Annotated in this window: 45 protein-coding genes and 1 other RNA gene; 21 read left to right on the plus strand and 25 right to left on the minus strand. The window is 35.0% G+C overall.

Annotated elements, in window-relative coordinates; all coding sequences use genetic code 11:
* From C6H25_RS04670 to C6H25_RS04685, 4 genes are all read right to left on the minus strand, one after another.
* Positions 1-5,085 (minus strand): OmpH family outer membrane protein (locus tag C6H25_RS04670; protein WP_158653875.1); only part of this gene is annotated, 5,085 nt, incomplete at its 3' end.
* Entirely contained in the window at positions 5,066-6,613 is a 1,548-nt protein-coding gene (locus tag C6H25_RS04675) for an ATP-dependent nuclease (protein ID WP_104748300.1), read from the minus strand. The genes C6H25_RS04675 and C6H25_RS04670, both read right to left, overlap by 20 nt.
* A 564-nt stretch (positions 6,614-7,177) precedes the next feature.
* The gene (locus tag C6H25_RS04680; RefSeq protein ID WP_199768940.1) at positions 7,178-9,061 is read right to left on the minus strand and encodes a motility associated factor glycosyltransferase family protein; all 1,884 of its coding nucleotides are present in this window, start codon (positions 9,059-9,061) and stop codon (positions 7,178-7,180) included.
* Between the two features lie 63 nt (positions 9,062-9,124).
* Positions 9,125-10,669, minus strand: a complete 1,545-nt coding sequence (locus C6H25_RS04685) for a flagellin B (RefSeq protein WP_104748302.1) — start codon at positions 10,667-10,669, stop codon at positions 9,125-9,127.
* 175 nt (positions 10,670-10,844) lie between these two features.
* Here C6H25_RS04685 and topA point away from each other — a divergent pair, with 175 nt between their 5' ends.
* Both topA and C6H25_RS04695 read left to right on the plus strand, forming a co-directional pair.
* Positions 10,845-13,049, plus strand: a complete 2,205-nt coding sequence (topA, locus tag C6H25_RS04690; protein ID WP_104748303.1) for a type I DNA topoisomerase — start codon at positions 10,845-10,847, stop codon at positions 13,047-13,049.
* The gene (locus C6H25_RS04695; RefSeq protein ID WP_104748304.1) at positions 13,049-13,978 is read left to right on the plus strand and encodes a radical SAM protein; all 930 of its coding nucleotides are present in this window, start codon (positions 13,049-13,051) and stop codon (positions 13,976-13,978) included. Before topA ends, C6H25_RS04695 begins: the two co-directional genes overlap by 1 nt.
* A 225-nt stretch (positions 13,979-14,203) precedes the next feature.
* On the opposite strand, the gene C6H25_RS04700 is transcribed toward C6H25_RS04695, so the two are convergent.
* Positions 14,204-16,798 (minus strand): outer membrane protein, encoded by a 2,595-nt coding sequence (locus C6H25_RS04700; protein WP_104748305.1) that lies wholly within the window; start codon positions 16,796-16,798, stop codon positions 14,204-14,206.
* A 24-nt stretch (positions 16,799-16,822) separates the two neighbouring features.
* A complete protein-coding gene (locus C6H25_RS04705; RefSeq protein WP_104748306.1) occupies positions 16,823-17,077 on the minus strand; it encodes a hypothetical protein in 255 nt (84 codons plus the stop codon).
* A 475-nt stretch (positions 17,078-17,552) separates the two neighbouring features.
* On the opposite strand from C6H25_RS04705, the gene C6H25_RS08980 reads away from it, so the two are divergent.
* The 4 genes from C6H25_RS08980 to lpxE all read left to right on the plus strand — a co-directional run bounded on the left by C6H25_RS08980 (position 17,553) and on the right by lpxE (position 21,318).
* On the plus strand, positions 17,553-17,681 hold the full coding sequence (locus C6H25_RS08980; protein WP_267891813.1) for a hypothetical protein: 129 nt from the start codon (positions 17,553-17,555) through the stop codon (positions 17,679-17,681).
* Positions 17,682-17,693: 12 nt separating this feature from the next.
* Positions 17,694-18,974 (plus strand): citrate synthase, encoded by a 1,281-nt coding sequence (locus C6H25_RS04710; protein WP_104748307.1) that lies wholly within the window; start codon positions 17,694-17,696, stop codon positions 18,972-18,974.
* A gap of 156 nt (positions 18,975-19,130) precedes the next feature.
* The gene (eptA, locus tag C6H25_RS04715; protein WP_104748308.1) at positions 19,131-20,744 is read left to right on the plus strand and encodes a phosphoethanolamine--lipid A transferase EptA; all 1,614 of its coding nucleotides are present in this window, start codon (positions 19,131-19,133) and stop codon (positions 20,742-20,744) included.
* On the plus strand, positions 20,728-21,318 hold the full coding sequence (gene lpxE / locus C6H25_RS04720) for a lipid A 1-phosphatase LpxE (RefSeq protein WP_104748309.1): 591 nt from the start codon (positions 20,728-20,730) through the stop codon (positions 21,316-21,318). The genes eptA and lpxE overlap by 17 nt, the downstream gene beginning before the upstream one ends.
* On the opposite strand, the gene nspC is transcribed toward lpxE, so the two are convergent.
* A complete protein-coding gene (gene nspC, locus C6H25_RS04725) occupies positions 21,315-22,526 on the minus strand; it encodes a carboxynorspermidine decarboxylase (RefSeq protein ID WP_104748310.1) in 1,212 nt (403 codons plus the stop codon). The genes lpxE and nspC overlap by 4 nt on opposite strands.
* Before the next feature lie 12 nt (positions 22,527-22,538).
* Positions 22,539-23,501 (minus strand): chemotaxis protein, encoded by a 963-nt coding sequence (locus tag C6H25_RS04730; RefSeq protein ID WP_104748311.1) that lies wholly within the window; start codon positions 23,499-23,501, stop codon positions 22,539-22,541.
* 85 nt (positions 23,502-23,586) lie between these two features.
* Between C6H25_RS04730 and thiE the strand changes: the two genes are divergently transcribed.
* Positions 23,587-24,234, plus strand: a complete 648-nt coding sequence (thiE, locus tag C6H25_RS04735) for a thiamine phosphate synthase (protein ID WP_104748312.1) — start codon at positions 23,587-23,589, stop codon at positions 24,232-24,234.
* A gap of 2 nt (positions 24,235-24,236) precedes the next feature.
* On the opposite strand, the gene C6H25_RS04740 is transcribed toward thiE, so the two are convergent.
* Entirely contained in the window at positions 24,237-25,646 is a 1,410-nt protein-coding gene (locus C6H25_RS04740) for a COG3014 family protein (protein WP_104748313.1), read from the minus strand.
* A 109-nt stretch (positions 25,647-25,755) separates the two neighbouring features.
* Between C6H25_RS04740 and ffs the strand changes: the two genes are divergently transcribed.
* An RNA gene (ffs, locus tag C6H25_RS04745) (signal recognition particle sRNA small type) lies at positions 25,756-25,853 on the plus strand.
* A gap of 15 nt (positions 25,854-25,868) precedes the next feature.
* On the opposite strand, the gene C6H25_RS04750 is transcribed toward ffs, so the two are convergent.
* The 6 genes from C6H25_RS04750 to dnaG all read right to left on the minus strand — a co-directional run bounded on the left by C6H25_RS04750 (position 25,869) and on the right by dnaG (position 32,659).
* Positions 25,869-28,238, minus strand: a complete 2,370-nt coding sequence (locus C6H25_RS04750) for a VirB4 family type IV secretion/conjugal transfer ATPase (protein WP_104748314.1) — start codon at positions 28,236-28,238, stop codon at positions 25,869-25,871.
* A gap of 2 nt (positions 28,239-28,240) precedes the next feature.
* Complete coding sequence (locus C6H25_RS04755; RefSeq protein ID WP_104748315.1) at positions 28,241-28,504, minus strand: competence protein ComB; 264 nt, start codon at positions 28,502-28,504, stop codon at positions 28,241-28,243.
* Positions 28,504-28,785, minus strand: coding sequence for a TrbC/VirB2 family protein (locus tag C6H25_RS04760; protein WP_104748316.1), 282 nt, complete (start codon positions 28,783-28,785; stop codon positions 28,504-28,506). The genes C6H25_RS04755 and C6H25_RS04760 overlap by 1 nt, the downstream gene beginning before the upstream one ends.
* Before the next feature lie 161 nt (positions 28,786-28,946).
* Positions 28,947-29,777 carry a DUF5718 family protein gene (locus tag C6H25_RS04765; RefSeq protein ID WP_104748317.1) on the minus strand — a complete coding sequence of 277 codons (831 nt, stop codon included), beginning with the start codon at positions 29,775-29,777 and terminating at the stop codon, positions 28,947-28,949.
* A 138-nt stretch (positions 29,778-29,915) separates the two neighbouring features.
* Entirely contained in the window at positions 29,916-30,968 is a 1,053-nt protein-coding gene (locus tag C6H25_RS04770) for an MnmA/TRMU family protein (protein WP_104748318.1), read from the minus strand.
* The gene (dnaG, locus tag C6H25_RS04775) at positions 30,965-32,659 is read right to left on the minus strand and encodes a DNA primase (protein WP_104748319.1); all 1,695 of its coding nucleotides are present in this window, start codon (positions 32,657-32,659) and stop codon (positions 30,965-30,967) included. The genes C6H25_RS04770 and dnaG overlap by 4 nt, the downstream gene beginning before the upstream one ends.
* A gap of 272 nt (positions 32,660-32,931) precedes the next feature.
* On the opposite strand from dnaG, the gene groES reads away from it, so the two are divergent.
* The 4 genes from groES (at position 32,932) to C6H25_RS04795 (ending at position 37,206) form a co-directional block, all read left to right on the plus strand.
* Positions 32,932-33,279 (plus strand): co-chaperone GroES, encoded by a 348-nt coding sequence (gene groES, locus C6H25_RS04780; protein WP_104713695.1) that lies wholly within the window; start codon positions 32,932-32,934, stop codon positions 33,277-33,279.
* Positions 33,280-33,314: 35 nt separating this feature from the next.
* Positions 33,315-34,955: a chaperonin GroEL gene (groL, locus tag C6H25_RS04785; protein ID WP_104748320.1), complete on the plus strand. Its 1,641-nt coding sequence runs from the start codon at positions 33,315-33,317 to the stop codon at positions 34,953-34,955.
* 387 nt (positions 34,956-35,342) lie between these two features.
* The gene (locus tag C6H25_RS04790) at positions 35,343-36,494 is read left to right on the plus strand and encodes a methyl-accepting chemotaxis protein (RefSeq protein WP_104748321.1); all 1,152 of its coding nucleotides are present in this window, start codon (positions 35,343-35,345) and stop codon (positions 36,492-36,494) included.
* A gap of 10 nt (positions 36,495-36,504) precedes the next feature.
* The gene (locus C6H25_RS04795; protein ID WP_104748322.1) at positions 36,505-37,206 is read left to right on the plus strand and encodes an endonuclease; all 702 of its coding nucleotides are present in this window, start codon (positions 36,505-36,507) and stop codon (positions 37,204-37,206) included.
* An 865-nt stretch (positions 37,207-38,071) separates the two neighbouring features.
* On the opposite strand, the gene C6H25_RS04800 is transcribed toward C6H25_RS04795, so the two are convergent.
* From C6H25_RS04800 to ribE, 8 genes are all read right to left on the minus strand, one after another.
* Positions 38,072-41,470: an outer membrane protein gene (locus C6H25_RS04800; protein WP_104748323.1), complete on the minus strand. Its 3,399-nt coding sequence runs from the start codon at positions 41,468-41,470 to the stop codon at positions 38,072-38,074.
* A gap of 28 nt (positions 41,471-41,498) precedes the next feature.
* Positions 41,499-41,792: a hypothetical protein gene (locus tag C6H25_RS04805; protein WP_104748324.1), complete on the minus strand. Its 294-nt coding sequence runs from the start codon at positions 41,790-41,792 to the stop codon at positions 41,499-41,501.
* Positions 41,793-42,795: 1,003 nt separating this feature from the next.
* Positions 42,796-44,322 (minus strand): hypothetical protein, encoded by a 1,527-nt coding sequence (locus C6H25_RS04810; protein WP_104748325.1) that lies wholly within the window; start codon positions 44,320-44,322, stop codon positions 42,796-42,798.
* Between the two features lie 251 nt (positions 44,323-44,573).
* Positions 44,574-45,338: an outer membrane protein gene (locus C6H25_RS04815; RefSeq protein WP_104748326.1), complete on the minus strand. Its 765-nt coding sequence runs from the start codon at positions 45,336-45,338 to the stop codon at positions 44,574-44,576.
* A gap of 100 nt (positions 45,339-45,438) precedes the next feature.
* A complete protein-coding gene (locus tag C6H25_RS04820; protein WP_104748327.1) occupies positions 45,439-46,083 on the minus strand; it encodes a methionine ABC transporter permease in 645 nt (214 codons plus the stop codon).
* A gap of 4 nt (positions 46,084-46,087) precedes the next feature.
* Positions 46,088-47,071 (minus strand): methionine ABC transporter ATP-binding protein, encoded by a 984-nt coding sequence (locus C6H25_RS04825; RefSeq protein WP_104748328.1) that lies wholly within the window; start codon positions 47,069-47,071, stop codon positions 46,088-46,090.
* Between the two features lie 24 nt (positions 47,072-47,095).
* Positions 47,096-47,368 carry a FlhB-like flagellar biosynthesis protein gene (locus tag C6H25_RS04830; protein ID WP_104748329.1) on the minus strand — a complete coding sequence of 91 codons (273 nt, stop codon included), beginning with the start codon at positions 47,366-47,368 and terminating at the stop codon, positions 47,096-47,098.
* A 1-nt stretch (position 47,369) separates the two neighbouring features.
* The gene (ribE, locus tag C6H25_RS04835) at positions 47,370-47,990 is read right to left on the minus strand and encodes a riboflavin synthase (RefSeq protein ID WP_104748330.1); all 621 of its coding nucleotides are present in this window, start codon (positions 47,988-47,990) and stop codon (positions 47,370-47,372) included.
* A gap of 88 nt (positions 47,991-48,078) precedes the next feature.
* On the opposite strand from ribE, the gene C6H25_RS04840 reads away from it, so the two are divergent.
* The 9 genes from C6H25_RS04840 to mrdA all read left to right on the plus strand — a co-directional run bounded on the left by C6H25_RS04840 (position 48,079) and on the right by mrdA (position 55,674).
* Positions 48,079-48,843, plus strand: coding sequence for a TatD family hydrolase (locus C6H25_RS04840; protein ID WP_104748331.1), 765 nt, complete (start codon positions 48,079-48,081; stop codon positions 48,841-48,843).
* Between the two features lie 135 nt (positions 48,844-48,978).
* Entirely contained in the window at positions 48,979-50,127 is a 1,149-nt protein-coding gene (locus C6H25_RS04845) for a lytic transglycosylase domain-containing protein (RefSeq protein ID WP_104748332.1), read from the plus strand.
* Positions 50,124-51,080 carry a septal ring lytic transglycosylase RlpA family protein gene (locus tag C6H25_RS04850; RefSeq protein ID WP_104748333.1) on the plus strand — a complete coding sequence of 319 codons (957 nt, stop codon included), beginning with the start codon at positions 50,124-50,126 and terminating at the stop codon, positions 51,078-51,080. The genes C6H25_RS04845 and C6H25_RS04850 overlap by 4 nt, the downstream gene beginning before the upstream one ends.
* The gene (locus C6H25_RS04855; RefSeq protein ID WP_104748334.1) at positions 51,077-51,571 is read left to right on the plus strand and encodes a KdsC family phosphatase; all 495 of its coding nucleotides are present in this window, start codon (positions 51,077-51,079) and stop codon (positions 51,569-51,571) included. Before C6H25_RS04850 ends, C6H25_RS04855 begins: the two co-directional genes overlap by 4 nt.
* Positions 51,546-52,199 (plus strand): hypothetical protein, encoded by a 654-nt coding sequence (locus C6H25_RS04860; protein ID WP_104748335.1) that lies wholly within the window; start codon positions 51,546-51,548, stop codon positions 52,197-52,199. The genes C6H25_RS04855 and C6H25_RS04860 overlap by 26 nt, the downstream gene beginning before the upstream one ends.
* A 1-nt stretch (position 52,200) precedes the next feature.
* Positions 52,201-52,803 (plus strand): lipopolysaccharide transport periplasmic protein LptA, encoded by a 603-nt coding sequence (gene lptA / locus C6H25_RS04865; RefSeq protein WP_104748336.1) that lies wholly within the window; start codon positions 52,201-52,203, stop codon positions 52,801-52,803.
* Positions 52,800-53,432: a ribosome biogenesis GTP-binding protein YihA/YsxC gene (gene yihA, locus C6H25_RS04870; RefSeq protein WP_104748337.1), complete on the plus strand. Its 633-nt coding sequence runs from the start codon at positions 52,800-52,802 to the stop codon at positions 53,430-53,432. Before lptA ends, yihA begins: the two co-directional genes overlap by 4 nt.
* 114 nt (positions 53,433-53,546) lie before the next feature.
* The gene (locus C6H25_RS04875) at positions 53,547-53,888 is read left to right on the plus strand and encodes a hypothetical protein (protein ID WP_233707334.1); all 342 of its coding nucleotides are present in this window, start codon (positions 53,547-53,549) and stop codon (positions 53,886-53,888) included.
* Positions 53,869-55,674 (plus strand): penicillin-binding protein 2, encoded by a 1,806-nt coding sequence (gene mrdA, locus C6H25_RS04880; protein WP_104748339.1) that lies wholly within the window; start codon positions 53,869-53,871, stop codon positions 55,672-55,674. Before C6H25_RS04875 ends, mrdA begins: the two co-directional genes overlap by 20 nt.
* A 116-nt stretch (positions 55,675-55,790) precedes the next feature.
* On the opposite strand, the gene C6H25_RS04885 is transcribed toward mrdA, so the two are convergent.
* Both C6H25_RS04885 and C6H25_RS04890 read right to left on the minus strand, forming a co-directional pair.
* Positions 55,791-56,606, minus strand: coding sequence for a MetQ/NlpA family ABC transporter substrate-binding protein (locus C6H25_RS04885; protein WP_104748340.1), 816 nt, complete (start codon positions 56,604-56,606; stop codon positions 55,791-55,793).
* A 197-nt stretch (positions 56,607-56,803) separates the two neighbouring features.
* Entirely contained in the window at positions 56,804-57,400 is a 597-nt protein-coding gene (locus C6H25_RS04890; RefSeq protein ID WP_104748341.1) for a peroxiredoxin, read from the minus strand.
* Positions 57,401-57,671 lie beyond the last annotated feature (271 nt).

The raw sequence follows: 57,671 nt of genomic DNA on the forward strand, positions 1-57,671 counted from the left end.
TTCTGTGTTAAGATTTTGTAAATCATTAGCAACACTAGAGCTATTTTGAGCAAGAGTTTTATCGTTAGCTTGTGCTGTAATGTTAGCTGATTTATCAGTGTTTGCTGTGTCTAAGTCTTTTTGAGCACTAGAGTAGTCTTCTTTGTAGGTTTGAGTGTTGGCTTGTTTAAGGGCTTGTTCTTTTTCTTTAGCCTTTTGTTCCTCTTTTGCCGTTGTTACATCATCTTCTAATGTAGTTTGTTCATTAGAGAATGTTTGTTCAGCATTAGCTAGAGCTTTTTCATCGCCTGCAATCTTATTGTGGTATGTATCAAAGCTACTTGTGCCTATTGCTTGTTGCTCGTTATTTAAATCTTGTTGTAGAGTGTTTTGAGCATTAATGATGTTTTGAGTGTCTTTAGCTAGTTGTGTTAAATCTTTTCTTACTACAGGGTTAAAAAGACCAAGGAACAAATTATCAACATGTGCTGTATAGTTAGCTTGTATATCCTTTCCTGCTATTTTAAAGTCTGCTTGAGCGCTAGAATAATCTTTGTTGTAAATAGGTTCATGGGCCTTCTTTACTTGCTCTTTTTGTTCCTCTTTTGCTATCTTTACATCATTTTGTAATGTGTTTTGTTCATTAGAGAATTGTTTTTCAGCTTTAGCTAGTTTTTGTTCATCGCTTGCAATCTTATTGTGGTATGTATCAAAGTTACTTGTGCCTATTGCTTGTTGCTCGTTATTTAAATCTTGTTGTAATGCTTGTTGAGCTTTAGTGATACTTTGAGAGTCTGTGTTAAGATTTTGTAAATCTTTGGCAACACTAGAGCTATTTTGAGCAAGAGTTTTATCGTTAGCTTGTGCTGTAGTGTTAGCTGATTTATCAGTGTTTGCTGCGTTTAAGTCTTTTTGGGCGCTAGAGTAGTCTTGGTTGTAGGTAGTGGTGTTTATTTGCTTGGGGCTAAGTTTAGTGATTTTTTCAACACTAACGCTAATGGAATTACTAGTAAAAGTTTCTTGCAAGGTAATGTCTTCACCATTAACATTATCATAAACTACATCATAGGTTTTATAGGTTTTATCAATAGAATTAGCTTTGGCTAGTGTAGCATTGTTGTTGAGAGTGTTAGAGACAATCTTATCTAAACTACCTTTAATGCCATCAATTTCTATAAGTTTGTATAAGTCATTTAAGTTGCCATAGTTAATAGTTCCGCTTGTATCAATAATACTATAAAATGCATTATTGGTTAAAGCATAATTTAGACTTAAAACACTATTACCAGCAAAGTCAATATTATCTGTGTTTTGGTTATTGCCGTTTTGATTGCCAAAAGGTGAATTACCAGAATTTAGAGTATCAATGCCTTGAAGGGTTATAGTGCCATTATTAAAATTAAAGTTTCCGCTACCATCCAAGCCAGCACTTAAGGTGGCGTTATTGAAAATAACATTACCACTAAACACATTGCTACCACCATTAAATGTAACGCCATTAGTGAAAGTGTTGGTGCCATTAAACACATTGCTACCACCATTAAATGTGACACTATTAGTGAAAGTATTATTACCATTGAAAGTTAGGCAAGCAATAGTGTTGCCATTATAATCTTGGCAATTACTATTGTTATTAAAAGTAACATCATTGAAAGTATTTTGACTATTTAAAGTGCCAAAGGTAATGCTGTTATTAGGGCTACCATTTTGCTGACCATTATTAAAAATAGCATTATTAAATTGGTTATTATTGCCATTGAAAGTTAGATTAGAGCCATTGTAGTTATTGATAGTGTTTTTTGCATTACCATTAAAAATTGCATTACCATTAAAAATTACATTGCTATCATTAAATGTAACACCATTAGTGAAAGTATTATTACCATTGAAAGTTAGAGTGTTGTTGCAAGGAGTAATGTTGTCATTAAAGTAGCAATTGTTTCCACTAGCATTATTGAAAGTAACATCATTAAAAGTATTATGACTATTACCATTTGAAATACCAAAGGTAATGCTATTGTTGTAATAACCATTTTGTTTGCCATTATTAAAAGTAGTGTTATTAAATTGGTTATTAGCACCCTTGAAAGTTAGGCTAGAGCCATTGTAGTTATTGATAGTGTTTTTGGCAGAACCATTGAAAGTGATTGAATTATTAAAAGTAGAACTACCACCATTAAATGTAACACCATTAGTGAAAGTGTTAGTGCCATTGAAAGTTAAGAAACCATTATTGTTATTAAATGTAACATCATTAAAAGTATTCTTGCTATTTGAAGTGCCAAAGGTAATGCTGTTATTGTAGCTATCTTTTTTCTTACCATTATTAAAGGTAACATTACTAAATTGGTTAGCTCCCCTAAAAATTATAGTAGAACCATTAGAATTATTGATGGTAATTCCATTAAAATCAACATTGGTGTTAAAAATGCCTCTACCGTCTCTAAAGCTTATATCGCTACCATTAAAGCTAACCCCACCAATAAAACTATTAGCTCCACTAAAAGTTATAGTGTTGCTACAAGCAATAGTGTTGCCATTAGAATCTTGACAATTGTTTCCACTAACATTATTGAATTTGGCATTACTAAAAGTACTGTTACCATTAAAATCAATACTATTGCTTCCATTACCATTCTCCTTGCCATTATTAAAGGTAGTATTATTAAATTGATTGTTAGCTCCATTGAAAGTTAGAGTAGAACCACCATAATTATTGATAGTGTTTTGTTTGGAACCATTAAAGATTGCATTGCCATTAAAAGTTGAACTACCACCACTAAAACTAACTCCATTAGTGAAAGTATTAGCGCCATTAAACACATTGCTACCACCATTAAATGTAACACTATTAGTGAAAGTGTTAGTGCCATTGAAAGTTAGTGTATTGTTGCAAGCAATAGTCTCGGCACTATAATTTTGACAATTGTTTCCACTAACACTATTAAAAGTAACATCATTAAAAGTATTTTTGCTATTTGAAGCTCCAAAGGTAATGCTGTTATTTTGGTGGCCATCCCATTGCCAACCATTATTAAAGACAATATTATTAAATTGGTTATCATTGCCATTGAAAGTTAGAGTAGAGCCACCATAATTATTGATAGTATCTTTGGCAGAACCATTAAAAGTGATTGAGCTATTGAATGAGCTATTAAAAGTAGAACTGCCACCATTAAAGGCAATACGACTCTTATTAAAAGTAACACCATTGCTAAAAGTATTATTACCACTAAAAATTATATTGCAAGTAATAGTGTTACTATAAATATCTACACAATCATTTCCACTACGATTATTAAAATTAACATTACTAAAAGTATTGTTGCCTCCGAAATCTATAGTGTTGTTGCAAGGAATAGGGTTGCCATAAGAATCCTGGCAATTATTTCCACTAACATTATTAAAATTAACATTATTAAAAGTGCTATAACCATTAAAAATAATGCTGTTCCCCTCATTATCATTTTGTTTGCCATTATTAAAGGTAGTATTATCAAAATTGTTAGTTCCATAAAAATTTAGAGTAGAACCACCATAATTATTGATAACATTTTGTTTTGAACCATTGAAAGTGATTGAGTTATTAAAAGTAGAATTACCGCCATTAAATGTAACACCATTAGTAAAAGTGTTGGTGCCATTAAACACATTGCTACCACCATTAAAAGTAACTTCATTATCGAAAGTATTAGTGCCATTGAAAGTTAGGGTGTTGCTGTTGTCGATAGCACCATTAAAAACAACATTATTAAAAGCATTTTTACTCTTTGAAATGCCAAAGGTTATACTGCTATTGTAACCACTATTAAAAGTAGCATTGTTAAATTGATTATCCTCGCCCTTGAAAGTTAGGCTAGAGCCACCATAATTATTGATAGCGTTTTTGGCAGAGCCATTGAAAGTGATTGAGTTATTAAAAGTAGAATTACCGCCATTAAATGTAACACCATTAGTGAAAGTGTTGGTGCCATTGAAAGTTAAAGTGTTGCAAGGAGTAGTCATACCATAAGAATTTAAGCAATTATCACCACTACTAACATTACTAAAAGCAACATCATTAAAAGTATTATGGCTCTTTGAAGTGCCGAAGGTAATATTGTTGGCATAACCATTACCATTTTGCTGACCACTATTAAAAGTGACATTGTTAAATTGATTATCCCTGCCATTGAAAGTTAGACTAGAGCCATCATAATTATTAATAGTGTTTTTTGTAGCATTGTCAAGTATGACATTGCCACTAAAGGTTGAACTACCACCATTAAAAGTAATTCCATTAGTAAAAGTATTATTACCATTGAAAGTTAGGGTGTTGCAAGGAATACTCCAGCCATTAGTGTCTTGGCAATTATTCCTACCATCATTAGCATTATTAAAAGTAACATCACTAAAAGTATTTTTACTATTTGAAGTGCCAAAGGTAATACTGTTTTTGTAACCACCATTTTGCTGACCATTATTAAAGATGGCATCATTGAATTGGTTATCATTGCCTTTAAAAATTATAGTAGAACCATCATAGTTATTAAAACTAGTGCCATTAGTAAAAGTGTTAGTACCATTGAAAGTTAGGGTATTGTTGCAAATATAATTGCCACAATTATTGTTTGGATCATTATTGTAGTTATTGTTAAAAGTAATATCATTAAAAGTGTTTTGACTATTTGAAGTGCCAAAGGTAATCTTACTATTAAAGTGGCCATTATTAAAAGTAATGTTCTCAAATTGATTACTAGTGCCATTGAAATCCATGGTAAAAGGGCCAGTATTTTTACAGTCAGAGAAAAAATACATGTTGCAGTTATAGATAGTCCCATTAGCTAAATTAACAGAATTGCTAAAAATTCTACCACCATATTCAACATTCTGCCCATTAAGATTCTCAAGAGGAGTGCTAGTAGCAAACTGATTGTTGCTATCAAGCATTAAAAAAGATTTTGGTTTAAACAAGATAGATTTTATATCTTTACTTGTTTTATTGCAAAAGATTGTAGAGCAATCTTTTGCTAACACTTCCTTTCCAGCCAACAACAAACTTACCATGAGTGAAAGTTTTAAAAATCTTTTATTAAAAATTATGTTTTTATTTATTTTTATTTTCACTCATTGTTCCTTTTGCCTTACCATTTAAATAAGTGATGAAAAACTCTCGCATATCACTTATAGATGCTAAAATTTGTTCGGTCAATTCTTTTTGATTTTTGCTCTTTTTCTCTATAGAATCAGCCTCTGGGTGCGCTAAAACATTTCTTAAATAATGCGATAGACACCTATAATATTTTTCATCTTTCTTTTTGCCCTTACCCTCAATTAGTCTAATAATATTGGGGTTAAACTCTTTTTGTCTTTTTTCTTGAAAATCTTTAAAATCTTTTAAAGTATTGTCTATGCTTTTACTTTCTGGATTATTCTCTTCTAATAGGTGAACCATTTGTCCATATAAGGCTTGATGATAATCTATACATGCTAAGTAATTAGGATTTGAATTATTATCATTTTCTATCTTATCAAAGATTAAAAATAAAATTTCGCTCATATTAGCCCCACTGCTCTCGCATAGTAAAAGCGTGTTTTCTTTGTTTTTTTCATTAAGGTTATTAATGTAGGATTGATGATTTTTAGAGTAAACCAAATTTAATGCCCTAAAAGTGGTGTAACCTTTAGAATTATCCAAGCTCAAAGACCTAACAATATGTGGACTATGTGTGGTTATTATCACTTGATGATTTTTATCAATTAAGTAATCTAGCAACGCCTTTAATTTGATTTGATTAGTGATGTGCTGAGCGCTTTCAATCTCTTCAAAAGCAAAAATTACTTTTTGATTTTCTTTGGCTTGGCTTAAAGCATTGTTAATAAAAAATCCTAGTAAAATAAGGCGTTTAATCCCACTCCCCTTTTTATTTAAGGGCAATTCAGTTTGTTCTTCTTGTAAAATGATTTGCTTAAAAGCATTAGACCAATTAATTTTTTCAATATTTGGCATTAAATTTTTATCAACATTAAAAGAAAAATTCTCAGAATTAAGAAGTTTTAAAGTTTCATCTATCTTTGTTTGTAACGCCTTTTTAACTTCATTTTCAATGCCTTTAATCTTTTCTTCTTGCTCGTTTAGACCTCTTTGAATTGCCTCAAAAAATGGGTCTTGAACCTCTTCATTGCTATCATCGCTATTTCTATCACTCACAAAAAGACAATATAATGGCAAATATTCTTTAATCTCTTTATAAGCATTAGTCTTAATATTTTGTTGCTGTTTTCCAATAAAATACTCTGTGCTTGACCTCTTTGTTTCTTCATTAAACTTCCATTTTTGAGAAATCTTTAAAAAATCGCCATCTAAAGAATCTTTAATATTTTTTGTTATTAAAACTTCTTTGAATTCATTGGGTATCTCTTTAAAAGTTACACTGATTTCTGCTTGGGCTTCTTTATCTTCTTGCACTGCTAAAACATTAATATCCTTAGAGCTAAATTTAACAACCTCTTCTCCAAAGAAAATATCTAGTGCTTCTAAAATACTAGATTTCCCCTCATTATTTTTCCCTACAAAAGCACTCAGACTATCAAAACTGATGCTAACATCTCTAAAACCTCTAAAGTTTTTTAAAGCCACACTTATAATTTTCATAAAAAATCCTTAAAAAAATATTAAAAAATAAATCAAAACTAAAACCAATAATCACAAACTAAAAACTATAAAGTTTTTAAGAATAACGAGATTTATATTGGGGGATAAGGCGAATTAAATATCTTGAGCGTATATCTATTAAGAGAGAGAGAGAGAGTTGGAATTTTTGAGATTAATAATCATTTCTTGTATTGCCTTGCATTCATTGTTTTGCATTGTGTTGCCTTGATTTGAGATTTTACAGAAAGGCATTATAGTATACTTTTTACTAAAAAAGGATTTTTTTGAGTTGTTTATATCTATTTGCAGGGGTAAATGGTGCGGGTAAGTCCATATTCTACTACAACGCTTTAGAAAATGGGTTTGGGTATAGTTTTGAATTAGAATTATCGCATTAAGAAGTTTAATTTTGTGTTTAAAAGTAGCGTTTTAGCTCTAGTGTAAAAAATGCTAGGCGTTTCAAAAAAAAGAGCGTTTAACTTTCAAAATTATCTAATCTTTAATGATTTTAAATACTTTTTAAAGTAAAGAATAAACTCTCTGTTAAAATTAACTATATTAAAATTACCACTCTTTTAACGCCATTTTTATGGCTTCTATCACACAATCAATTCCGCCTGCCAAACTAAAGAGCCAGTATTTATGAGCGTAAATATATTCTAATTGCTTAGCCCTTAACTCATCTTCATTGTTTGTTTTTTTACACACAATTTCTGCGATATGTAATTCTTGATGAAAAATATATGATTGTATTGCGTCCATAAAATACGCATTAAATCGTCTGTCATCAAAAAGCTCTTTAATGTTATCAATTTCAGCGCTTAAATTTTCTAATTCTTTAAAATCTAATTCTTCTAACTTGCTTTCATCATTAAGCTTTTCTATTTCTTCTAAAAATTTTGCCACCTTTAAAAACACTTCTTCAATTTGTTTCTTTTGCCTATTAGCATATTCAATGATTTCTTCGCATTTTTCTTTAGCCATTTTTAAATTTTTAGCTTGCTCTTTTTTAGTGGGGTAGATAAGGTTGATAGGGGGCTTTGGCTTAGTTTTATCAATTCTTTTACACACTTCTTTAAAGGGTATTTCTTTAGTGCCTTTAATTCTAGCCCCCCCTTCAGTAGCATTAATGACTTCTAATTTATAAGGCGTGTTAAAAATATCTTTTTCAAAAAATTCTAAGAAAAGTTTCCACACTAAAGTGGTCTCTACTTGCCCGTTACCGCCATATTTTTCTATAAAAATCTTGTCTTTATCGCTTTTGGGTTTAATCTCATTATCGCCATAAATAGCCCCATTTGCATGGCTATTGCCACTTTTAGAAAAGCTCAAATCTTGCCCAATAAACACGCATTTTTTAAAGCGTGAATGCACCACTAATTCATACGCCATATTCGCCGCACTCATGCCTATACCCACATAACCATATTGATGCAAGTTAAAAAGATTTGTGTATCCAAAGGGGCGAAAGCTAAATTGCTTGACCCCCGTTTTAATAGCATTACTCAGGCGTTTATGCACAATGGAAGTAAGGGCAAAAATAACGCCCTCTTGAAAAACTAGGGGCGTTTCTTCGTAGAATTTCGCCGTTAAATCCACCCTTTCTAAAGACACTACAATATCAGGCTTAATGCCAGCTTTGGCTAGAATAGGAAAAGATGCGTCTATACAAAAGAGTGTTGCATAAGGGGCGATTTCTTTTAAAAGAGGGAGTTGCTTGTTGAGACTTGGTCCAGTTGAAACAATAATAGCGACATCTCTATTTTTTAAAGCATTGACAAAATGCACTAAACTAGGGCTTTGAATCACTTCAGGCAAATTAGCAACATGTTGTTTAATGCCTATAAGAGCGTCTTTAGCGTCATTTCCTACACTAATAGCACTATGCTCTAAAGCATGAGTAAAATGCTGATTAATTTCTATAATTTGTTTTAAATAGCGCTCATAATAAGAATTAAAAAGTTTTAAATCATACATTCTTGCATATAAACGAGACTTTTTATCCATATCAAATAAGGACGCTATCATGTTGTAGCTACAAAAACCACTATGTAAGAGTATAAGGCGATTTTCTAAAATCTCCATTGAAAAATCTAAGAGATTTAATACAATAAAAATAATCTCTATTTCAGGCTCAATAACCACTAAGCGTTTTAAATTTTCATTACCTAAAAGCAAGCGATAAAATACGCCATTACCCAAGCCAAAATAATATAAATAAGGATAGAGCATGTAAGGCTCAAAATTTTTGTATTGCTCTAAGCTGGTTTCTAAGGGGCTTTTTTCAAATAAGGGTGTGTGCGTTTCTTTATCTATAAGATTGAAATTCGCACTATCCTTTCCTAAAAACACTTCGTATTTTTTGTTTTCTTTAATGGCATTGAGCTGTTTATATAAAAGGGGGTCTTTTTTTGATAAAACTTGTAAGTTTTTTTGATAAATATCCATTATTGACTAACTTGTTAATATAGTAGTATAGTAGGGCTAACGCCCCTTTAATAAAAGGTGCTGTTATTGTAAAAGTCTTAAAACATTTTGTTGCACCGCATTAGCTTGTGCCATAGCAAAGCTTCCGCTTTGTGCCAAAATATTGTATTTAGAAAAGCTTGCACTCTCTTCAGCAAAGTCTACATCTCTAATTTGAGATTCAGCCGCTTTAACATTGACTTGAGTTACAGAAATGTTATTAATGGTTGTTACTAATTCCATTTGCACTGAACCCATATCGGAGCGGATTTTATCTAATTGAATGCGAGCAGAATCTGCCATATCCATAACAATCATCGCACCTTTAAGGCTTGTTACACCAGCCCCTATGCCATCAGAGTTTGTTTCAGCTTGAGCTCCATTAGCGTTCGCACCAGCTGCTGAGGCTACATTGGCATCAAATACGCCTCTAACCGCCCTTAAATTCACGGTGTATTCTGCCACCCCTTGAGCTGAATGCAAGCCCACATGGCTAAAATTCACCCCACTCACAATAATATCTCTAGCATCCGTTCTTGTAAGAGTTAAGCGTCCAATAACGGCGTGATTATACCCAGAAATCCCCGCAAAACTACCCCCTCCAAAGACTTGACCGGTCGCACTATTAGTATGCACAGAGATTGCACGCCCATCAATAGAGCGTAAATTGATGCGCCCTGCAATATCTAAGCTCGCCTCTACGCCGGTGCGCTCTTTGACAGAGTTAATCGCATTAGTCAAACGCCCATCAGCATCGTTTTTACGCACATCATTAACCGTTCCAATTTCAACGCCATTAATCATTAAGCCCTTAACGGTCCCTGATTGCACGGGTGTGCCACCGGTTGCCATGACATTATAAGAGGCTCTAACCCCTAGAGTGTTAGAAAAGCGATTGATAATCTCACTTAAGGCTCCAACCCCAGTGCCTGCACTTGTAGAAATACGCACAGTTTCAATTTTAAAATCATTCACGCCATTAGTTTGCTTGAAGTTCAAGCCCACTTCAGTCAAGTTTGACCCAGCAGCACTAGCCAACATGCCATCGCCATCATAAGAAGAAGTTTCTATACGCACATGACCGATTTTATCAGAGCTAGTTGAACCAATAGAAGCCTTAACGGTTGTATTAGAATACGCACCAATTTGAAACTCTTTATTAGAGAAACTTCCTGAAAGCATTTGTTGCCCATTAAAGCTTGTAGTATTAGCGATATTGTCTAATTCTTCTAATAATCTTTGAATATCGCTTTGTAACGCTCTTCTACTTTCTAAAGTCTGCCCATCTTGAGCAGCTTGAACCGCTTTAGTCTTAATAGTATCTAAGATTTTGATTTGCTCATCCATCGCTTTATCAGCAGTCTGCACCATACCAATGGCATCATTAGCGTTACGAATCGCTTGACCTAAATTCGCACTTTGACTTCTTAGGCTATCTGCAATCGCCATTCCACTAGCGTCATCAGCGGCTTTATTGATTCTAAGCCCTGAGCTTAACTTTTCAAGCGAACTTGAAAGGTCTCTATTGTTTTGAACCCCTACCGCATGAGAAGTTAAAGCGGCGATATTGGTATTAATCCTAAAACTCATGTTTTGCATCCTTTGCGTTATGATTTATGGAGTAGTAAGCAAAGGGTGTTCCAATTTTTATAACCGCATTAAATAGCTTAAAAATAAAACAAGTTTTTGTTTTACTCAAAATTATGTGATAAAATCAGCCATATTTATTTAGGTATACACAAACTTTAATCAAAAAGGGTGCTCAATGAAACATCTCATTATTGTAGAATCCCCCGCAAAAGCCAAAACCATAAAGAATTTTTTAGACAAAAATTATGAAGTCATCGCTTCTAAAGGGCATGTGAGAGATTTATCCAAATTTGCTCTAGGAATCAAAATTGATGAAAAAGGCTTTACCCCTAATTACATCGTGGATAAAGACCATAAAGAGCTTGTCAAACACATTATAGAGCTTTCCAAGAAAGCAACAGCCACTTATATCGCCACCGATGAAGATAGAGAAGGTGAAGCCATAGGCTATCATATAGCCTGTTTAATCGGAGGCGAATTAGAGAGTTATCCTAGAATTGTCTTTCATGAAATTACTAAAAATGCGATTTTAAACGCCCTAAAAACCCCACGTCAAATTGATATGGATAAAGTTAATGCCCAACAAGCCAGACGCCTTTTAGATAGAATCGTAGGCTTTAAACTCAGCTCATTGATTGCATCAAAAATTAGCAAGGGTTTGAGTGCTGGAAGAGTTCAAAGTGCAGCCTTAAAGCTTGTGATTGACAGAGAGAGAGAAATTAATGCCTTTAAGCCTTTAACCTATTTTACGCTAGACGCTTTGTTTGAGTCTAATTTGGAAGCCCAGCTTATTAGCTATAAGGGCAAGAAACTCAAAGCCCAAGAACTCACAGACAAAGAGCAAGCCAAAGAAATTAAAAACGAACTAGAAAAAGAAAATTATATTATTTCTAGCATTGTTAAAAAACCTAAAAAATCTTCTACCCCACCCCCCTTTATGACTTCTACTTTACAACAAAGTGCCTCAAGCCTTTTAGGCTTTTCGCCTACAAGAACGATGAGTATCGCTCAAAAACTCTATGAAGGTGTAGCAACCCCACAAGGTGTTATGGGTGTGATTACTTATATGAGAACCGATAGCTTAAACATCGCTAAAGAAGCTTTAGAAGAGGCTAGAGCTAAAATTCTCAAAGACTATGGCAAGGACTACTTACCTTCTAAAGCCAAAGTCTATACGAGCAAAAATAAAAGCGCTCAAGAAGCCCATGAGGCGATTAGACCCACTTGTATTTCCTTAGAACCAAACGCCTTAAAAGACTATCTCAAACCCGAAGAATTAAAGCTCTATACGCTCATTTACAAACGCTTTTTAGCCTCTCAAATGCAAGATGCAGAGTTTGAAAGCCAAAGCGTAGTTTTAACTTGTGAAAAAGGCGAGTTTAAGGCTAATGGCAGAAAGCTCCTTTTTGATGGCTATTATAAAATCTTAGGCAATGACGATAAGGACAAATTGCTCCCTAATTTAAAAGAAAATGACCCTATTAAATTAGAAAAATTAGACAACAACACGCATGTTACAGAACCGCCTGCTCGCTATTCAGAAGCGAGTTTAATTAAGGTTTTAGAAAGCTTAGGCATAGGTAGACCTAGCACTTATGCACCTACCATTGCACTTTTGCAGAATAGAGATTACATCAAAGTAGAAAAAAAACAAATCAGTGCTTTAGAAAGTGCGTTTAAAGTGATAGAAATTTTAGAAAAGCATTTTGAAGAAATCGTGGATTCAAAATTCAGCGCCTCTTTAGAAGATGAATTAGACAGTATCGCTCAAAGTAAAGCCGATTACCAACAAGTTTTAAAAGAGTTTTACTACCCCTTTATGGATAAAATTGAAGCCGGAAAAAAGAACATCATCTCGCAAAAAGTGCATGAGAAAACCGGCGAATTTTGTCCCAAATGCAAAGCAGAATTAGTCAAAAAGAGCAGTCGCTATGGAGAATTTGTCGCTTGTAGTGCCTATCCTAAATGCAAATATATTAAGCAAGAAGAAAAAGCAAGCGATGAAACCCCTAATGAAACATGCGAAAAATGCGGGGGGGAAATGGTGCAAAAATTTGGCAGAAACGGAGTGTTTTTAGCTTGTAACAACTACCCTGAATGCAAAAACACCAAGTCTTTAAAAAATGCCCCTAATACTCAAGAAGTTTTAGAGGGCGTGAAATGTCCTGAATGTGGAGGCGATATTGCCTTAAAGCGTAGTAGAAAAGGCTCATTCTATGGGTGTAATAATTACCCTAAATGCAACTTTTTATCCAACCATAAACCCATAAACAAGCGTTGTGAAAAATGCCATTACTTAATGAGCGAAAGGGTCTATCGCAAAAAGAATGCCCATGAATGCATCAAATGTAAAGAACGAGTGTTTTTAGAAGAAGAATAATGGCTAAAGAGATTTACCCCATAGTCTTTGGGCCTGTGCTATCTAGGCGTTTTGGAAAGTCTTTAGGCATAGATTTATCGCCCCTTAAAAAACAATGCAACTATAATTGTATTTATTGTGAATTAGGTAAGGCTAAAACTATGCAGAGTATGGAAGAAGTGTTAGAAGCTGAAACCTTAATCAACGCCACTAAAAACGCCCTAAAAAATCTCACCACCCCCATTGATGTTTTAACCATTACCGCTAATGGCGAACCGACTTTATACCCCCATTTGCTAGAATTTATCCAAAATATCAAGCCTTTTTTAAAGGGCATAAAAACGCTTATTTTAAGCAATGGCTCCTTATTCTATAAGACTAAAGTGCAACAAGCCTTGAAGGAATTTGACATCGTAAAATTTTCAATAGATGCCATAGATTTAAAAGCCTTTAAAAGAGTGGATAAACCCCATAATCACGATATTAATCTTATCTTACAAGGCATTTTTGATTTTTCTCAAATCTATCAGGGGCAACTTGTAGCGGAAGTTTTGCTAATTAAAGGCGTAAATGATAGCTTACATAATCTCAAACTTATCGCTGAATTTTTAAGAAAAATTAATGTGGCTAGAGTGGATTTAAGCACCATAGACAGGCCATCAAGCTTTAATGCTCCTAAGTTAAGTGAAAGCGAATTATTAGAATGCTCTCTAGTTTTTGAAGGGCTTTGTGTGAGCCTGCCTAAACGCACCATAACCCCTTATGAAAAGCCCCTAGCCTACAAAGAGCACGATTTGCTTTCTTTCATCAAACGCCGACCCTTAAGCACAGAAGAAGTCCCCCTATTATTAGATAATCAAACGCTTAATTATCTTCAAAACTTGCTAGAAAATAAGCAAATCCAAATTAAGAAAGTCGGCTCGCTAGAATTTTACTGCACTCAAAAATAAAGTTTCTTGAAAACTCTTTGCTTGCCTTTGCAAATAAAATAGGGATTGAGACAAAGAATAAATTTTCTTTACCCTCTCTTTTAAAAACGAAGTTAAGAAGCAATTAAAATAGATTTTTTACCCTATTCTACCCATTTTTAATTGTCTTCCTATTTATTAAAATTTTCTGTTTTTATAAGACAATAATCCAAACCAATTAAAATGTTTTCAATTCATAATCACACTTTAAAAATTCACCACATAGTTAAAATATAACTTGATGTTATTCTTATAGATAGTGGATTCTTCAAAGCCATTGTAATTGCTTCTAAAGTAGTAATTCACTACCAAAGGAATCTTTAATCCTAGTTCAATACCGCTATGCTTAGAGAAATTACTTCTAAAGCCTACCACTAAAGGAATTTGAAAATAGCTTGTATTCATACTAGCGCTTCCTCCTAGTGCTTTAATCGCCTCCATTTGAGAATGCCAAGCAGATTGCCCTTGATTAACCCAAGTAGAGCCTAAGAGTTCTGTTCCTAGCAAGATACCTGCAGTATGAATGCTATCTTGGCTTTCAAAGAAGTTATAGAGAATATCAAAGCCTGCACCATAAGTGTGGTTATTAGCTTCGCCTACACCTAATCCTGCTCCAGCTCTATTAGTAGTATGTCCTAAGTTAGATTGCATGTAAGCATAAGTAGCATAAGTTCTCACACCCCAATGCTTTTTCTTGCCAAAGAACCACTTATAACCCAACTGCACATCTACACCATAGGCAGAGCCTGTTACGCTTTGGGTATGAGTAGCAGGTAGAGTGATAGTAGGCACAATGTTGTTTTGAGCGGCTACGGCTATGACATTGTTTTGAACCTGCTTAATACTAGTAATAGCATTATTGACTACTTTTTGAGCGTTTTGTAAATCAATGAGCTTTTCTTCATTTTGTCCTAAGATTGTGGTTATGTCTTGAACTAAAGCGATACTTGTTAGACCCTCTTGTGCTTTTTGTGCTGCAATAGTCTCTTTTAAATTTTCAATATCAGTGTTTAGAGCGTTGTCTAAATGGTCTAAAGCATTGAGAGTGTTAGAAATATCAGTGCTTAAGGAATTAACATTCACTTGAGATTGTTTCATTGCATTAGTAATACTATCTAAAGAAGCAACCACGCCACTAACACTAGAAGTAAGAGTGTGAGAAATATCGCTTAATCCACTTAAAGCAGTGCTTAAGCTATTCATATTATTAAGAGTGTCTTGCAAAAGATTTTTAGTGCCATTAACTTGAGTGTTTTGAATACCGCTCTTAGGTTGTAATTCAATGTGTGTGGTGCCTATAGCAACTTTAATTGGGGTGTTATTAGGGCTTCCACCTTTGCTATCTGGTGTTGGTGTGCCACCATTACTAGCTGTGTGGTCTGGTTTGTCTCCACTTGGATTGCTTTGACCTCCAGTGCCCCCTGTTACTTTAGCGCTTTTTTTTGTAGGGTTAGGGATTTCTTCTACGCTAATAGAGTTATTAGTAAAAGTTTCTTTTAAAGTAATATCTTTGCCATTAACATTATCATAAGTAACATCATAAACACCGCTTGAAGAAGATTTATCTAAAGTCCCTGCAACTCCGTCTACTTTAATCAAATCATATTGTTTGTTAGCATCACTACCATAATTGATTGTGCCTGTGGTATTGATAATATTATAAGTAGTATTGTTACTAAAGCTATAGCCTAAATTTAAAGCGCTATTTGAACTAAAAGTAATATTGTCTGTATTCTTATTATTAGTATTTGCACTAGAAAAAGGCGAATCGCTAGAATTTAAATTATCTGTGCCACTAATTGTAATGGTGCCATTATAAAAATCATAACTCCCATTGCCACTAAAAGTAGTGTTCTTAAAGTCTATGTTTAAAGTAGTTTTAGGGATTTTATTGGCTTTATCTTCACCAAATTGAATGCCCGCTGTAGCATTTCCACTATTAGGCTCTTGAACTGATGTTGGAACCAAAACTTGATTATTGAAAGTTGCATTCGTGAAATCAAGGGTTGTTTTAGTCTTATTATCTTGATTGGCAAAAGTCATAAACCCATGAGCTTTATTGTTAAAACTAGTGTCATTGAATGTGCTTGTAGTATCTACACTTGATTTACCAAGCAAAAATGAAATCTGGGAATTACTATTGTTATTAAAAATTACATTATCACTTACTTGCATGTTATTTGCGTTAATAACCATAGAACCATAATCTTGAATGCTAATGGTTGAATTTGTAATTGTGGTTTCATCTTGACTGCTCAAGCTAACAATGGAATCATTATTTGTTATATTTGCGTTATCAATATTCAAAGAATTGCTTGTGGTTTGAAAAAGCATTACGCTACTGCTTAAATTAGCTGTACTATTAAGGCTTAAACTATTTTTTAGAATAACCTTATTAGCCTCAATCGTTATACCTGTTTCATCATTAGCGTTTTTGCTTGGCGATAAAAAGCTATCGTTGCTTAGGCTAATATTGTTGTTCCCCACATTAATATCATAAACAACATTGTTAGGAAAACTCATAATCAAATCATTTAAGGTGTAATTTTTAGGATTGCTTGGAATGGTGCCATTTGGATTATAGTTTTTATCAACACTAGAGCCTAAAATATTTATATTTTGAGCAACATTAATAAGGTGGTTATCTTTTAAGGCTTTTGCAATATTAGTGCTACCATTTAAAATTAAAGTGCCATTGCTATAAGTAGGAGTATTTATAGCCAACACCTCCCCACCTAAAAGCATGCTTAAGACTAATGAAGTTTTTAAGAACTTATTTTTAAAGATTGGCTTGTTTTTCATTTTACTTTCCTTTCTTTCTCTTCATTATTTATCATTGCCAAAGACATTACTCTTTACAAAAGCACTACTAGGCTTTTTAGTATCGCTTTGAGAACTATTGCCAAAAGCTGAAGAATTGATTTCAGCGTTTTTGTTATAACCGCTCTTGCTAGGAGTTTTAGTAGTGTTGGTATAGCTTTGATTAGCCCATTGAAACCCTACTTCACCATAAGCACCGCTACTTTCAGAATATAAAACACTCAATGCACCCATAAGGGCTATACATAAAATCTTTTTCATAAAAAATCCTTTTAAAAAATATTAAAAACTAAATAAAACTAGAAACTAAAAAATAAAGAAATTTTAAGAATGAGAAAAAATTTTATATAGGAGGGTTTGGGGTATTGGGTGTTGTTAGGGTATAGCTATTAGAGAGAGAGAGAGAGAGAGTTGGAATTTTTGAGATTAATAATCATTTCTTTCACGCTATTGCCTTTTTTTGATTTTACTATAACTGAATTATTGGGAATTAAAAAAACGACAGAATGATAGCATGTATTTCTTAAAGACCATTGAATATAGAAATTGTTTTACAAGATTAGAATAAGAATTAAATTGCAATCTAATGTTTTAATATAAGCTATTGTAAGATCAGAATATTGGATAAAAATTAAATTTTCATTGCAAATACACTGCCCTAAAATCACCAAATCTCTTGTTGTTTTGATTAGACATTGCTTTTAAAAAGAGTTGTTAGTATTAAAATTTTCATTTTGTGTTTAAAAGTAGCGTTTTAGCTCTAGTGCAAAAAATGCTAGGCGTTTCAAAAAAAAGAGCGTTTAACTTTTTGGCTTATAATCACAAGTATTGCATTAAAAAGTGCGAAAGTTTTGAAATGACATAATAAGGAGTCTTAATGTCTATTACTTTGATTGATAATGAAAGCAATGAGTGCTACGAGTTTGAAACCATAGCATGCACAAGGGGGCCTAAAGCCATAGATTTTTCTAAGCTATCTGAAACAACAGGGCTTTTTTCTTATGACCCCGGATATTCTTCTACGGCGGGGTGTAAATCCACCATTAGTTACATCAATGGTAAAAAAGGCGAATTGTATTATAAAGGGCATAAAATTGAAGATTTAGTCGCCAAATACAAGTATGTAGATGTCTGCAAGCTATTACTTACTAACGAACTCCCTAAAAGTGCTGATGAATCTTTAGAGTTTGAACTAGAACTTCGCCATAGAAGTTTTATCCATGAAACTTTATTAAACATGTTTAGCGCATTCCCTACTAATGCTCACCCTATGGCAAAGCTTTCTAGTGGAGTTTCTATCCTTTCTACTTTGTATTCAGCTCATGGGGATATGAATAATGAAGAAGATTATCAAACTATGGCTAGAAGAATTATTGCTAAAATCCCTACTCTAGCAGCGATTTGCTATCGTAATGAGGTGGGTGCTCCTATTGTTTATCCTGATATTGCTCGCTCATATGTAGAAAATATCTTATTTATGTTACGAGGCTATCCACACAGCCGTTTGAAACACACCACAGAGGGCGAAACAGAGATTTTACCGGTAGAGGTAGAGGCATTTGACAAGATTTTGACCTTGCATGCTGACCATGGACAAAATGCCTCTTCTACCACGGTAAGAAATGTTGCCAGCACCGGCGTGCATCCTTATGCAGCTATTAGTGCGGGCATTTCGGCCTTATGGGGGCATTTACACGGCGGAGCGAATGAAAAAGTTCTTTTACAGCTCCATGAAATTGGTGATGTTAAAAATGTAGATAAATACATCGCAAGAGTAAAAGACAAGAATGATAGCTTTAAGCTCATGGGCTTTGGACATAGAGTGTATAAGAGTTACGACCCAAGGGCTAAAATTTTAAAAGGCTTGAAAGATGAACTCCATAATAAAGGCATTAAGATGGACGAACGACTAGGTGAAATCGCTGCTAAAGTAGAAGAGATTGCCTTAAAAGATGAGTATTTCATTGAGAGAAATCTCTATCCTAATGTGGATTTTTATTCTGGCACTATTTTGACCGCTCTTAAAATTCCGGTGCGTTTCTTTACTCCTGTATTTGTAATCGGCAGAACGGTTGGTTGGTGCGCTCAACTCTTAGAGCATGTCAAAAACCCTCAAGCTAGAATCACTCGTCCAAGACAAGTGTATGTAGGCGAATAAACTTTTTCGCTAGAATTTTTTGCAAAGTGTTTCTTTTAGAAACGCTTTGTAGCACTATTTTAGAAAATACAAACAACATTATAAAAATCAAAACAGCTCTAAATACGATACAATCTCACTAAGTATTTTGTAAATTTAAGTGAGAATAATATTATTGTGAGATTTTTAGTTGCAAACCTTTCTTTAAAACGCTATAAACCCCTTTCGCCCCTTAAGGCAACTCTTTTTTATAGCGTGGCTTTTTGCGTTCTCTATCATATCCCCTTATTCCATTATGCTTATACGCATTCAGAGCCAAATACCTTTAGTTCTTATCAAATTCTTTTAACGACAGCTATAGCGATTATATGCGCTAATGGCATGCTTTTTTTGGGTATCAGCCTTATTTCTAGGAAAGTTTTACGCTTTTTTGTCATTCTTTTTGCTCTATTAAATTCTATCGCTTTATATTTCATTAGCACTTATGGTGTTTTTTTAAATAAGAGCATGATGAGCAATGCTCTCAATACTAACACGCATGAAGTTTTAGACTTGCTTAGTTTTAAAATGCTTGTTTTTATCGTGTTTTTAGGCATCATTCCTAGTTACATTTTTTACAAGCTCCAATTAAAAAAATCTAAAAGAAAACGCCAGATTTTAGCTCTCGTTGTTTTAACTCTTGTCTTTGCTATCAATGCGTTTATTAACGCCAAAACTTGGCTGTGGTTTGATAGGCATGCGAAGTTTGTAGGGGGTTTGAGCTTGCCTTTTTCTTATAGTATTAACGCCTTTAGGGCAGAGGCTTTGAAATTCTTTGCCCCTAAAGTCAAAGCATTGCCCCCTTTTTTTCCTACGAGTAAAAATACGCTTGTAGTGCTAGTTATAGGCGAAAGCGCTAGAAAACATAATTACGCCCTTTATGGGTATGAGCGCCCAACCACTCCCAAATTAAACATAAGACTTTCAAACCAAGAAATCCATGCCCTAGAGGCGACTTCATGCACGACTTATACCACTGCAAGCCTAGAATGTATTTTGAATTCTTCCTTTGAAAAATCTCATTTTAGCACTTATGAAAATTTACCCACCTATTTAACTAAAGCTGGCATTAAGGTCTTTTGGTATAGCGCTAATGATGGCGAAAAGAATGTCAAAGTTACACACTATCTCAAACGCTCTGAATTGATTAAAAAATGCCGCACTTGTAAAGAAATCGCTCCTTATGATGAGGCTTTGCTCTATAATGTGCCTAATCTCTTAAAAGAACACTCTAATGAAAATGTCTTGCTCATTTTACATCTTGCCGGCTCGCATGGGCCAAGATATGATAAAAAAGTGCCGTTAAATTTTAGAGTGTTTAAGCCCTATTGCTCAAGCGTAGATTTAGCTAACTGCTCTAAAGAAAGCCTTATTAACGCTTATGATAACACCATTTTTTACAACGATTATGTTCTAGATAAGCTCATTGGCATGCTTAAAAATGCCAAACAACCCGCCTTAATGCTCTATCTAAGCGACCATGGCGAAAGCTTAGGCGAAGGGGCGTATTATTTGCATGGTGCTCCTAAAGCTATCGCTCCTAAAGAGCAATATGAAATCCCCTTTATTCTTTATGCCAATAAAATATTTAAAGAAAGGCGAGAATTACTTGTCCCTAATGCACCATTAACTCAAAGCACTATTTTTCATAGTATCCTAGGAGCGTTTGGTGCTGATAAATCGCCTAATAGTGTCTATAAACCCCATTTAGATTTATTTAAAAACAGAGAAACCCATGAAAAACCTTTCTAATTATCAAAAATTCAAACGCCTTTATCTAAAAAGTTTGCCTAAATCCTTGTCTAAAACGATTATTGGATTAAATGTTATACTCATGCTTTTTGGAATTTTATTCCCCTTTCCTAAAGTTCCTAAACACACTAGCGTGCCTTTGGCATTCAATCTAACCGAGCATTACGCACGCTTTATTCCTACAATTCTTTCAGTGGGCGTCCCTTTACTCAAGCGTGATGTGGTTGGAATAGTGCAAGTGGCTAATGCCTCTATGGCTACAACCATTCTCACACACACCATAAAAAGAACGCTCAATAATGTAACCTTACACAACCAACGCTTGGGCGAACGCCCCTATGGGGGTAACCATAACATGCCAAGCGGACATTCCTCTATGATAGGTCTAGCCGTAGCTTTTTTAATGCGGCGCTATTCTTGCAAGAATTATTTGTGGCTCTTACCCCTAGTCCCTTTAACCATGCTCGCTCGCATTTATTTGGATATGCACACGATTGGAGCGGTGCTTGCTGGGCTTGGTGTGGGAATATTGTGCGCGAATTTATGCACGACCAAATACCCTAAACAGCCTTAATTGCGGTTTTTATAATCTTCGTAAGAAAAGCTTTTAAGAATTTTAAAGCCTTGTTTGTCTAGTTTAGCCAAACTTGGAAGAGGCACGCCATTAAAAGTATTGTTTTTAACAATCGTATAATGGAGCATATCTTTAAACAAGATTTTATCGCCCCTTTTTAAAGGCGTATCAAAGCTAAAGCCACCCATAAAATCCCCTGCTAAGCAAGTAGGACCGCCTAATACATAAGAAAACGCCCCCTTATTTTCGCCCTTTTCATTTTCTATCACTTCTTCATTATTTTCTACAGAAATTTTAAGGATATTAGGGCGATAAGGCATTTCTAAGCAATCAGGCATATGAGCACTAAAAGAAGTGTCTAAAATCGCGATTTCTTGGTCGTTTTTGATAATGTCTATCACGCTTGCAAGTAAAAATCCGCATTGCCACCCTATAGCCTCGCCGGGTTCTAAAATCACTTCTATGTTGTTATAGCGGGCTTTAAAATCCTTAATCGTTTGAATGAGTAATTGAATATCATAATCGTTTCTAGTGATATGATGTCCTCCACCAAAATTCACCCACTCCATTTGCTCTAAATAAGGTTTGAAATGCTTTTCTACATGCTCTAAAGTTCTGCATAGGGCATCAGCATTTTGCTCACAATGCGTATGAAAGTGCAAACCATTAACACCCTCTAAACCATGCTCTCTAACCCCTTTTTCAAATTCGCTAGGCACAATGCCTAAACGGCTTATTTTTGAGCATGGGTTATAAATGGCTGGGGTTACTTCACTATAAAGAGGATTTATTCGTAAGCCTATTTTAATGGGGCTTAGTCCTAGATTTTCTAATTGCTGATTTTTTTCTAAAATTTTCTCTCTAAATGCCACATATTGATAGAAAGAATTAAAAACAATGCTTGTGGCTATAGGCAAAATTTGCTCTAAATCTTCTTCTTTAAAAGCTGGACTATAAACGCAAATTTCCTTATCGCTCTCTCGCCCTCCAAATTCTTCAAAAGCGAGCTTAGCCTCATAAAGCCCGCTCGCACAGCACCCACTCAATTTTTCACGCAAAACATCAAACTCACGCCAAAAAGCATACCCTTTTAAAGCGAGTAAAATCTTTGCCCTACTTTGTTGTTGCACGAATCTTAAAGTCCTAGCGTTTTCTTCTAAACGCTCGCTCTCTAGCACATAACAAGGGGTAGGAATAGAACCATACATTAATAAAAACCTTTAAGAAACCATAAATTGTTTCACAACTCTTTCAATGTCTTTGGGGTTAGACTTAGAAATAAAATCATCAGCCCTTAAACTTCTAGCCATATCTTCATTAGAACTTCCACTCATAGAAGAGTTTACTACAATAGGAATTTTTGAAGTTAAAGAATTAGCCTTAACCTGTTTAATCACTTCAAAACCGCTTGCCTCTGGCATTTCTAAATCGGTGATGATTAGCCCAATACTGCTAATATCAGTCTCTGGATTGAATAAATAATCTAGCAATTTCTTACCATTAATAAAATCTACATGCTTAACTTCAAGTTTGTCTAAAATCATTTGCATAGTCTTTAAAACGCTTGGAGAATCATCAGCAAGTAAAATACATTTATCCGAATGCACCCTAGATAATTTTTCTAAATCATCATGCTTTTCATCTTCAATCCAAGGAAACACATCTACAAGCATTTTTTCAATATCCACCACTTGCACCAAACGCCCATCAAAATAGCGTGTGCGACTCACTAGCTTATTATTGCCTGTAGAGCCACCCACTCCGGCACTTTGCTCCATTTCAGTCCATTTTTTGTTGAGTATTCTATCAGCCTCATAGATTCTTACCCCTATAGTCCAGCGAGAAAACTCACAAATCATAATAATATCGTCTTCGCCCTCTTCTTTTTCTATTTTATAAGGGCGTAAATCTTTCGTTTTATTCTTGCTATCATAATAGAACCACTTTTTCATATCAATTAAAGGAATGGTTAGCTCTCTAATAATAATCAAGCCCTCAACAAGCGAACTACTATCATGGCTAATAATAGTAAGCCCCCCATGGTATTTTACTACTTCACGGATTTTAAACACATTCACCGCATATAAATCTTTATTTTTACCTAGCCTAAAACACAACAACTGCAACTCATTGTTTTTATGCAAACTTGTAACTTGGTCAATGCCTGCTAAGCTATTAGACATATTTGCCCCTTACTCTAGTAGGTTTTTAGCCGACATTATAGCGTTTTTAGGCTAAAATAAGCGACACTCTAACACAAGGCTTACTATGGACTTTCAAGGTCTTTATGCAATTAGCGATGAAACTCTAACCCCCTATGACATCTTAAAAGAACAATTAAAAAGCGCTATTGAAGGGGGGATTAAAATTTTTCAACTAAGAGATAAGCATAGCAGTGATGCGAAATTATTACCCATTGTGCAAGAATTGAATGCCTTATGCAAGCAACACCATATCGCCTTTTTTTTGAATGACCGCTTAGAACTTGCTATAAAAGCTCAAGTTTTTGGGGTGCATTTAGGAAAAGATGATGCCCAAATCACAGAGGCAAAAAAACATTTTAAAGGCAAGATTGGCATTTCATGCTATGACTCTTTAGAAAGAGCTAAAAAAGCACAAGATTTAGGGGCTAGTTATGTGGCTTTTGGCGCTTGCTTTAATTCGCCTAGCAAACCTTCAGCCCCAACTATCAACTTAGAGCTTTTAAAAAATGCTAGAGAATCTTTAAAAATCCCTATCTGTGCTATTGGAGGCATTACACTACCCCTTTTAAAAACACATCATTCTTTAAAATACGCTCATATGTTAGCGTTCATCTCTGATTTATGGGGTTTAAAAGGCTTAAGAACTTTAGATGAGATTACAAGCCATGCTAAAAAATTAAACCAAGCTTTCAATAATATAACACGCTTTTAGAGCTATTTTAAATGTTTTAGAATAAAGCCATTTTTAAAACTACGAACATATAAAATATTATTACGATTAGAACAAAACGCTTGAGGCGTGATGACAAATTCAGAGGGCAATGCTTTGGCATTAAGGACTTCTGGGGCTTTAAGAGATTTATCGCAAGGTTGCAAGCTAAAAGAAAGCGCATTAATATGACCTGCTTGAATATTATAACGCTCAAAGGCTTTATTGTTTAAGCGGATTGCATAAAATTTATGCGCAAAAATACTTGTATTTCTTGTGTCTGCAAAGGTGCTTGCTGCCGCATATAAGGAAGTTACTAACCCTCCCACAAACCCTAAATAATGGTTGGCTACTGCCTCCATACCTACCTTAAAAGACGCTGAAAGAATAGCTCTTGTGATAATGTAGGGGAGTTGCTTTCTAAATTCACTTGCTACAACCGCATCCATTAAAGACAAAGTTTCAAAAGACTTTTCACCGGCTTTATCTTGAATAGTAAAGCTTTGATAAAAAGTCTCGCCCTCTTCTAGTTTAGGCACAGCTAGACTTGCATCATACACCGCATCAAGCATGGGAATAGGCACATTGATTTTAAATTCGCTTTTTTGAGGTTGCTTACCATCTTCAATGATAATCCAAGTAAAATGGCTTTTAGTGGGGTGCTGAAAAAAGAGCAAATCTCTAGCAATCATAGGGCTTTGATTGATTCCATAGGCCTCTTTGAGATAGTCTATCCCCTTAGCTCTATCCCCCTCTAACGCATAAAATAAGCCCGAAAGATATGAAACAATAGGATTAAGCAAGCCTTGATAAGCTTGATATTTATCTAAATTAGAATAAGTAGCGTTTAAAATTTCGCCCACTTCTTCTCTAGAGCGTTCCATATTAATGCGGTGTTGCTTGCTTGAATCAATCTCTTTGATAGCTTTTTGCACTTCCTTATAATAAAATTCTTTAGCCCTTCGTTGGCGTTCATTCGCCCGATTAAACTCCACTCTCGCATTAGGACTATCCCCTAAAAGCATGTAATCTATCGCTTTATAATAATTGATTAAAACGCTTTCATAGATATTTCCTACATAAGCACGCACATTATCATTAACGATTGTTGCACCCACATAACCAGCAGATTTTATAAAAGCGTTTTGTGTAGTATCAAAGCGTTTTTCAGCCGCATCTAGCATGGTTAAAGAACCTTTATAATCCCCCGCATATAAAGCGCTCAAGCCATTTTGCATATCCCATAAAAGAGCGTTCTTTTTTTGCTTGGTGAATTGCTTAGACCATTCATAAGCTTTTTTAGGGCTTTCTTCATAATAAATGGTATTAAAATGAGCTAAATCCATACGATAGCCTATGCAACCTGATAACAATGCTCCTATAAAAATCCAAAATAGCAATACTAAGCGTCTCAATGATTTCCTTTATAATTTAGAAAAGGTAGTCCGTATACATTTTCAGCAACTATCATAACATTTTTATGAAAACATAAGCTTTTTATGGCTAGAATACTACCCAAGCTCTTATTTAGACCTATGCAATAGGATTTTAGGGTAACGCTTCAGGGTAGGAATACAGCAGAGTCCCCTAATTTTTTATGTGCCTTAGCCATCTGAATGGGGGCGTTTGAAACCCTACTAACTCTTTAAAAGTTTTTCACGCCACTCTTTAGGATAATCTTTTTCTAAAGCTTTCATTTTATTGACATGGCTAGAATCAGAATTAAAAATTTTTAGATAATGCCCCAAACTCTCTAAACTCACATCAATCATATTAGAACTCCCATCGCCTAAATTTTTGACTAAAACCTGTCTTGAATGTAAAGGCGTGTTTTCTAAAAAAGAAATTTCCATTTCGCTTATTGGCACATTAAAATTTTGCTTTAACTCCCTAGCGTTTTTTTGTGGGTATAAAATAAGCGTTCCCATATTGCTTAAAAAACTATGGGCGTTTTTTACCCCACTTAGCTGATAAATATCTTGCAAAGCTAACACCACCACGCCATTGGCCTTTCGTGCTTGCGTGATTAGAGCGTTAATCTTAGTATTAAGCAAATCATTTTCTACATAGGACTTAAACTCGTCTAAAAAAACTAAAAACCCACTATCATTTTTCCTAGATTCTTCTAAGATTTTATAAAACAGGTAGTAGGCTAAAAGCCCCAAGTCTTTGGGGTTTTGAGTGATAGCGTCTAAATTGATAACATTTAAAAAGGCGTTTGTATTTAATGTATCATTAAGAGCATTAAAAAGGGGGTTACTCAAATACGGCTCTAAACTCAAATTCAATTGATTAGATGAAGTTCTTTTAAGGGTTTCTTTAAAATCCTTTAAATCAAAGGCTTTAGGATACAAGGTTTCATAAAGACTCATAATGGCATTAGAAATCGCATTCACATCTTCTATTAATTCTTTATTGCGTGAAGTGGGGTCTTTTATGTTTAACATCGCTTGATAAAAGGATTGTAAAAATTGCATGTTCTGTGCGTTTGGCTCTAATGAAAAAGGGTTAATGCTAAAACTAAGCCCATCATGATAATGACCCTTAAAAAATTTTGTGAAAGAATATAAGCCTTGCATTCTGTCAAAGGCTAAAAGACGCATGTTTTTATATTTCAAAGTACTCATCATTAAAAAGCTTATTAAGGTGCTTTTACCACTTCCTGTTGCCCCTATGATTAAGGTATGTCCATTCACTCTAGCGACTTCTTTAGCTTTGTTATGACTCACTTCTTGGTTGTGAAAATTAAACAAAAAAGGGGAATTATCCAAATTTTTAAACACGCTCAAAGGACTATTCCCCCATGAATTTGCCCTAAAGCCTGAATTTTGCTTTTCAAATACCATTAAACATGCTAAAGCTTTAGAAGTTAAAAAACGCAAGCGGTGGTTTAAATGAATGCGTTCAGGAAAAAAGGAAAAATACCCCCCTTTCAAACCAAAAGTTTCTATAACGCCCACTAAGTTTTCCTTAGATAAAAGCCCTAAAACTAAGCTTGTTTGAGTGTCTAAGCTCTCTAAACTAGGGGCTTTTATCAAAATGTTTAAGACGAATTTTTGCATTGATAAGCGTTTGGTTTTGACTAATTCTTGGTATTCTAGCAACTCATTTTTAACTAGATTAGACATGCTAAATTTAGTGCGTTCTTTTAAAAAACTAAGCGTTTTATTCACGCTCATAGGCTCTATGGAAAAGATAATATCCAAATGAGCTTTTTGGTATAAAAGCGTGGCAATGGCTATAGAAGTAATGCGTTCGCTCTCATAGGCTTTAATACCGATTAAGCGGTTATAAAGCTTTTGATTAAAACGCTCTTGAATGAAATAATCTTTTTCAAAAGTTACCGAACTAGCGATATAGCTATCACTCAAATACCCCCCTACTAAGGGCTTTAGGGGTAATTCAAACCCATTGATATACTCAGCATAGAAATTCAAAACTTCTTTAGAGTTTAAGAGTTTGGGGCGATAATTTTTGAGCTGAATTTCTAGGCTTTTTAAAGTTTCTTGTAAAAAATGTGATTTATAAGAGAGAATATCCTTAAAATTTTCTTTATTAGCACGCATAAGAGTTTGTTTCTTATGCTCTAAAACGCCCCATAAAGAATGCGTGCTTTCTAAGACTAAAAAATATTGATTTTCATACACTTCCTTATTTTCAAATTTATCCAAAATAGCTTGCACGAATTTAGATTTTGCTTGAGTGTTCTGTCTGTAATCCATCTTACGCCTTTTGGCTACAATTCGCACCACGACTTTTTCTAAAGAGTCTAACGCCATTTGGCGTTCAGTGAATAAATCATGCAATTGTTCTGTGCTTAAATGCGAATAGCTAATGCCTTCTAAACTAAGAATGCCGACTAGATTTTCATTTTTGGTGAGTAAAAAATTTTCATCATACAAGCCTAGAATATTGTTTTCTTCACTCATTGAATAGCTTTTAGGCAAAACCCCTAAAAGATAGTTTGAAACCTTTTGCTTGATAGTGCTTACAAGCTTTTCTAACATCTTTATGCCCTGTAGCATTTAGTTTTAGTCTTAATCTTACTCCTAGCAATGATGATGTCTGAAATATCTTCATCAAAAAATTCTAGCACGCTAAAAAGGACTAAAAACCCTAAATACAACAAAAAGGCACTCAACAAATCAATCCAAGGGAGCAAGATGAAAGGCACAAAAATAGAAATGAGATAAGACTTTGCATTCAGCCACAAAAATTTTTCTTTAACAGAAATTTCACGCAAGTTTCTCACGCTCACTGATGCAAAAACCATTAAAATATCCCCATAAACCAGCTTGCTAAACTAGGGGCTTTAAAAAACAAGAAAATTCCAAACACCACACCAAGTATGGTGAATAAAATCTCTTTCCACCTGTCTAAATTTCTCCACACATAAATGGCAATTCCTATAAAAATCACCATTAAAATTCCCTTAGCTATAGGGCTTTTAAGCTGGGATTCTAGGGCGTTGAAAAACCCTTCTAAACCTTCGGCAAACAGGTTTGAAAAACACATTACCACTAAAACCACTATTTTAAAAAACCAAGCACGCACGAAAATCCTTTTTTGTTTAATAATGATTAACTTTGAGATATTTTTTCTAAAAAGTGATTAAGCGACTCTAAAAAGGGGTAAAAATCTTAAATCCCTACCCTAAAAAGGGTAAAAAAGTTAAAAATAAAAGCTATGCAACAGCGTTTGTTCTAATTAGCTTGCTATTGCACCTTTTGCAAAATATAAGAAATGTTGGCATGGTCTTTAGTCCCCAAGATACCCTCCTCTAGCATGCCTTGAATTTTTTCAAAACTATATTGCAAATGGTTGTAAGCAATAATAGCCACCTCATCGCCCTTTTGTAAAAAATGCGTTTGAGCAAAGGGCATATAAGGGGTCGCACCAATGGTTACAATAATCTTAGTAGGAAAATTGTGGCGTTCTAAAAAAGGTCTTAGAGCCTCTAAAGAATCGCAATCTTGCTGATGATTAAGCCTATCTTTTATCCAATCTAGTAGTTTTTGATAAAAAAACTCGTATTTTACAAGCTTGCTATTCTCGCCATAAACATGCCATACTTTTTTGCGTTTCAAAAAGGAGGCGATAGAAAAATTATTACACACACCCCCATAAACAAATCTATCAATCATAATCCTTTGCCCCATACCCTTAGAGGCACATGAAAAGTTCTTTTTTTGAGATAATTTCTGTGCTGTTGGGTCATTACGCACCGAAGTATCATTGAACGCCATAAAAAAGTTAGGCACTAACTGCGAAACAAAATGTTGCGCATCATATTTTACATCGCATTCTAAAGCGATTTCTGGCTCTGCTTGCACATGCAAGCTAGGGTCATCAGGTAGGACAATTTTTTCATTATCCACACAAAAACGCCCTAAATATGACAACTCATGCGGAACATAAAAGGGAAACAACCCTTTTGGCGCATCTTTTTCACAACTTTTCATATTGATAAAGCTATGACTTTCTCCTGCTTGTTCCAAATGCCCCGCAAAATTTCCTACCACGCCAAAACCTAAAAATTCTTGCATACAAAACCTCCTAGAAAATAGCGAAATAGCGCTTTTTAGTCTCATATAAACTGAGTGCATTATAGCACAAAAAGAAAACGCTAAATTTTACAGAGAGCAACAAACTAAAAGCCATAACAAGCCTTGTAAGCCCCTTAATCAAGTCAATAGATACTGCCTAGCATTCTCTTTATCTAAAGGGTAGAGCTCGCATGTTTTACCCCCTATTTGAACCAAGTAAGCTTGCTCTTTTAGAGTCTTAGCATAGCCTAGAGCGATACGCCCTGCTAACTCTCTATCTTCTTTAGTAGCGTTTTTATCTACTAAACTTAAAGGGCCTTTACAGCCTAATAGCTCAATTTTATCCATTAAGGGGTGTTTAATATCAAGCTTGTGGTTTTCTTCTTCATTTCTTGCCACAATTAAGCGAGCGTTATTAGGTAAGACAAAATAACGCCCCATTTTAACAATCATGCTATCTTCAATCACCATTTCTCTATGCTCTTTTAAATTCTTAATCTTATTGCTCACCTGAATATCCGTAAGCAAGCACCCCCCACCTGGCTTTTCATAGTATTTCAAGCCATAATCTTTTACCATTTGTAATTGCCTGCTTCGCCCCCTACCACTCACATCTAAAAGCTTCTCTCTATTGACCCAACCCTTTTTTTCCATAAAGGTAGGCTCTAAGAGTTTAGCACTCATAGGACGCAATAATAACTCATCTAAAAATTGCGCTCTTTCATCATTAGCACCACTTCTATCTAAGATTTTATCAAAACACTCTTCTTCGCCCACACTTCTTACAAGCTTTCTCACTTGGTCTAATGCTTCTTTTCTTTGAGATTTGGGGCGTTGTCCTAACACTTCTCCACTCAAAACAAAGTCAGCGTTTAATTCAAGCATTTTATAAAACGCATTTCTAAACATGTTTGCATGACAATCTATACAAGGGTTGAAATATTTTCCATAACCATATTTTGGCTTAAACAACACATCATTAAAAAATTGCTCTCTAATATCGCACACTAAGAGTTTGGCTCCAATTTGAGCGGTGGCGTTTTCAAAATACTCTCTTTTATCCTTGTTCCCCCCAAATCCTATATTAAAATGCAAAGCGGTTACTTCAATGCCTTGCTCAATGAGTAATTTCATAGACAACAAACTATCTAGCCCCCCACTAAATAAGGCTAAAGCTTTAATTTTTTTCATACAGCGACTAATTCTCCTTGCTTTAATTTAACAATAGCTTCACGAGCTTTTTTTAAAAAAACCATTTTTTCGCTAAAAGGAAGCGAGCTTTTAGGAATTTCTTTTAATTGCCGTTCATAATAGCGTAAAATCAACAAGCATAATTCCTTTTCAAACCCCCCTTCTTTTAGGGGTAAATTTGCATCTTCTAATAATAACGCAGCTAATTTAGAGTCATCAAATTTTTCTTGACACAAAGCATCAAATTCTTGTTTTTTATGCAAGAATACCCCACTATGAATATAACCTATGGCTAAATCTAATAAGCTTCTGTCTTCTAAAAGGTAGCGAATCACTAATTTTTCTAAAAATTCTAAACTCAGCGTGTTAGAGGAATTTACAAATTTTTGAGCATAATTTGGCATGGATTTTTCTATTTTATGATTAAAGGATTGAAAGGGCATAGGCTCTTTAATCCCTAAAACATGTAAAGGCACTTGTAAAAGTGTAGCAATTAAAGGCTTGTATTCATTTTGCAAAAGCAAAGAAAAGTTTTTTAAAAAACCTAACATTTCTTTAAGAGCCTTATCTTTTTCTAAAGGGTCATTTAAGACATAAGAATGAGCCATATGTCTTAAAACAAATTCAATAAAAGCTACAGGGTGTAACAACAAACTTTTTAAGGTTTCAATATTATTGTTTGCTACCATATCCGCTGGGTCTAGATTATTTTCAAATAAGATTACCCCCCCTTTTCTTTGCTCTTTAGCTAACATTAAGCTCGCTTTATAAGCGGCGTTTTGCCCTGCCTTATCCCCATCATAGCTTAGAATAATTTCAGGCTCACCTTTTTTAAGCAAGGGCAAATGCGCTTGCGTTAGAGCCGTTCCAAGTGTGGCTACAGCATTTTTAAACCCCGCTTGGTGTAATAAAATCACATCTAAATACCCTTCTGTTACAATGATTTGCTTTTGCTTATAGATTTGTTCTTTAGCCAAATGATAGCCATAAAGTAAACTAGATTTATCAAAAAGTTTATTTTGAGGTGAGTTAATATACTTTGCTACATTATCTCTTAAAGTGCGCCCCCCAAAACCTACCACCTTAGCACTAGGATTATAGATAGGAAACATGATACGCTCTAAAAAGCGTAAATATATTTTATTATGATTATTTCTATCACTTTTGCCAAGCACACCAAATTCAATCAACTTATCCTTATTTAAGTCTCTATTTTCAATACCACGATAAATTTCATTCGTGCATAATCCTAATTTAAAGGCTTGAATGCTTTCTATGCTAAGCCCCCTTTTTTTCAAATAATGCAAAAAATAAGGGGCATTAGAAAGCTCTGCTTGATACAACGAGCTTACTTCTTCTAATAAATGATAGTCTTCCTTATTATCATAATAAGTGCCTTTTTCATATTCTAAAGCCACATTGAATCTATGGGCTAATTTTTCAACCGCTTCTTTAAACGAAAGCTTTTCAAACTCCATAACAAATTTAATACTATCCCCACTCGCCCCACAACCAAAGCAATGATAAAACCCCTTAACTTGATTGATGCTAAAACTCGCACTACGCTCATCATGAAACGGACAGCAAGCCATGTAATTTGCACCGGTTTTTCTTAAATCCACATAAGAACCAATCACTTCTACAATATCTGCAACTTGTAAAAGACGCTCAATGGAACTTTTAATAATCATTCATTCATGCTTTCTTTGGTTGATACTTGCTTAAGTGAATTATACTAAATAAATAAAATCTTAAAAGAGGTTCTTTTGTAGCCCAAAATATTCTAATCTTTATATTTTTAAGCTAATGAAACTTTATACTAGTAGACTAAATAATCTTTATAGTTATAATCTTAGACTTTGTTTTATTGCTTGACTTATAGCTAAAAATGCGCTATAGTGGTATCGCTTAAAAATACTAAGCGCTAAATTTCTATTTTAATTTTGAACTTAGGAGAACTAATATGAAGTTTCAGCCATTAGGAGAAAGAGTCTTAGTAGAAAGACTTGAAGAAGAAAATAAAACAAGCTCAGGAATCATTATCCCTGATAACGCTAAAGAAAAGCCTTTAATGGGTGTAGTAAAAGCGGTTAGTCATAAAATTAGCGAAGGTTGCAAATGTGTGAAAGAGGGCGATATTATCGCTTTTGGTAAATACAAAGGCACAGAAATCGTTTTAGATGGCACAGATTACATGGTGTTAGAATTAGAAGATATTCTAGGCATAGTGGGTGCAGGCTCTTGCTGTCATGGTGGTCATCATGACCATAAACATGGTGCAGAACACGGCTCTTGCTGTCATGGACACTAAAAACATTTAAATATTAACATTATTAAGGATACAAAATGGCAAAAGAAATTAAATTTTCAGATACCGCAAGAAATCATTTGTTTGAAGGCGTTAAGCAACTCCATGATGCTGTAAAAGTTACTATGGGGCCAAGAGGTAGAAATGTATTAATCCAAAAAAGCTATGGTGCTCCAAGCATCACTAAAGATGGCGTGAGCGTGGCTAAAGAAATTGAATTAAGCTGTCCTGTAGCTAATATGGGCGCTCAACTTGTTAAAGAAGTAGCAAGCAAGACCGCCGATGCAGCAGGCGATGGCACTACAACAGCAACCGTTTTAGCTTATAGCATTTTTAAAGAAGGTTTGAGAAACATTACCGCTGGGGCTAATCCTATTGAAGTGAAGCGTGGTATGGATAAAGCCGCTGAAGCTATCATTAACGAGCTTAAAAAATCTAGCAAAAAAGTAGGCGGTAAAGAAGAAATCACTCAAGTGGCTACCATTTCTGCAAATTCTGACCACAATATCGGAAAACTTATTGCTGATGCTATGGAAAAAGTAGGCAAAGACGGCGTGATTACCGTTGAAGAGGCTAAAGGGATTGAAGATGAATTAGATGTGGTAGAGGGCATGCAATTTGATAGAGGCTATCTCTCCCCTTATTTTGTAACTAATGCTGAGAAAATGACCGCTCAACTAGATAACGCTTACATTCTTTTGACTGATAAGAAAATTTCTAGCATGAAAGACATTCTTCCGCTATTAGAAAAGACTATGAAAGAAGGAAAACCGCTTTTAATCATCGCTGAAGATATTGAGGGTGAAGCATTAACCACTCTAGTAGTAAATAAACTTAGAGGCGTATTAAATGTAGCTGCTGTTAAGGCTCCAGGCTTTGGCGATAGAAGAAAAGAAATGTTAAAAGACATCGCCATTTTAACCGGTGGTCAAGTCATTAGCGAAGAATTAGGTCTAACTTTAGAAAACGCTGAGGTAGAGCTTTTAGGAAAAGCGGGACGCATTGTGATTGACAAAGACAACACCACTATCGTAGATGGTAAGGGTCATAGCAATGAAGTTAAAGACAGAGTCGCACAAATCAAAACTCAAATTGAAGCTACAACAAGCGATTATGATAAAGAAAAATTACAAGAAAGATTAGCCAAACTCTCTGGCGGTGTAGCGGTGATTAAAGTAGGTGCGGCGTCTGAAGTAGAGATGAAAGAGAAAAAAGACAGAGTAGATGACGCATTAAGTGCGACAAAAGCGGCTGTTGAAGAAGGTATCGTAATCGGTGGGGGTGCAGCACTTATTCGTGCGGCTCAAAAAGTGGATTTAAAATTACACGATGATGAAAAAGTGGGCTATGATATTATTATGCGTGCGATTAAAGCTCCATTAGCTCAAATTGCTGCTAATGCGGGTTATGATAGTGGCGTAGTCGTAAATGAAGTAGAAAAACACGAAGGACACTTTGGCTTTAATGCAAGCAATGGCACTTATGTAGATATGTTTAAAGAAGGTATCATTGACCCCTTGAAAGTAGAAAGAATCGCTTTGCAAAATGCGGTTTCAGTTTCAAGCTTGCTTTTAACTACAGAAGCTACCGTGCATGAAATCAAAGAAGAAAAAGCAACCCCAGCAATGCCTGATATGGGTGGCATGGGCGGAATGGGAGGTATGGGTGGCATGATGTAAGCCCCCTTACTTACCAAACCTTAAAATAGCAACTCCCTTATTAAAAAAAGGGGGCTGTCTCCCCTACTCTCTTAATTCTCTCACAAATTTATCTTTATGATTGAAAACTTGATAAAAAGTCCTTAGTTATTTTTATAGCACAAACCTTTAAAACCAATTATTAGCCACACATTGAAAAATTTTTAACCACTAATATAAGGGTTTTAAATTGCCTTATTTATATTTTTTTTAAATATAGCTCAAACTTCATGCCCCCTAATAACCAAACTTTAGCAAGAATACTATTAAAACCTATTTTTTAAGAAACTTATACCCCATTAATGCGTAAATACTCAGTAAGCTTTAATCTATGATAAGTATAATTAAGTCTAAAAAGGAGATTTTTTTATGAAACTCAATGCGCGCCTAATTAGTTCTATTGTCGTCTGTTTAAGCCTACTAGCAGGTCTCACGCTTTTATTATTCAAACACACTCAAAGCAATGTTTTACAAAAGCTTATCACGCTTAAAGCCCCTACCACAAGCACCCTTAATGAAGTCTTACAAGAACAAATGGCAGATTTTAGCCTTTTATTTTTAATCCTTGTTGTGCTGTGCTTAATAGTTCTAGTGCTTTTTGCCAACACTCAAGCAAACTCTTTTGAAAAATCAATCAAACACCTAGCCAAAACCCCTAGCAATCCCTCAAACTCCAATCATCAAACGCTTATTCAAGCCTCTAATTCCAATGTCAACACCTTAGAAGATCTGAAAAAAGCGATTGGTTCTACCATTAAAACAATGGGCGAACGAAACGCTCTAATTTCTGCGATTGATAATAAGGCAAGCTCAGTTAATGAAAGCGTGCGCACTTCCATTGAAAAAGCCCAAACCACAAGAGGCGATTTAGAAAGCACTCAATCTGTTGTAGAGCAATCCTCTGTGTCCTTGCAAGATTTATTGGAGAAAATCACTCAAAGCGCCTCCACTGAAGAAGAGCTTTCAGCTAAAATTGAGCATTTAAGCCAAAACGCTGATGATGTGAAAAACATCTTAAAACTAATTGATGATATTGCTAATCAAACCAATCTTTTAGCCCTAAACGCTGCTATTGAGGCAGCACGAGCGGGCGAGCATGGCAGAGGCTTTGCAGTGGTAGCTGATGAAGTGAGAAATCTAGCCGGAAGAACGCAAAAATCCCTAACAGAAATCAACTCTTCTATTGGCATTATCATTCAAGGAATCCATGAAGTCTCTACCCAAATGAATCTCAACTCTCAAGAGATTGAAAAACTTTCTGCAATCAGCTCTAATGTCCAAGAGCAGTTTTCAAACATGAGCCAAAACCTAAAAAATGTCATTAGTTCGGCCAATGAATCCATTGGCGATTATGTGCAAACAGGCAAAGATTTACAACATATCACTGATGAATTACTAAAAGTAGAAACTATCAATAAGCAAACCGCTAAAGAGGCTCAAAACATCATCACTACTCTAGGTGCTTTAAGCACCCAAAGCCTAGAGCTAGACCAACAAATCAAAACACTTATCACACCATAAAGGCTTTTAAATGCTCTTTAAATCTCTCAAACCTTTTTTTTCACTCGCATTATTAGGGGCTATCTCAAGCCCTTTTTTAAACGCTAAACCACATAATTTTGCTGAGGCTAAGCTCGCTTTGTCTAAATTCTACGCTAAACACCAAGATTTAGATGAAACCTTTTACTGCCATGCCCCTTTTAAAGCTATCCATAAAGGCAAGAAAATCAGCTTTGAAATCATAGCCTCCAACCGCTACAGCCCCCGCCATGCCAGCACCAAAAAAGGCAAGACCAACAAACGCGCATGGCGAGTGGAATGGGAACATTTAATGCCTGCTGAAAACTTTGGTAAGCATTTGCCTTGCTGGAGAGAGGGCGGAAGAAAAGCATGCCAAAAAGACCCTACTTTTAGGGAAATGGAGGCAGACTTGCATAACCTTGTGCCAAGCATTGGCGAAGTCAATGGCGATAGGAACAACTACAAATACGCTGAAAGCCCCAAAGACATGCGCTACACCCAATATGGAAATTGTCAAGTTTATACCGATTTTAAAAACAAGCGCTTTTATCCGGCTAATTATTCTAAAGGGCAAATCGCACGAGCAGAACTCTATATGAGTAAAACCTATCATATTAACTTAGGAAAAGCGGAATTAAAACTCATGCAAGCATGGGATAAAATGTATCCTAAGACTAAAGCCGAAAAAGAAAGAGAGGAATTATTCCAATAGCCCTCTTTTGACGCTTTAAATTGCTTTTTATCAAACGCCCAAACGACGCTAACATTAAAACCATAAAACCCCTTTTAGAATATAACGCTAACACACCCCACCAAAACCCCAAAAAAATCTGTTTTAAACTTCTCTATAAAACTTGCAAAAAGCTTTCAAAACACTCTTTTTTACATTAAGCTAGTTAGATTATTAGATTAAGCTCTATTTTTTAAAAATCAATAACAAAAAGAGTTTGCAATGGTGTTGTGAGGCAATAATTTCTTAAGCAACACAAAAATACAAAAAGGGTTAAAACGCCTTTTATATTTTGAAGTGTAGGGACTTTAAAAAACTAAAGCTCTGTTGCTAAAATAAAAGTATTGGTGTTTAAAACTCATTAAATAGACTTTAGCTGAAAAAATTTTATGTAGTAAGCATTAATTTTTTTTTTAAAGAGAGTTAAGCCCTTTTCATTATTTTTAAAAATAATTTTTTATGTTATTGATAATATCATTATTGTGAAAAACAACCTATCAATACAATGTTTTTAACAGAGCCAAAACTAAATGTCTTTTAAAAACAATTTAATTATACATATTTGATTTTAGATAACACCTATCAATATTTTTACAAATAGAGCTTTAGATTATTATGGTATAAGATATCTTAAAGATTAGCTTGGAATTTATTTTTACCCCCTCGCTTGTTAAGACAAGCAAGCAGAATAAAAAACGAATGAATGAATGAACTCCCCCATCCTTTTAGAATAACTCCTATATAAAATAAGTGTTAGGATAAAAACAACTCTTTCTAAGCTTTAGCAAAGAAAAGAGTTCTAAAAGCTTGTCAATAAACTTAAATCCCCCCCCTTTAAATAAGAGGCTTAGAAATTCACCACATAGTTAAAATACAACTTGATGTTATTCTTATAGATAGTGGATTCTTCAAAGCCATTGTAATTGCTTCTAAAGTAGTAATTCACTACCAAAGGAATCTTTAATCCTAGTTCAATACCGCTATGCTTAGAGAAATTACTTCTAAAGCCTACCACTAAAGGAATTTGAAAATAGCTTGTATTCATACTAGCGCTTCCTCCTAGTGCTTTAATCTCTTCCATTTTAGAATGCCAAATAGATTCTCCTTGATTAACCCAAGTAGAGCCTAAGAGTTCTGTTCCTAGCAAGATACCTGCAGTATGAATGCCATCTTGACTTTCGTGGAAATTGTATAAGAAGTCAAAGCCTGCACCATAAGTATGGTTATTAGCTTGTCCTACACCATTACCTGCACCCATAATGTTAGTGGTGTGTCCTAAGTTAGATTGCATGTAAGCATAAGTAGCATAACCTCTAATACCCCAATGCTTGGTTTTACCAAAGAAGTATTTATAACCAATCTGTAAGTCTACACCATAAGCTGAACCACTTACGCTTTGAGTATGTGTAGCAGGTAGAGTGATAGTAGGCACAATGTTGTTTTGAGCGGCTACGGCTATGACATTGTTTTTAGCTTGACTTACTACGGCACTGGCGTTTTGAACAAGGCTTAAAGCAGATTTAAGATTGGTTACTTCATCAGCGTTAGAGCCAGCGGTTGTAATCGCAGAGTTAATCACATTTTCTAAACCAGCTAAAGCCTCTTTAGCGTCTGACATTTGATTGTTTAAGCTAGAGACATTCACTTGAGGATTTTTCAAATCTGTGTTAGCTGTGTCTACTACAGCTAAAGCATTGCTTAAAGCTTGCATAACTGCATGGTCATTAGTGTAGTTAAGAGCGTTTAAGGCAGTTTGCAACTGAGTGAGATTAGATTGCATGTTAGAAAGGTTTTGAGCGGTATTGCTGGTTGTAAAGTCTGTCGCCCCTAAAGTGAAGTTTGTAGAACCCACATCAATAGAATTATTTTGAGCGGTTTCTAAGTTTTGCACTAATTGTTGGAAATTTTTCTCAGCTGTTTGCAAGTTTAAAATTTGAGTGTTTAAAGCGGTTTTTTGCGTGCTAAACTTCGTTGCATCAGCAGTAGTTTCGCCATTTTTATAGCTCTTTAAGGTTGCAATAGCATTACTTAAACTCGTATTGCCTGACCCAAAAGCATCCTTAATATCATTTATGGCTGTTTGCAATGCGTTATATGCAGTTTTCACACCATTATTAACACTACTAGCATCAGATGTAGAAAACTTTTTAAACTCTGTGTTTAAACTGTCCACACTACTTGAATATTGTTTTACAAGCTTACCAATTTCATTGTAATCTCCCGCTAAAGTAATGTCTTGATTAAGCGTTTGCTCGCTTGTGGTTAAAGCTTTTTCAGCGCTAGTGAGCTTACCTTCAGCGGTAGTAAGAGCGGAGTTACTATCAGTAGCAAGGACAATAGAACTAGCGGGTTTAGGGGCTGGAGTTAGAGCTTTTTCCACAGCATCTAATGCGTTAGTCGCACTAGCCTCATCGGTCTTAACCGCGCTTAAATCCGCTTGCACATAGTGGTTGGTTACAAGGATATTTTGACCTTTCTCATTAAAGTATTGGCTATTGGTGCTATTACTTTGTGTGCTACTGATGTTAGTCAAATCTGTAGAAATAGCAGTTGTAGCTGTATTCAAGCCCTCAATAGCTGTCTTAATAGCTTCAACACTACTTTCAAGGGCTAGAGGATTTTTAGCATTAGCGCCTGTGCTTAACGCTGCTTGTAAATCACTCAATGCACTACTAGCCCCACTCACTTCCGCGGTGCCTACAGCTGTTGAAAGAGTGTTTTCTGCACCTTGTAATGCGGTTACATCATTTTCAAAAGTTTGCTCTAATGTTGCCGTGGTTGGAGTTTTTGGAGCTGGAGCTGATTCAGTAGCAAGAACGATTGCTGTGCCCTTTTTAGGAGATGCAGGAGGAGTTAAAGCCGTTTCTAAAGCACCTAGTGCACTCTTAACACTTTTTTCATCTTGAGTCAAAGTTTGCACATCAGTTTGCACAGCGCTATCAGTCTTAACGCTTTGAGCGTTGGTTAAAGTAGTTGCTATAGCAGTATTACCCTTAGCGCCAGTAAGCTCACCTAGAGTAGTCCATGAGCTGTTTAAGTTAGGGTTAGTAAGCGTTGCAGGACTTCCGCTTGTAGCTGTTGCTGCAGCTTTTGTATGAGTGCTAGAAGTAACAGAATCTTGCAATGTAGAAAGAGCTTGTTGAGCGGCTGCGATATTAGCATCATACCCTAGATTCTTCTCATCAACGACCACTTGTGCCTCAGCACCTTGTAGGGCTGTAATATCCCCATTGATAGCTTTTTCTTGTGTTGAATTAGCTGTGCCAGTAACAGAATTAATAGCTTTTTGGAGATCACCACTATCAGTATTCACGGCACCAATAGCTTTGCCAAGACTTGTTAAATCCCCGCTTACGACACTAGAGCTAGATTTCAAGCCTTCTGCTGCTTTGATAGCCTTACCCTCAGGCGTGGTTGGAGTAACAGAGCCAGTAGCGCCTGTGCCATTGTCATACGCGCTCTTTTGGTCTTGCGCTGTTTGTAATGCAGGAACTGCTCCCTTATACTGAGAGTCTGTGAGCGCTGTATCAAGGGCTGATGTATCGCTTTTTACTTTTGCTTCATCGTTTTGTAATGTAGTTAAGTCTTTAGACTGCTCGCTTGCTGCTGCACCTTTTAATGTTTGCAAGTCTTTTTGCTCTGTGGCAGTGTCTGTTGTAAGAGTTTTTAAATCTTGGTTTAAAACGCTATCTGTTGTGGCATTAGTATTTGCTTTAATGGCTTTAGCAACATCTGCTGTTTCTGTGGTTAAGTTAGCATTATCAGTTGCAGCTTGTGCCTCAGCTTTTTGCGTTGGAGTTTGGGGTGCACTTGGGGCTTTTTCAGCCTTTAGCGCTTTTGCTATAGCTTTTTCTTTAGCTGTGTAATCACTCTCAAAACCTTTTAATTTTCCAAGGTCGTTATTAAAGCTAAGCTCATCGGTACCAAACTTCGTTTTACTAGGCTCATCTGTTTTCATGCTTTTTAAATCAGCTGTAACCTTACCGGCATATTTTTTAATGTTAGCAATGTCAGCTTGTAATGAGCCTGTATCTGTCTTATCAGCCTTTTTATCTTTTGTAAGAGTATCACTACTAGGGTTATAATCTTCGATCTTTAGAGCATTAGTAGCACTAGTTTTATCTTTTGTATAAATTTTTGCATCTTTTTGTGCTTGTGTTTCCGAATTGACTTTCGCATCTAACACGCCCACGCTACCAATAAGCGCCACACTACCGACTACAGAAACAAATTTTTTACTTTTCATTCTACTTTTCCTTTCTTTACTTGATTACTTACTTACTGCTACCGCCACCAAAGACATTAGAGTCTACTACTGCCCCCATTGGACCTACATTATTTTGAGGAGCGCTTGTGTCTTTTCCTGCTTGACCAAAGGCTGAAGAATTGATTTCAGCGTTTTTGTTATAGCCACTTGTGCCGGGAGTTTTAGTGGTGTTGGTATAGCTTTGATTAGCCCATTGAAACCCTACTTCGCCATAAGCACCGCTTTTTTCAGCGTGCAACGCACTCATACTAGCTAACACCAAAGCGCTAGAACTCATTATCTTGACTAATTTTTTTAACATTAGTGATCCTTTCATTTTTAAAATTAAAATTTTTAGTTACAGACTAAAAGTCATAAACCACCTATATACAAGCCTATCAGCCTAAAACCATATGCTCTAAGCGATAGAACTCAAACGACTTTAAAACTAAAAGTTGTAATCAATCTTTTTTATCAATTACAAAAACGACTCTAGGAATACCTAGCTCTACGGACAATTTGGAATTTTTGTTCTTTTTAGGGCGTAAAAAGGTGTTGTTACACCGCTAAAAATTCAAGGGTTAGGTTGGAGACTCCAATAAAAAATTAAAGTAGAGACAACTACTGCTAGAGAGAGAGAGAGAGAGAGACGGAATTTTTGAGATTAATAATCATTTCCTTCATTACCTTGCATTCATTTTTTTGCATTGTGTTACCTTTCGTTAGATTTTACAAAACTTTGGAAGTTTATAGCTACTTTTATTAATTTTTGCTTAAGTCAATGGTTCTATTTTTCGTTAAAAAATAAGAGTTATCTTTAATAACATAGTGAGAATATCGTTAAAATGGTGGTTTTAATAAGAATTAATAGACAGATTTTTATCCAAAAATTTTTTAAAAAACAGATAAAAATAACCGACAAAAGAGAGAAAATTTTTAATGAATGAGTGGATTTTTAACAAAATTGGCTTTCGTTTTTTAGGATTATTTAGTAGTTAAATGTTAATCATATCTTTGATTAAATATATATTTAATAAATGAATATAATTTTTAATCAATTAGTAATTGTTTGCTGTTTTTGATTTATAAAAATTGGTTATATATCGTTTAATCAAACTTATATTTTTAATCAATTAACTTTAAAATCGTATTAAAAAATATCAATTATATTAAAAATATGCTAAAAATCTATTTTATAGTGTATATAGAATATTTTATTTGTAATTGATTCAAACGCTTTTTGAGTGTGAATTTTTTAAATCATGGATTTTAAAAAACGCATTTTACTCAAAAAAGCTTTAAAATTTTAGATTATTTAAGTGCTATTAAAACGAATAGGTGAGTTGGCAACGCACTCTATACATTCTAATCTGCCCAAACAAGTTCGCATAATAAAGTTGTGCTGTGAATCTATCCCCCACTTTGTAAGCAATGCTTGGGGTGATTTCTCCAAAGGTCGCATTCTTAGTCGCTCTAAAGCCTCTGTATGCCGGGTCCCAGCCACGATATTGGCTTAAATCACTCAAATTCGTATCTCCCTCCCATAAAGTGAAGTTATTCTTACCGGTAACAAACACTAAATCCAAAGCAAATAATAGGTTTTTCCAGCGATAATCTAGCTGTGAATACACTGAATAAATGCTCGTATTTTTTGTCGCTCCCCCTCCAACAAGCCCAAAGCCCATGCTCCCATGCCCTTGGCTACCATTCCATAATTTACCGGCTGTTTTTAACCCTCCTACATTATCAATCAAACTCGCATAGCCTTGATTAAAACTCCCAAAAGTTCCAAGCATCGCATAAAACCCATGCCTTTCTACGCTCACTTGGAAATTATAAACCCCTCTGCTTTGAGCTAATTCTTGAGGGGCATGATTTGCCATGCTCTCTCGCTTAATTTTATCTTTAAAATAAGTCGCTAAAAATTGCGAACGCTTAGTTTGAAACTCTGCATTATCGTTCATGCCTGTGGCGGCTAATTGGAACAAGACATTTACAAATTGGTGCGACCCACCCCATTGATAGCGATAATTAGCCTCAGTAAAAATCATGTAATTGATGAGTTTATGAGCGTATAAATCCGAAAATTTAGCCCTAAAATGATGGCGGTTTTCAAAACCAAATTTCTTGCCATAGCCTATTCCGCCAATCAAAAGAGCGTTCCCTATACCTGCTCCCCAAACACTCCCCTTTGTGTCTGCTCCAATAGCCTTTCCTTGACAATCAAAACGCCCACTTTTTGAGTTTAACCCTACATTAGCTAAACTCCCTTCACATTTTGCACCATTTAAATCATAAGCAACGCCAGCGCTATACAAATCATCTGCCATCCAACTCCCAAAAGCGCTAAAATCAAAAACAAAATTTTTCAAATCCTTGCTAACAAAACTCGCTCCAATCCCCCTATCGGTGCTTTTATCATAAAAAGGAGAGTTCAAATTCATCTCGCCTACTTGTGCGTAAGATTTAAAAAAGGTTTTTTTGACAAAAAGATTGTTAAAACTAAAAACATCATATTGCCCTTTCATTCTAACCCCTCTAGAGCCTTGAATATCATCCCACACTTGCCTACCTTTACCCGGAACGCCTGAGCCTTGTGAAAAAAAGATGCCTGTTGTAAAAGAAAAGCCTTTGTATTCTCCGGTGATTAAATCTGCTTTAATACGGAATTGAAAACCATTTCCATTGCCTGTTTTACCTCCATCTTGAGTGAAACGCCCAAAAACAAATCCGTCTAAACTCGCATTTTTGACTAAATCCATTAAAGGCGTTTTAGCTCCTAAAGTAGAAAAAGCTAATACAGCCCCAAACGCACTTCTTAATCCTAAAAAAATCAATCTATTTGTTCGCACTTCTAACTCCTTATGTGGTTATCTGCACTCTAAATTTTATAACTTTGTAAATAAAAAGTAAATAAAAGTTTTACTAAAAATGCGAGAAAATGAAAAAAGTTAGGCTCTTATTTTTTGAAAAAAGTTTTCTAAAAAATGAAATAGAACTAAATATTTAAGATAAATTTTAAAACGATTATTTTTAGGCTACGCTAATAGTGCTATTAGCAAAAAGAAAGAATTGTAAGCCCCCTCCTTTCAATCACTAAGATTTAAAATAAGAAATACATCGCTGCATAAAACGACCAATTACGCTTTAAATCTTCGCTATAAGAATGCGTGCCATCTTTAGTGTCAAAGCGTAGATATGGCGTAGTCATCATAGGAATTTTAAATCCTGCCTCAATACCCACATGCTTAGCGATAACACTTCTAATGCCGGTATTAAACATCCATTCAAACTCTGTTTTCTTAAGGTGTAGCTCACCCCCTACTGAGCCAGAACCATTTGCTACATTAGGTAAATTAGACTGCCTGACTTCTAAAGGCTTGTGATGATTAGCAGCATACCATGTATTACCCCCAATAGCAACCCCTCCAAATACGCCTAAGCTAAAGAATTTAAAATTCACTACATTTAACAATAAATCAATTCCTACGCCATAGCTAGAAAGATTAAAATTTGAATTTAAATCAATGGCATTATCATCATACATTCTTACATCTTTAAACTTCGCTACCCCCCAATCATAAAATCCATAATAGCGAAAGCCTGCCCAACCCTTTTTACCAAAAAGCTGGTTATAGCCTACATGAATACCAAAGCCCTCAATCACAGAATTATGGTCTTGAGAAAAAGTTTTGGCAATGGTTTTGGAAGTTCCAGCATATTGCGTGGTCTTGTCCTTAAGGGTTGCCATACCCACTTCATACATGCCCCCAATGAAAAAAGCGCTTTTTTCAGCATGTAGCCCTTGAAAAGACAGAGAAATTAAAAGAATGCTTGAAAAGGTTATAAATTTTAGTTTTGTTTTCATATTTGTTCCTATGTTATTAAAATTATGAAAATGCAACGAAATAATAGGAAAAATAAACTTTGCTTAACCTTAAAAAATAAACAATAAGTTAATGGAAGTTTTAACGCCCTTTTTTTAGGCGTTTCACCAAGTAATCCCCACCACTTTGAATGATTTGCACTAAAACAATAATAATCACTACCGCATAAAAAAGCACATCACCCCTATAAGTTTGATAACCAATCCTAATAGCTAAATCCCCTAAGCCCCCAGCTCCTAAAGCTCCAGCCATAGCCGAATAGCCTATTAAAGAAATTAAAGTGATAGTGATGTTATTTACTAAAGAAGGCAAGCTCTCTAAAAGCATCATTTTAATGACTTCTAAATTAGATGCTCCCAAACTTAAAGTGGTTTCAATCTTACCATGCTCTACTTCCATTAAAGAATTTTCAAAAAGTTTAGCCACAAAAGGAATGGCTGAAATAGCTAGTGGGATAATACTTGCGCTTGAGCCAATGCTTGTGCCAATAATAAAACGAGATAAAGGCAAAAGTAAAATAATCAGAATAATAAAAGGAAAAGAACGAGTCACATTAATGAGTGTGTCTAAAACTTTATGCAAAAGGGGTTTGTTTAACAAATGCCCTTTTTTACTCACTAATAATAAAACCCCCAAAGGCAAACCAAAAAAGACAGCTAAAAAACTTGCCACAAACACCATATAGAGCGTTTCTAGGGTGGCTTGAAATAACATTTGAGTTATCATTCTTTTAATCCTTTAATTTTTCAACTTTTAACCCTAAAGAATTTAAATACTCTAAAGCCCCTTGTATTTCTATAGCACCACCTAAAAATCGCACCACCAAATACCCTATATCTTTGGTTGTAAGCTCTTCAATATTACCAGAAATGATACTCACATCTATTTTAAAACGTCTAATCAAATTAGAAATAATAGGCTCATCTAAATGCTCCCCTAAAAATACAATGCGATAAATGTCTTGTGATTTTTTATCTACATGCTCATTTCTTACACCAAGCAATTCTTTAGTAACAGCATGTTTTGGGTTAGCAAAAATTTCTTCTACTAAACCTTTTTCTACAATCTCACCACTACTTATCACACACATTTGATTGCATAACTCTTTAACCACTTCAATTTGATGCGTGATAAAAACAATGCTTAAATCAAGCTTTTTTTGAATATCTTTTAAAAGGGTTAAAATGGAATGTGTCGTTTTAGAATCAAGGGCTGATGTGGCTTCATCACAAAGTAGCAAATTAGGACAATTCGCTAAGCTTCTAGCGATGGCTACTCGTTGCTTTTGCCCCCCACTAAGCTCTTTAGGATAAAAATGCGCTTTATCTTTTAATCCCACTAACTCTAATAGTTCATACACCCTTGGCTTAATCTCTGTTTTTTTCCATTTAGCAATCTCTAAAGCAAAAGCAACATTTTCAAACACATTTTTAGCGCTCAATAAATTGAAATGCTGAAAAATCATGCCTATCTTTTGACGAGCCATTTGCAACTCTTTAGGTTTTAGGTTCAATAAATTGACACCATTAACTAAAACTTCGCCAGAACTAGGGCGTTCTAAACAATTGATTAAACGAATAAGCGTAGATTTCCCAGCCCCTGAATAACCTATTACACCTAAAATATCGCCTTTTTGTAACTCTAAATTCACGCCCCTTAAAGCATGAAATCCATTTTCATAAATTTTTTCAATATTTTTTAATTCTACTACCATATCTATTTGACTTTTACATTTTATTTACTTTGACATTTGTGCATCATTTTCTACACCATTGAGCCACAAAAACACCTGCACCACGCTTTCATACAATTCTTCTGGTATCGCACTATCTAACTCCACCTTTAAAAGCGAATCCACTAGCATGGGATTAGAAAATAATGCTATATCGTATTCTTTAGCTTTTTGAATAATCCTTTTAGCCATTTCTCCCACCCCACTTGCGATAACTCTTGGGGCATAATCTTGTCCTATGTTATAGGCTAAAGCAGCGGCTTTTTGGGGTTGCTTCATTTTAATATCCTAAAGTAAGAGCGTCTAATTCATTCCAAGAGACATTTTTTTTCAAACTCTCTTGTTTTTTTAATATAGATGCCACACTTCTAACTAACAAATCGGTTTCAATATTCACACGCCTTTTAAGTTTGTAAGTCTTAAAAAGGGTGTTCTCTAAGGTATAAGAGATAATGGTTAGCCAAAACCCCCTTTCTTCAACCTTGCTTAAGGTTAAACTCACCCCATCAATAGCAATAGAGCCTTGCTCAATACACAATAAAAGCGTTTCTTTAGAAGTGCTGATAAAAAAATCCACTTGATTAGCGCTTTGAATGATTTTCTCAACAACCCCTATCGCATCAATATGCCCTTGCACAAAATGCCCATCTAGTCGTGCGTTAGCTTTTAGGGCTGGCTCAATATGGACTAAATCCTTGTAGTTTTCTAATGCCACGCTGTTTTGAGTTTTTTGACTTAGCTCCACGCTAAAATGCGTCTTTGAACTTTTTATAGCCGTTAAACACGCTCCATTAATGGCAATACTATCGCCAAGTTTTGGATACAAATTACTTTCAATCGTTAAAACGCTATTTTGAAAACTCTTCACTTTAGCTATTTGAGTGATTAATCCACTAAACATAATTGATTATTGTTTTCCTTATGTTAAAATGCCCCCTTATTGTAACATATTAAAACAACAGAATAAAAGCTCATAAAATAGGATAGGAATGTTTATAGATACGCATTGTCATTTAGACCATAAAGATTATGAAAACGATTTAGAAGAAGTGCTAAAAGAGAGCTTAAAAAAAGGTGTTTTTAAGTGTGTTATCCCCGGTGCGGATATGAAAGATTTAAAAAGGGCGATAGAAATTAGCGAAAAATATGAAAGCGTGTTTTTTGCAATCGGCGTTCATCCTTATGATGTAGATAGTTTTGATTTATCATTATTTCAAAAATTTGTTACACACAAAAAATGTGTTGCAATAGGCGAGTGCGGGCTAGATTACTACCGCTTGCCTGAGTTAAATGAAAGAGAGAGCTACAAAAATAAGCAACAAGAAATCTTTAGTAAGCAAATTGAATTTTCTATTAAACATAATAAACCTTTGATTATTCATATTAGAGAAGCAAGTTTTGATAGTTTAAATATTTTAAAAAGTTATCCTAAGGCTTTTGGGGTGTTGCATTGCTTTAATACTGATGATATGCTCTTAGAATTAAGCGAGCGTTTTTATTATGGAATAGGTGGGGTTAGCACTTTTAAAAATGCTAAAAAACTTGTAGAAATCTTGCCTAAAATCCCTAAAAATAGGCTTGTTTTAGAGACTGATTCACCTTATTTAACCCCCCACCCTTTTAGAGGCACAAGAAATAGTCCTACCTATATTCCTTTAATCGCTCAAAAAATTGCCGAAATATTAGATGTTAGCTTAGATGAGCTTGCTAAATTGACAACAACTAACGCTCAAAGGCTCTTTAATTTCTCTTAAAAGCCTAGTCATTTATTAAAGCTTGTCAAAGTTTAGATATAATGCACGCTATTAAAAAGCCCTTGCACTAAGCACTTGGCAATAAAAGCTCATTAGCGTTTTTGGATTTATGTAGGATTTTAAATAATAGACACAATGAAGTATTTTAGTAAAAAATGGTTTTTTTCCCTTGTTGTTAGTTCGCTTGCTCTTATGCCTATAGCCCATGCTAAACTAGCGTTTGAATCTCCCATAGACACGAAAGTTCTAGAGGCTTTTGGCGTGAATGCAAGCTTTTTAGCTCAAATGCCGACCGCTCTAAAAAATGTGAATGAAGAAGAAGAGTGGCAAAAGTTAGTCAAAAGATTTGATTCTAACTATCAGTTTATTCCTATCATTAAAAGCATGCTAAGAGAAGCTAATGTGCCGCAAGAATTTTTATTTCTAGCTATGGCAGAGTCTAGGTTTTCAACAAGGGCTTATAGCAAAAAAAAGGCGGTAGGAATTTGGCAGTTTATGCCAGAAACTGCTAGGGAGTTACATCTTAAAGTTAACCACTACATTGATGAAAGAAGAGACCCTATTAAAAGCACTCAAGCTGCTATTATCTATCTGAAAAAACTCTATAAACAAACCAATCAGTGGTATTTAGTCGCTATGGCGTATAACTATGGCCTACGCAATGTGCAAAATGCTATTAGAAAGTCCGGAAGTTCAGACATCAAGGTTTTGCTAGATGAAGACAAAAAATATCTTCCTAAAGAGACACGAGACTATATCCGCTCCATTCTAAGCCTAGCCTTAAAATTCAACAGCTTAGACAATCTCAAAAATAAAGAATATTTGCTTAATCGTGGGGCAAGAGTGAGTTTAGTGAGAGTGCAACTCAAAAGACGCACCCCATTAGCACAAGTTGCAAAAAACTTAAGCTTAAGTCTAAACACTCTCAAATCCTATAACCACCAATTCCGCTATAATATTCTCCCTTCAAAAGCCCCTACTTACACGGTCTATATTCCTTATGAAAAACTCGCGCTTTTTAAGCAACGCCAACTACGCCAAAACCCTACTAAAACCCCTATCATTCAAAAACATGTTAATAAGGGGTTTGGACATTCTAAGAATCTCTTTCTCACTCATGTGGTGTTGCCTAAAGAGACCTTATTTTCCATCGCAAAACGCTATAAAGTTAGTATCTCAAGCATTCTGTTAGCAAACAATCTCAAAAACTCTCGCATCACTATCCACCAACACCTTTTAATCCCTATTGATAAAAAATTCGCTAGTAATGAGGCTACTCCATGATTAGATTGCATAAATTCTACTTCATAGGTTTAGCATTTCTCATTGGTGCTTGTGCCACTAAAAAAGAAGATGTGATTAAAAAAAACTTGTTCTACAAACATGAAAGCTTGCGTGCTTATGAAAATGCTAGAGATTATGACCCTACCACTAAAACAGCAACCTATAAGCGTAATTTTTTTGAGCGTCATTTCAAACACCAAGAAACTCCTAAGCAAACTCACACTGCTAGTAATGAAAATAATATCAATAGTGGCATGCGTGATTCTAACGCTATTCAAAGAGCCACCATGCGTCCTTATCAAGTGGGGGGTAAGTGGTATTATCCTACTAAAGTGGATTTGGGCGAAAGCTTTGATGGTATAGCAAGCTGGTATGGTCCAAACTTCCATGCCAAAAAAACGAGCAATGGCGAAATTTATAACATGTATGCCCACACTGCAGCGCATAAAACCTTGCCTATGAATACCATTGTAAAAGTAATTAATAAAGAAAATAATCTCAGCACTATAGTGCGCATTAATGATAGAGGGCCTTTTGTGAATAACCGCATTATTGATTTGTCTAATGCGGCTGCTAGAGATATTGATATGGTTAAAAAAGGCACAGCAAATGTGCGCTTAATCATTTTAGGTTTTGGAGGCGTGATTTCTAAACAATATGAACAGAGCTTTAATACTAACCCTTCAAAAACTCTCAAAAAAGAGTTTAAAGTAGGCGAAAGTCAAAAGAGTGTGAGCGGTGGAAAATTTTCTTTACAAATGGGGGCTTTCAAGCGTAAAGAGGGGGCTTTAGAATTAGCAGAAAAATTGCAAGCTAAACACAAAGCTTATTCTACTAAAATCACTCATATCAATGACTTTTATAAAGTGCTAATACAAGGCTTTCAGAGTGAAGAAGAGGCAAGAGACTTTGCCTCTTCTCATAACAAAAATGCGATTTTAATTAGAGAATGATTAAGTTATTGCTTTTAGATGTAGATGGCACACTCACTGATGGCACATTGTATTTTAATGAAGAAATGCAAGAAATTAAAACCTTTAATGTTAAAGATGGGCTTGGCATGGTGCTGTGGCAAAAATTAGGTAAAGAAATCGCTATTATCACCGGAAGAACTTCAGTTATTGTAAAAAAACGCGCAGAGAGTTTAGGCATTCAGCATGTTTTTATGGGGGTCAAAGACAAAAACATTGTTGTAGAACAACTTAAAAAAGACTTAAAATTAAGCGCAAAAGAAATCGCATGTGTAGGCGATGACTATAATGATTTAGGCATGTTTAAAGCATGCACTTTAAATTTTGCTCCTTTTGATGCGCATCCTATCATTAAAAGCAAGGCTCATAAAGTGTTGCAAAACTTAGGGGGTAAAGGGGCAGTTAGAGAGGCGATTGATTATCTTTTAAAACTAGAGGGCTTAGAAGATGAGGCGCTTAAGCTTTACCTCTAATAGCGTTTTGAATTTCTTCATTGTTTTATCTGTGATTACTATAGGTTTAATTTTTTTCTTTTTGCGCTCCCAACCCACTAGCATTGTTTCTAAAGAAAATGTTCCTAAAATTGAACTAGAGGGTTTTAAAGCGTTTCAAATGAGTGAAGAAGTCATTGATTTATCTATCCAAGGTAAAAAAGCTTTGCAATATGATGATTATGAAATTTTTTTTGATTCTAAAATCAGTCGCTATGAACTAGATGAAACCCAAAAACTACCAACCAAAACCTCTAAAAATCACGCTAAGCAGAATCTTCTAGCGAGCATAGAAAGCGTGCAATCTCCTAAGGCTAAACGCCAGCAAGATTTGTATTTTTTTCCTCAAGGGGTAACTTACACCAGAAATGATAATTCTAGCTTTTGGAGTGAAACGGGCGTGTATGACCATAAAGAACAAAGCTTTAAAGGTAAAGGCAAATTTAAACTCATCTCAAATGAGGGCGAAATTAATGGACTTGACATTTATTATTCACATGTTTTACAACGCATTCAAGCCCAAAGCGTGCAAGCTGATTTGCTTTTAGATGAGATTAAAAAAAGTCAAAATGAAAATAAAAAATTTCCTACCATTCAAGGAAAGTTTTAACATGCGTTTTGCCCTCTTTTTTTGTGTCTTATTGATTTTTTTAGATATTGCCCTTTCATTAGAGACACAAAAAAAGGGGCTTGTAGCAACCAAAGAGCGTTTAGAAATTACCGGAAATAAATTTGTCGCTGAAGATAAGACTAAGATGGCTATCATTCAAGGCAATGTGCAAATCAAAAAAGGAAAAGATAGGCTATTTGCTGATAAAGTCAGCGTTTTTTTGAATGAAAAACGCCGTCCTAAGCGTTATGAGGCTGTTGGAGATGTGCGTTTCACTATTTTTACTGAGGACAATCGTGAGATTCAAGGCAGTGCTGATAAACTTATCTATAACGCTTTGAATGGAGAATACAGACTGATAAAAAATGCTGTTGTTAAAGAAATAGGCAAGGCAAACACCATAATAGGCGATGAAATTATTCTAAATAAAACCAAAGGCTATGCTGATGTAGTAGGTAGTGAAAACCACCCCGCTAAATTTATCTTTGACATTGAAGATATTAATGAAGAAAATCGCAAAGCTAAATTAAAGCAAAACGCTAAAAAATCTAAACAAGCCCAAACACCTACTAATCAAAAACCTGCCAATAAGGAAAACCTATGATACTTATTAAGGACGCTCATTTTATAACCTCTGCAGCAAAACTCTCTCAATGCCCTGCAAGTGCGGTGTCTGAAATGGTTTTTCTAGGGCGTAGCAATGTAGGAAAAAGCACTTTTATCAACACTCTATTAGGAAAAAATCTCGCTAAAAGTTCAGCCACACCGGGCAAAACCCGTTTAGCAAATTTTTTCTCCACTACTTGGGAAGATAAAGAAAATGCTTTAATAACAACTTTTAATATCCTTGATTTACCCGGCTTTGGCTATGCAAAAGTCTCTAAGAGCTTGAAAAAAGAATGGGAGGGGTTCTTATGGGAGCTATTAAGCGCAAGAGTTTCTATCAAACTTTTTGTGCATTTAATTGATGCACGCCATTTAAACTTAGAAATTGACAATAGCGCTAAAGAAAATCTTCAAGCAATTTTGAGAGCTGACCAAGTTTATCTGCCCCTTTTTACTAAATTTGATAAGCTTAATAAAAACGAGCAACACCGCCTTTTTACTAATTCTTCTAAACCCTTTTTAATCAATACAAGCGATTTTAACACCCTTTCGCACAAATTCCCTAGCCTTCACATCGTACGCCAAACCCTTTTAAAATATTTACTCAATCCCATTCAAGCGGTTTAGATTATGTATCAGCGTCCTTCTTTAAGTCATAGTTATCTTTATACGCCATTGTTATGGTGCGTATTATTTTATGCGTATAGTCTTTTTAGAGATTTAATCCCTATTTTACCGCCTATGCTAGGGGTTTTATTTTTATTGTATGCTAGAGTGCATGAGCATTTTTTACTCTGTATTTTTGTCTTTATATGCTTGTTTTTATTTGAGAGCATGCATTTGCAAGTTTTAGGGGTTTTAGCTCTTTTATTCTTACTCTACTACCAGCTTATTTATAAAAATTCATTGCGTTTTTTAAATAATGGCTTTTCTTTCAAATGCTTGCATGTCTTTTTAATATACTTTTTGTATCTATCGCATTTTTTCTTTTCTATGCCAAGCTGGAATGATTTGTATCCTTTTATTATTTTTGCGCTCATAGAAAGCGCTCTGTGGAGTTCTTATGAAAAACTTGCGCTATAACTTCTTGCTCTTTCTTTTTATTAGCATTTGGGCTATCCTTGCTCTAAATCTCTTTGTCTTAAGCGTAAAAAACCAAGAATACTACGAAAAATTAGCCGAACGCAACATGACTAAAAAAGAATTTTTAGTTCCCAAAAGAGGCAATATCACCGATAGAAACCACAAGTTTTTAGCTGTAAATGAGCTTGTTTTTGGCGTGTTTTTGCCTAGTATGCTTAAAAAAAAGGAGTTATTAGAAAAAATTGAAATTATCCAAAAATATTTTCCTAATCTTTCAAAAGAAACCCTTCTAAGCAATTATCAAAAAGAAAATTCACTCTATAACCATAATCTTATCAAGGTAATTGGCTTTATTCCTTATAAAACCATGCAACCTCTCTATACCAAGCTTATCCAACATAATGGCATTTTTGTGCATCCTTTAAACAAACGCTTTTATCCTAACGCCTCGCTTGCCTCGCATGTTTTAGGCTATGTAGGCGTAGCTAGTCTGCAAGATTTAAAAGATGATGAAGAGAGCCAATACAGCCAAATTGTAGGAAAAACCGGCATTGAAAAAGAATATAACAAGCATTTGCAAGGTAAAGTAGGCTATAAAATCATGCGAGTAAACGCTCTAAACCAAGAACTAGCCACTTTAGAAACCGTGCCTCCAAGCACTAACAACCACTTGCAATTAAGCCTAGACAAACGCTTGCAAGAAGAGGCTAATGAGCTTTTTAAAGACAAGCGAGGGGTGCTTTTAGTGATGAATGTTAAAAATGGGGAATTATTAGTAGCTGGAAGTTATCCTGAATACAATTTAAATGATTTTGTAGGAGGAATTAGCCAAGACAAGTGGCAAAAACTCCAAGATGATATTTATAACCCCCTATTAAACCGCTTTTCTAATGCACTCTACCCACCCGGCTCTGTAGTCAAAATGGGGGTAGGACTAAGCTTTTTAGAAAATCTAAACATTACTGAAGACACCACTATTCCTACACCCCCTTATATTGAAGTAGGTAAGCGAAAATTTAGAGATTGGAAAAAAATAGGGCATGGTAACTCTAATCTATATAAAGCCATTAGAGAATCTGTAGATGTGTATTTTTATAAATTTGGACTTGAAATCTCTATAGAAAAGCTTGCCAAAACTTTAAGAGAAGTAGGCTTTGGTGAAAAAACAGGCGTTGATTTGCCCAATGAATTTGTAGGGATTGTGCCTGATCGTTTGTGGAAACTCAAGCGTTTTAATCAAGATTGGAAAATGGGCGATACGCTCATCACCGCTATAGGTCAAGGCTCTTTTTTAGCCACGCCTTTACAAGTGCTTGTTTATACCGGACTTATTGCTACAGGAAAGCTTGCTACGCCCCATTTTGCCATGATGAATACAAGCGAGCTTAAAGACCCTTTGAGCGATTTTCAAAAAAAGAAACTCAAAGCTTTGCGTGTAGGCATGTATGAAGTGTGTAACCATAAAGACGGCACAGCGTATTATTCCACAAAAGGCTCTAAAGTAACTCTCGCTTGTAAAACCGGCACCGCACAAGTCATAGAAATCCCCCAAAGCATGATGACACGCATTAAAGAAAAGGATATGGAGTATTTCCACCGCTCGCACGCTTGGATTACAGCGTTTTTGCCTTATGAAAACCCTAAATATGCTATTACAATCTTAGTAGAGCATGGAGAAGGGGGTTCAAAACTTGGGGGTTTATTAGTTAAAATGAGCAACAAGCTCTATGAGCTTGGCTATATTTCTCAAAAAGATTTAAAGACCCCTCCTCCATTGAAAAACTAAAAACTAAAGCTAAAATATTAAAGTTTTTTTGCTAAAGAAATGCCTTTTTAGTTGTCAATTTAAATATATAAGAGTTTTGTGCTAATCTCTTTATTAAGAAGAGATTAGACATCAAATTAAAATGCAGGAATAATAGCCCCTTTGTATGTATCAGCAATAAATTGCTTGGTCTTATCACTCTGCAAGGCTTGGATAAGCTTTTTTATCCCCTCGTTTTCAGCATTATCCTCACGAGTAACTAAAATATTAGCATAAGGAGAATCCTTGCCTTCTGAAAATAAAGGGTTAGTAAGCTTGCCTTGCAAAGCGTAATTTCCGGGAACTACAGCCCCCTCTACGTCATCTAAAACTTTAGCTAACATAGCAGATTCTAAGGGCTTGATTTTAACCTTATAAGGATTTTTGATAATATCAAACTCGTTCGCATATAAATTGCTTGGGTCTTTGAGCGTGATAATCCCTTGCTTATGCAATAAAATTAATGCTCTGCCTTGATTGCTTGGGTCATTTGGCACTGCAATCATAGAGCCTTTCTTCAAATCTTTAATATTAGTGATTTTTTTAGAATAAAATCTTAAAGGCTCTATATGAATGCTTGCTACATCAATCAAGTGTGCATGCCTATCTAAATTAAATCGGTCTAAATAAGGGCGGTGCTGAAAAAAATTCGCATCTAATGAGCCATCTATTAAAGCTAAATTTGGCGTAACATAATCTGTAAAAGGCACAATGATTAAAGCAATGCCTTGCTCTTTTAAATCTTCTGCCACAGATTGTAAAATTTGAGCATGCGGAATAGGAGTAGCCCCTACTTTAATCTCCTGAGTGATTTCATATTTTTCCTTTTTTTCCTTATGTTTATGCGCTTGCAAAGTATTCAAGCAACCCAAAATCACCATAACCACGCAAAAAACACGCTTTAAAATACCCATAAAACTCCTTTAATCTTAAAAAATAACCGCTTTTTATAAGCCAGCTCTCAAAAAATATGCCTCTAAATCTAATTAAAAACGCTCTCAAAGCTAAACATCTAAATGTAAAATGATAAAAAAATAAAAAATGAAAAAGAAAGAATTGGCAAGGAAAATTCCCCTTGCCAGAATTAAAATCCGTTAGTTCAAACGACCAATTAAAGCTTATCAGCGTGGTCTTTAAGATACTCTGCAACGCCCTCAGCAGTCGCTTTCATACCTTTATCACCTTTTCTCCAACCAGCTGGGCAAACTTCACCATACTCTTCAAAGAATAAAAGCGCATCGACCATGCGAAGCATTTCATCTACATTTCTACCTAGTGGTAAATCATTGATTACTGCATGTCTTACTTTCATGTTTTTATCAATTAAGAAAGAACCTCTTAAAGCAATCGCCTCATTAAACAATACATCATAATCTCTAGAAATACTCTTAGTAATATCAGCTACCATAGGGAAAGATACTTGACCGATACCGCCTTTTTCTACAGGGGTATTCTTCCAAGCAAAATGCACTTGCTCGCTATCAATAGACACACCAATAACATTAAAACCTTTTTCTTGGAAGTCTTTCACTCTGTGGTCAAACGCAATAATTTCTGAAGGGCATACAAAAGTAAAATCTTTTGGCCAAAAGAATAGCACTGCACCATTTTTACCTAAATTCTTAGAAAGCTCAAAATGCTCATCAATTTGGTTATTTCCTAAAACCGCAGGGGCTTTAAAATCTGGGGCAAGTTTTGTAACTAACATAATACAACTCCTTAAATATTTTAAAAATTTCGTTAAATCAAACAGATTTAATTTTGATTATTGTTTTCCACTTAAAAGGAAACATAGCGAAGTATATTCTTAAAAAGTTAATAAGAATATATTTTCTTTCATATTTTGAGATTTTATAAAAAATAGTTTCATTTTTACTATATTTTCATAACGATTAAAACAATATCTTTGATTAACAAATAGTTTTCTAAGAGTGTTATAATGCTCTCTTTAATCATATTCTTAATCTCAAAGAAAGGCG

This window comes from Helicobacter cetorum (assembly GCF_900198405.1).
Lineage (GTDB): Bacteria > Campylobacterota > Campylobacteria > Campylobacterales > Helicobacteraceae > Helicobacter > Helicobacter cetorum_C.

What these genes read in the sequence shown, in the direction of transcription:
- mrdA (WP_104748339.1), top strand. Translation starts at nt 53,869, where the DNA reads ATGAAAAACTTGCGCTATAACTTCTTGCTCTTTCTTTTTATTAGCATT.
- C6H25_RS04830 (WP_104748329.1), bottom strand. Translation starts at nt 47,368, where the DNA reads ATGAAGCAACCCCAAAAAGCCGCTGCTTTAGCCTATAACATAGGACAA.
- C6H25_RS04680 (WP_199768940.1), bottom strand. Translation starts at nt 9,061, where the DNA reads ATGGATATTTATCAAAAAAACTTACAAGTTTTATCAAAAAAAGACCCC.
- C6H25_RS04755 (WP_104748315.1), bottom strand. Translation starts at nt 28,504, where the DNA reads ATGGTTTTTGCATCAGTGAGCGTGAGAAACTTGCGTGAAATTTCTGTT.
- C6H25_RS04850 (WP_104748333.1), top strand. Translation starts at nt 50,124, where the DNA reads ATGATTAGATTGCATAAATTCTACTTCATAGGTTTAGCATTTCTCATT.
- C6H25_RS04765 (WP_104748317.1), bottom strand. Translation starts at nt 29,777, where the DNA reads ATGCAAGAATTTTTAGGTTTTGGCGTGGTAGGAAATTTTGCGGGGCAT.
- C6H25_RS04675 (WP_104748300.1), bottom strand. Translation starts at nt 6,613, where the DNA reads ATGAAAATTATAAGTGTGGCTTTAAAAAACTTTAGAGGTTTTAGAGAT.
- C6H25_RS04790 (WP_104748321.1), top strand. Translation starts at nt 35,343, where the DNA reads ATGAAACTCAATGCGCGCCTAATTAGTTCTATTGTCGTCTGTTTAAGC.
- topA (WP_104748303.1), top strand. Translation starts at nt 10,845, where the DNA reads ATGAAACATCTCATTATTGTAGAATCCCCCGCAAAAGCCAAAACCATA.
- nspC (WP_104748310.1), bottom strand. Translation starts at nt 22,526, where the DNA reads ATGTATGGTTCTATTCCTACCCCTTGTTATGTGCTAGAGAGCGAGCGT.
- C6H25_RS04685 (WP_104748302.1), bottom strand. Translation starts at nt 10,669, where the DNA reads ATGAGTTTTAGGATTAATACCAATATCGCCGCTTTAACTTCTCATGCG.
- C6H25_RS04845 (WP_104748332.1), top strand. Translation starts at nt 48,979, where the DNA reads ATGAAGTATTTTAGTAAAAAATGGTTTTTTTCCCTTGTTGTTAGTTCG.
- ribE (WP_104748330.1), bottom strand. Translation starts at nt 47,990, where the DNA reads ATGTTTAGTGGATTAATCACTCAAATAGCTAAAGTGAAGAGTTTTCAA.
- C6H25_RS04730 (WP_104748311.1), bottom strand. Translation starts at nt 23,501, where the DNA reads ATGTCTAATAGCTTAGCAGGCATTGACCAAGTTACAAGTTTGCATAAA.
- C6H25_RS04890 (WP_104748341.1), bottom strand. Translation starts at nt 57,400, where the DNA reads ATGTTAGTTACAAAACTTGCCCCAGATTTTAAAGCCCCTGCGGTTTTA.
- C6H25_RS04885 (WP_104748340.1), bottom strand. Translation starts at nt 56,606, where the DNA reads ATGGGTATTTTAAAGCGTGTTTTTTGCGTGGTTATGGTGATTTTGGGT.
- yihA (WP_104748337.1), top strand. Translation starts at nt 52,800, where the DNA reads ATGATACTTATTAAGGACGCTCATTTTATAACCTCTGCAGCAAAACTC.
- groL (WP_104748320.1), top strand. Translation starts at nt 33,315, where the DNA reads ATGGCAAAAGAAATTAAATTTTCAGATACCGCAAGAAATCATTTGTTT.
- C6H25_RS04860 (WP_104748335.1), top strand. Translation starts at nt 51,546, where the DNA reads ATGAGGCGCTTAAGCTTTACCTCTAATAGCGTTTTGAATTTCTTCATT.
- C6H25_RS04700 (WP_104748305.1), bottom strand. Translation starts at nt 16,798, where the DNA reads ATGAAAAACAAGCCAATCTTTAAAAATAAGTTCTTAAAAACTTCATTA.
- C6H25_RS04875 (WP_233707334.1), top strand. Translation starts at nt 53,547, where the DNA reads ATGCTAGGGGTTTTATTTTTATTGTATGCTAGAGTGCATGAGCATTTT.
- lptA (WP_104748336.1), top strand. Translation starts at nt 52,201, where the DNA reads ATGCGTTTTGCCCTCTTTTTTTGTGTCTTATTGATTTTTTTAGATATT.
- C6H25_RS04855 (WP_104748334.1), top strand. Translation starts at nt 51,077, where the DNA reads ATGATTAAGTTATTGCTTTTAGATGTAGATGGCACACTCACTGATGGC.
- C6H25_RS04805 (WP_104748324.1), bottom strand. Translation starts at nt 41,792, where the DNA reads ATGTTAAAAAAATTAGTCAAGATAATGAGTTCTAGCGCTTTGGTGTTA.
- C6H25_RS04795 (WP_104748322.1), top strand. Translation starts at nt 36,505, where the DNA reads ATGCTCTTTAAATCTCTCAAACCTTTTTTTTCACTCGCATTATTAGGG.
- C6H25_RS04840 (WP_104748331.1), top strand. Translation starts at nt 48,079, where the DNA reads ATGTTTATAGATACGCATTGTCATTTAGACCATAAAGATTATGAAAAC.
- C6H25_RS04820 (WP_104748327.1), bottom strand. Translation starts at nt 46,083, where the DNA reads ATGATAACTCAAATGTTATTTCAAGCCACCCTAGAAACGCTCTATATG.
- C6H25_RS04800 (WP_104748323.1), bottom strand. Translation starts at nt 41,470, where the DNA reads ATGAAAAGTAAAAAATTTGTTTCTGTAGTCGGTAGTGTGGCGCTTATT.
- C6H25_RS04695 (WP_104748304.1), top strand. Translation starts at nt 13,049, where the DNA reads ATGGCTAAAGAGATTTACCCCATAGTCTTTGGGCCTGTGCTATCTAGG.
- lpxE (WP_104748309.1), top strand. Translation starts at nt 20,728, where the DNA reads ATGAAAAACCTTTCTAATTATCAAAAATTCAAACGCCTTTATCTAAAA.
- dnaG (WP_104748319.1), bottom strand. Translation starts at nt 32,659, where the DNA reads ATGATTATTAAAAGTTCCATTGAGCGTCTTTTACAAGTTGCAGATATT.
- C6H25_RS04825 (WP_104748328.1), bottom strand. Translation starts at nt 47,071, where the DNA reads ATGGTAGTAGAATTAAAAAATATTGAAAAAATTTATGAAAATGGATTT.
- C6H25_RS04815 (WP_104748326.1), bottom strand. Translation starts at nt 45,338, where the DNA reads ATGAAAACAAAACTAAAATTTATAACCTTTTCAAGCATTCTTTTAATT.
- C6H25_RS04705 (WP_104748306.1), bottom strand. Translation starts at nt 17,077, where the DNA reads ATGAAAAAGATTTTATGTATAGCCCTTATGGGTGCATTGAGTGTTTTA.
- C6H25_RS04750 (WP_104748314.1), bottom strand. Translation starts at nt 28,238, where the DNA reads ATGTTAGAAAAGCTTGTAAGCACTATCAAGCAAAAGGTTTCAAACTAT.
- thiE (WP_104748312.1), top strand. Translation starts at nt 23,587, where the DNA reads ATGGACTTTCAAGGTCTTTATGCAATTAGCGATGAAACTCTAACCCCC.
- groES (WP_104713695.1), top strand. Translation starts at nt 32,932, where the DNA reads ATGAAGTTTCAGCCATTAGGAGAAAGAGTCTTAGTAGAAAGACTTGAA.
- C6H25_RS04770 (WP_104748318.1), bottom strand. Translation starts at nt 30,968, where the DNA reads ATGAAAAAAATTAAAGCTTTAGCCTTATTTAGTGGGGGGCTAGATAGT.
- C6H25_RS04710 (WP_104748307.1), top strand. Translation starts at nt 17,694, where the DNA reads ATGTCTATTACTTTGATTGATAATGAAAGCAATGAGTGCTACGAGTTT.